A 54927-nucleotide genomic window follows, 5' to 3' on the forward strand; every position below is an offset into this window, starting at 1 on the left:
AGCTCCACGTCGGGGTGCGCCGCCTGGAAGCGCGGCAGCCGCGGGATCAGCCAGCGCGTGGCGAAGGTCGACAGGGTGCTGATGCGCAGCTCCAGCCGGCGGCGGGCGAAGGTGGCCAAGGCCTCCTCCACCGTGGCCATGGCCGGGCCGACCGCGGCCAGCAGGGCCCGCCCGTCCTCGCTGGGCGCCATGCCCCGCCCCGCCCGCTCGAACAGGGGAACGCCGAGCCGCGCCTCCAGCCCGCGCACGAGGTGGGACAGCGCCGAGGGCGTGACGCCCAGCGCCGTCGCCGCCTCGACCATCGAGCCGCAGCGCGCCACCGCGCAGAACGCCTGGACCGCCCGCAAGGACGCCGTCATCGGGCTCTCCCGTCGATGAGAAAACGTCAGCGGTCGATCGGCCATCACGTCCCTATGATCCCGGAAACATGCCAGAGAGGGAAGCGCCACCATGAGAAAACCTGTCGCCTTGGGGATCGCCGCCGCCCTGCTCGTCACGGGCGCCGCCGCCGCGCCGCCGGGCGCCCCCGGCGCCGGCGGCTTCGCCGTCACCGTCGCCGGGCTGGGGCCCGACGGTTCCCTGGCCGAGGCCCAGGTGCTGGACGGGTTCGGATGCGCCGGCGGCAACCGCTCCCCGGCCCTGTCCTGGACGGCGCCGCCGCCGGGCACCCGCAGCTTGGCGGTGACCCTGTACGACCCCGACGCCCCCACCGGCAGCGGCTGGTGGCATTGGACCCTGTTCAACCTGCCGGCGTCCCTGCGCGGCCTCCCGGCCGGGGCGAAGCCGTTGCCCGACGGGGCGGTGCAGGGACGCACCGATTTCGGCCGACCCGGGTACGGCGGCGCCTGTCCGCCCGCGGGCGACCCGGCGCACCGCTACGTCTTCACCGTCTGGGCGCTCGACGCGGCGGCCCTGCCGCTCGACGGCGACGCCCCGGGCGCCATGGTCGGCTTCCACCTGCACGCCCACGCCCTGGCCACCGCCACCGCGACCGCCCGCTACGGGCGCTGACCCGGTGCCGGCGGCGCCCGTGCCGGATGCCACGCCGCGGCTGTTGGGAGGGGACGGCCATTGCCCCTCGCGCAGCACGGAGCACCGCCATGGAAAGCCTGCCTGACACCTCCGCCTCCCAGTGGGTCGACCGCCTGTCGGCGCCGCGCTATCCCGCCCTCGGCGGCGACCGCACCGTCGACGTGGCGGTGGTCGGCGCCGGCATCGCCGGGTGGCGGTGCTGGAGATGGGAACGCATCCAGAAGGGCGAGATCGACCCCTCGGTCATCATCACCCACACCCTGCCGCTGGACGCCGCCCCCGAGGGCTACGAGATGGTCCTCAACAAGCGGGACGCGTGCATGAAGGTGGTGCTGCGGGCGTGACGGCGCCGGCCAGGGCGTAGCGGTCGCCCGGCTGGGCCAGCGCCACCCGGTCCAGCGCCGCGCAGGCGGCGGCCAGCGGGGCGCGCTGGTCGGCGCGGATGTGGGTGAGGCGCAGCGCGCCGATGCCCAGCCGCTCCGGCAGGGCGGCCAGCATCGCCAGGGCGGCGTGGAAGGCCTGGCCCGGCTCCGGCGCCACGGTGTAGCACTCGTGCACCAGCAGGTCGGCGCCGGCGAACAGGGCCAGGGATTCCTCGGTCGGCCGGCCGTCGCCGGAGCAGGCGAACACCGCGCCGCCGTGGGCGAAGCGCAGCGCCCGGTTGGGCACGGCGTGGCGGGTCGGCGCGCTGGCCAGGGCGAAGGGGCCGAGCTGCCGGGTCTCCAGCACGTCGTGCCAGCGCAGCGGGAAGGACAGGTCGCGCCCGGGGTCGACCCCGCCCGCCTCCAGGAGCCGGGCGAGCTGGCGCCGCCCCGGCCTGGTGGTCACCACGTCCAGGGGGACCGTGCGGCCCTGGTCGGTCCAGCGGATCAGCACGGGCACGACGCCGAAGCAGTGGTCCGGGTGGTGGTGGGTGAACACCACCGCGTCGATGGCGGCGGGATCGGGCCAGGCGCGCCACAGCGCCGGCGGGACCGAATGGCCGCAGTCGACCAGCGCCCGGAAGCCGTCGGCGGCCACCGTGAGGGCGGCGTTGCAGAGGGCGGGGTCGGCGGCCTCGCCGACCCCCAAGACGTCGATGTCCATGGTTTGGGGGGTCCGTTCAGTGGCCGACCTTGGCCAGCACGTCGGCCTTCAGGAAGCGCTCGATCACCAGCATGAAGCCGACCGAGGGCACCAGCAGGACCAGCGCCGTGATGGCGGCGACCTGGTAGTTGCCGCCCATGGCGGCGTTGAACATCAGGAGCGGCAGGGTGGTGACGTCGGGAACGCCGACGAAATAGGTGCCGGTGAACTCGTCCAGCGATTCCAGGAACACGAAGATCGAGCTCGCCATCACCCCCGGCGCCGCCAGCGGCAGGGTGACGTCCCGGAAGGTGCGCAACGGCCCGGCGCCGAGGTTGCGCGCCGCCTCCTCCAGGGAGCGGTCGACGGCGGCGAAGGCGGCCGTCGTGATCCACACCGAGAACACCAGCCCGTGCACCGCGTGCACCAGCACCACCCCCAAGACCGTGCCGTTGAGCCCGACCCAGTAGAAGACCCGCGCCACGTTGATGTAGACGGCCAGGCTGGGAAACGCCTGGGGCAGCAGGAAGGCCAGCAGGATCAGGCTGCGCAGCGGCAGGCGCAGGCGCGCCAGGGCGTAGCCCGCGGGCACCGACACGGCCAGGCACGCCGCCACCGTGAACAGCGCGATCATCACGCTGGTGGCCAGCGACTCCATGGCGCTGGAGCGGGGGTGGAACACCCGCTCCCAGAAGGCGAAGCCCCATTTCAGCGGCAGGGCGTGGGGGAAGTACCAGCTTTCCGCCACCGCCCACAGCAGCAGGTTGGCGATCGGCCCGAACACCGCGAAGGCCAGCAGCCCCAGCAGCAGGCCGCGCGGCAGCCAGCCGGCGCCGCGCAGGCCACGGACCAGGGCGCCGGTCACGGCCGGCCCCCTTGCGCCACGCCGTGGCGCAGGTAGATCCAGGCCACCAGCCCGGCCATGGCGTAGGAGAGGAAGCCCAGCGCGTTGGCCACCCCGTAGTCGCCGTGGGCGTTGATGCGGTAGGCCATGTCGACGGTGATCAGGGTCGGCGAATTGGGGTTGATCATCATCGGCACCGACAGCACCGACAGCATGGTGACGACGCTGAGGATCAGGCCGACCACCAGGGTCGGGCGGACCTGCGGCACGACGATGTCGACCAGGATGCGCAGGCGCCCGGCGCCCAGGTCGCGGGCCGCCTCGATCCCCGAGCGGTCGAGCGAGGCCATGGCGCCGGCCACCATCAGCGCCACGAAGGGCGTCTGCTTCCACACGAAGGTGATGACGATGCCGCGCCAGTCCAGCAGGCTCACCGCCTGCAGCGGCTCGATCACCCCGCTGCCCGTGAGCATGGCGTTCATCAGCCCGTTCTTGGCGAGGAAGGAGCGCATCATCTGGGCCGCGACGATGAAGGGGATGAACAGCGGCCAGCGGTAGAGCCAGCGCAGGGCGGCCACCGCGACCCGGTTGGTGCCGAGCGTGAGATAGCCGCCGATGGCCACCGCCAGCACCCCGATCACCCCCGCCGACAAGGCCACGATGACGGCGGTGAACACCACGTCGCGGCCGTAGAAGGCGAGCGCCTTGGCGAAGTGGTCCAGCGTCCAGCCGGCCTCGCCGCGGAACGCGCTGACCAGCGAGAAGCCCAGCGGGTAGAGGAAGAACAGGGCGACCATCGCCAGGGCGGGCAGGACCAGGATCACCCCCCAGGGCAGCCCTCTCCCCGGTGGGGAGAGGGCCGGCGCTGTGGCGGCGTCAGTTGGCAACGGTGCGCTCATAGGCTTCGAGGATGTCGGTGAAGTAGGGGGCCAGCGGGAACGGCTTGCCCTTGGCCGCCAGGTCCTGCGGCGTCACGTCGGTGAACAGCTTGTTCCAGGTGGCCTCGTCCAGCTTCGCCTGGACGTGCTCGGCGTCGATGCCGGGGTACCAGTTGAAGCGCTTGACGATGCCCTCGGCCTGGACCTCGGCGCCGGTCGCCAGCTCGATGAACGTGCGGGCCAGGTCGGGGTGGGCGGCCTTGGCCGGCACCACGTAGTACATGGGCTGGCCGGGCAGGCCCGGCTCGATCAGCGTCAGCTTCAGGCCGGGGTTGAGGCGGCCGTCGGCCTGCCAGGTGTAGAACATGTCGACCCACACCGGGCCCATGGCGATCTCGCCGCGGTTCAGCATGTCCAGCGTGCCGGCGTTGCCCGGGGTGAAGGAGACCGTTTCGTTGAAGGCTTTGAGGCCGGACAGCGCCGTCTCGATGGCCGGGATCATCGCCTTGTCGTAGGGCCCCTTCTCCAGCGTCCCGGGCTGGTCCATGTGGGCGGCGGCCCAGCCGGCGACGAAGCCGACGCCCGACATGCCGCCCTTGATGCCGTTGTAGCCGAAGGCCTTGGGGTGCTCCTTGGCCCACGCCGCCAGGGCCTCGTAGGACGCCGGCGGCGCCGTCACCAGGTCGGGGTTGTAGGCGATGGCGATCTGGCTGTGGAACATCGGGATGACGTAGCCGCCGACGTCGGTGCCCAGGGCGTTGCGGGCGCTGTCGCGGGTGGCCAGCGCGCCGGTGGCCACGTCGTCGACGTAGGAGGCCAGCAGGCTCTCGCGCACCATCTGGCCGGCCATCTTCTGGTGGACCACGGCGACGTCGATGTCCCAGGTCGCCGTCCCGGCCTTGGCCTGGGCGTCCAGCTTCTCGTAGATCTTCTGGGAGCCGGCGTCGCCCGGGCCGGTGCCGGCGGCGCGCACGGTGACGCCCGGGGCCAGCGTTTCGAAGCGCGGCGCCAGGAACTGATCGACGTAGTCGACCATGTTCTGGTCGCCGGCGGTCACCACGTTCAGCACGGTTTCGGCCCGGACGGGGACCGCCGCCAGGGCGGTGGCCAGGGCGAGGCCGGCGGCGCTCGCCGACAGGGTGCTCAGCTTCATCGGTCTTCCCTCTCTTCGCGGGGTGGGGGACGCCGGCGCCGGCCTCAGGCCGTGCCGGCGGCGGGGTAGCAATGCAGGGACTGGGGCGGCACGGCGATCGCCACGGCCTCGCCGGTGGCGCGGCGCTGCGGGTCGTCGACCAGGAAGCGGTGGGCGCCGACGGCGACGGCGTAGCGCCAGCCGCCGCCGGGATAGGCGGCCTGGACGATGCGGCCGCGCAGGCGCAGCGTGCCGTCCGGCGGGGCGGCGGGGTCGGCGAGGCGGGCCGCCTCGCTGCGGAAATGGGCGTGCAGCGCTCCGCCGGCGCCGCCTGGCAGATGGACGCCGGGCCGCCCGGCCGGGCCGCCCAGGGGCAGGCGCACGGCGTCGTGGTCGGGCCCGGCGGCCAGCGCCAGGGCGTCGCCCTCCACGGCGCCGTCCAGGGCGACCACGTTGTCGGCCCCCATGAAGCTGGCGACGAAGGGCGAGGCGGGGCGGTGGTAGACCGCCTCCGGCGTGCCGACCTGGGCGATGGTGCCGGCGTCCAGCACGACGATGCGGTCGGCCATCACCATGGCCTCCTCGCGGTCGTGGGTGACGTGGATCGCGGTGATGCCCAGGCGCTGCTGCAGGGCGCGGATCTCGTGGCGCAGCTCCAGCCGGATGCGGGCGTCCAGGTTGGACAGCGGCTCGTCCAGCAGCAGGATCTCCGGGTCGATGGCGAGCGCCCGGCCCAGCGCCACCCGCTGGCGCTGGCCGCCCGATAGCCGGGTGACCGGCCGCCCCTCCAGCCCGTCGAGCTTGAGCAGCCCCAGCATCTCCGCCACCCGCCCGGCGATGCGCCGGCGCGGCCAGCCGCGCAGCTTGAGGCCGTAGCCGATGTTCTGGGCCGTGGTCATGTGCGGCCACAGCGCGTAGGACTGGAACACCATGGCGGTGTTGCGCCGCTCCGGCGGCTCGGCGGTGACGTCGCGCCCGGCCATGGCGATACGCCCGGCCCGCACCGGCACGAAGCCGGACACGGCGCGCAGCAGGGTGGTCTTGCCACAGCCCGAGGAGCCCAGCAGCGCCACGAACTCCCCCTTGGCGACGTCCAGGGACACCGCGTCCAGCACCGGGGCGGCGCCGTAGGCGACGGTCAGGCGGTCGACGGTGAGGTAGGACATGGGAACGGCGGGCCTCCGGCTGGGACCGGCTTTGCATACGCATGCAAAACCGCTGCGCCCCGGTTTAGGCGCGCAGCGTGACGCGGCGATGTGGGATCGATGACGTTTGTGTGAAGCCGGGCGCCGGCGGCCCGGTCGTGGGTCCGACGACCGGATACGCCCGGTCCGGCGGCAGACCTATGGCGCGAACGGCACGGAAACGTCGGTCTAACGCCCCCGCGCCACCGCGCGCCCGGCGGTGAGACGCCGCCAGGGGCGGCCGTCGATGGCGGCGAGGCCGAGGGCGATCAGCGCCATGCCGGCGAGGTGGCGGGGCTCCAGCGCCTCGCCCAGCACGGCGACCCCCAGCAGGATGGCGGTCACCGGGATCAGCAGGGTGACCAGCATCAGGTTGGTGGCCCCGGCCGTGGCCAGCAGGCGGAAGAACAGGATGTAGGCCAGGGCCGTGGACACCGCCGCCAGCGCCAGCAGCGCCGCCACCGTGGCCGCCGACGGCGCTGGCAGGGTCCACGGCCGGTCGACCGCCAGCATCACCGGCAGCAGCATCAGCGTCGACAGGGTCACCTGCCCGGCCGCCGTCTCCAGCGCCGACACCCCCAGGGCGGCGAAGCGCCGGCCGAAGATGCCGGCGACGGCGTAGGAGAGGGCGGCCCCCAGCACGGCGAGCTGGGCGACGACGTCGCGCCCCAGGTCGTGCAGCGCCGCCCCGCCGACCATCGCCGCCACCCCGGCCAGGCCCAGCAGCACGCCGGCCAGCCGGCCGCCGGTCATCCGCTCATCGCGGGTCAGCCAATGGGCCACCACCACCCCGAACAGCGGCGTCGTGGCGTTGAGGATCGAGGCGAGGCCGCTGGCGATGTGGGTCTGGCCCCAGACGATCAGGGTGAAGGGGATCGCGTTGTTGAGCAGGCCCATGCCGGCGAAGGCGATCCACACCTCCCGCCGCGCCGTCAGGGTGCGCCCGGTGGCGCGCAGCACCAGGTGGAGGATCGCCGCCGCCAGCGCCACCCGGACCACCACGATGGTCAGCGGCGGCAGATCGCGCACCGCCACACCCACGAACAGGAACGAGCCGCCCCACAGCACCGACAGGGCGAGCAGCAGACCCCACTCGCGTGCGGTCATCGGGCGGTTGGCGGGGGCGGCGGTCATGATGGCGGGCTCCGGAGGGGGCGGGACGGCGAGCGATAAGCCGCGGGCGCGCGTGGCGCAGCCCGGTTCTTGCGCGGCACCGATCACCCCGGACGCAGGCCGAACAGGGTGGCGTACCCCGCGGCTCCCGCCGCGGTCACCGTGAGCGCCCGGCTGTCCGGGCGGCGCGCCACCCAGCCGGTGCCCAGCCCGTGGTCCAGCAGCGCCGCGCCGAGCCGGCCGGCGAGGTGGGGGCGCCGCTCGCTCCAGTCCAGGCAGGCCCGGCACACCGGCCGGCCCCCGCCCGCCGCCTCCAGGTCGATGGCCAGGGCAGCGTGCAGGAAGCGGTGCCCCGCGGGCGTCACCCGGGCCGCGCCGTCGGCCAGCTCGACGTGGCCGGCGGCGGCCAGGGCGGCGGCCAGCCCGGTGCCCAGGCGCCCGGCCACATGGTCGTAGCAGGTTCGGGCGGCGCGCAGCGCCTCGTCGCGCGGCCCCGCCGGGCGGTGGCGGCGCGGCCCCGCGGCGGCCAGCGCCATCAGCGATTCCAGGGCGTGCGCCACCTCCGGCCCGGCCAGCCGATGGTAGCGGTGGCGGCCCTGGCGCACCTGCGCCACCAGCCCGGCGTCGCGCAGCCGCGCCAGATGGCCGCTGGTGGTCTGCGGGCTGACGCCGGCGTGCCAGGCCAACTCGCCTGCGGTGAGGGCGCGGCCGTCCATCAGCGCGGCCAGCATGTTGGCCCGCGCCACGTCGCCGATCGCGGCGGCCACCGCCGCCAGGGTGTTGCCGGAGACCATGGTCATGGCGCCGAGCATACCCGCGCCGCCGCCCCGGCGCAGCCGCCAACCCTACGGCCGCGGCCGAAGCGTCCGGCGGTGACGCGCCGGGGCGGGCGTGCCACCGTCGCCGCGCCCCATCCCCCGTGCGGACAACGACCATGCCTCCTCCCGCCGCCGACCCGTCCCCGTCCACCGCCGGCCCCCAGGGCGGCCTGCTCCGGGAGCTGGCCCTGCTCGCCCTGCTCGCCACCCTGTGGGGGGCCTCCTACACCTTCATCAAGCTGGGGGTGGCGACCATCCCGCCGGTGACCCTGATCGCCGGGCGCACCCTGCTCGCCGGCCTGCTGCTGCTGGCCCTGCTGCGCCTGCGCGGCGTCGCCCTGCCGCGCGACGCCGCCACCTGGCGCGCCTTCGCGGTGCAGGCTCTGCTCAACAGCGCCCTGCCCTTCACCCTGATCGCCTGGGCCGAGCAGCGGGTCGACGCCGGGCTGGCCGCCATCCTGAACGCCACCACCCCGGTGTTCGCCACGCTGATCGCCGCCGCCCTGGCCGGCGCCGCCGTCAACCGTCGCACCGGGGCCGGCGTCGCCATCGGCCTGGCCGGCATCGTCCTGGTGGTGGGGGCGGAGGCGCTGGAGGGCCTGGGCGGCGACCTCCCGGCCCAGCTCGCCATCGTCGCCGCCACCGTCGCCTATGGCGGGGCTGCGGTCTACGGCGGCCGCTTCAAGGGGCTGGATTCGATGGTGCCCGCCGCCGGCTCGCTGCTGTGCGGCGCCGCCCTGCTGGTGCCGCTCAGCCTGGCCGTCGACCGGCCCTGGGCGCTGCAGCCCTCGGCGCCATCGCTGGGCGCCCTGGCGGCGCTGGCGGTGCTCTCCACCGCGCTGGCCTTCGTGATATACTTCCGCCTGTTCCGCACCCTGGGTCCGGTCGGGGCGACGGCGCAGGCCTACCTGCGGGTCCCCGTCGGCGTGGCGATCGCCGCCGCCGCGCTGGGCGAGGCGCCCGACGCCGCGGCGTGGCTCGGCCTGGTCCTGGTGGTCGGCGGGGTCGCCGCCATGACCCTGCCGGCGCCGCGCCCGCGCGGTGCCGCGCCCGCCCGACCCGTCCCCTCCGGAGCCGCGACATAGCGGGAGGCGATGGGCGGCTTCGTCTTGGTGGAGCGCGTCCAGAGCCTGACCGACCCCGGCAGGATGCTGTCCCTGTCGGTGAGCGTTCAGCCACCCAGCCGGGCGCTGCCGCGCACCACCAGCTCCGGGGCCGGGCGCTCCAGGACGGGCGGCGCGGCGGGGTCGGCCAGGCGCCGGGCCAGCATGGCCATCAGCGCGCGCACCGTGCGCTCCACCGGGTTGCGCACGGTGGTGAGGTCGTAGCCGGGCCAGGCCGCCATCGGCACGTCGTCGAAGCCGACGATGGCCACCTCGTCGGGCACCCGCAGCCCCAGCGCCAGGCGGGCCGCGTCCAGCGCGCCGAAGGCCATGGCGTCGTTGCCGCAGAACAGCGCGTCGGGGCGCGGGTCGGCGCGCAGCAGCTCCAGCGCCGCGCGGTGGCCGCTGGCGTAGCCGTAGTCGCCGCGCGCCTCGAGGGCCAGCGGGACGCCGGCCTCCGCCAGGGCGGCGCGGAAGGCGGCGCTGCGCTCCTGCTCGGCGAAGGCGGCGGCACGGCCGGCGATGTAGGCGATGCGGCGGTGGCCGGCGGCGACCAGCGCCTCGGCGACGCGCCGCGCGCCCAGCCGGTTGTCGCAGCACACCGCGTCCACCCCGTCCTCCGGCACGGCGCGGCCGTAGAGCAGCAGCGGCGTTCCCAGCCCCATCACCGCGCGCACGGTGCGCGCCGACACGCTGCCGGCGGTCACCAGCACGGCGTCCACCTGGTAGTCGAGCGCCGCCATGGCCGCCCCGCCCAGGCCGGCGGCGGGGTCGCCGCGGATCAGCAGGGACTGCTTGCCCAGGGTGGCCAGGCCGCGGGTGAGGTGTTCGAAGAGGTAGGGCTGGAACGGCCCGTCGAGGTCGCCCATGACCACCCCCACCAGGTCGGTGCGCGCCGTGGTCAGGCCGCGGGCCAGCGCGTTGGGGCGGTAGTTGAGGCGGTCGGCCACGGCCAGGACGCGGGCGCGCATCGCCGCGGAGACGCTGGCGCCGGGCGTGAAGCAGCGCGACACCGCCGACTGCGACACCCCGGCCAGACGCGCCACCTCGGCCGCCGTCGCCCGCTTCACCGGTAGTTTGGCCGGTCGATCCACCGCTCGGGTCCCGCTGCTGCGCTGTCCGGACGCCGCTAGCTAGACCGTTCCGCGGCGCGGTGCAACCGTTCCGGGGGCCCGGGGCGGAGCCGCGGGCACGGCCGCGGCTCCGCCGGGGTCTCACGCGGCCTTGGCGGCCTTCTTGTTGATGTCGCCGCAGGCGAGCTTGTTGAGCAGCTCGTCGGTCGCCTTCTCCTCCTTCAGGGTCTCCTCCAGGATCTTGGCGACGTCGGTCTCGCCCAGCGCCTGGGCGTAGGCCTGGAGTGTGCCGTAGCTGGCGATCTCGTAGTGCTCGACCTTCTGCGCCGCGGCGATCAGGGCGGCGTCGAGGACGGCGGGCTCCAGCCCCTCGTCCATGATGTCCTTGGCCTCCTCGACCAGGCCCTGCATGGCGTGGCAGAGCTTGCCGCGGGCCCGGGTGTCGAGGGCGTCGAACACCCTCTCCAGCCGCTCGATCTGCCCCTGGGTCTCCTCCAGGTGGGTCTGGAACGCCGTCTTCAGGGTCTCGGAGGTGGCGGCGCGGGCCATCTTGGGCAGCGCCTTGGTCAGCTGCTTCTCGGCGTTGTAGACGTCGCGCAGCTCTTCGATCAGCAGCTCGCGCATCGACTTCTTGGCGGCCATGGGTCGCTCCTTCGCTGTTGCATTGGCGTGCGCATCAACACGCGCCCCGCCGCTTCGTTGCGGCCCTCCCCGAAAGGATCAGGCGCGACATTCCCCGCGGTTGCGGTGTTGCACTGCCGTCGCGCGCCCCGCGCGTCCACCCCGGGCCCCGGGCCCACACGCCCGCACGCACTCAGGAAGGAGCTCTGCCATGGCTTCCGACACCGACCGCACCGGCCTCGGGCCGGACCTCCACCGCCGCGGCTTCCTCGGCGCCACCGCGTCGGGCGCGGCGCTGCCCCTGGTCGGCGCCGCCGCCGGCGCCGCGGCACCGGCCGCCGCCGCCGACCCGCGCGCGGCCCTGCCGGTCACCTTGCGGGTCAACGGCCAGGACCACCGGCTGACCCTCGACCCCCGCACCTCGCTGCTCGACGCGTTGCGCGACCACGCCGGCCTCACCGGCGCCAAGAAGGGGTGCGACCACGGCCAATGCGGTGCCTGCACCGTGCTGGTCGCCGGGCGCCGCGTGCTGTCCTGCCTGTCGCTGGCGGTGATGGCCGAAGGGCGGCCGATCACCACGGTCGAGGGGCTGGCCGGGGCCGACGGCACCCTGCACCCGATGCAGCAGGCCTTCATCGACCACGACGCCTTCCAGTGCGGCTACTGCACGCCGGGGCAGATCCTCTCGGCGGTCGGCTGCGTCACCGAGGGGCACGCCGGCAGCGACGCGGAGATCCGCGAGCACATGAGCGGCAACCTCTGCCGCTGCGCCGCCTACCCCAACATCGTCGCCGCCGTCCGCCAGGGCGGCCAGAAGATGCAGGAGGCGTGACATGCGGCCCTTCCTCTACGAGCCCGTCCACCGGCCGGACGCCGCCGTGCGCGCCGCCGCCAACGCCAACCGCGCCGCCGTGCCGCCGGTCCAGGCGCCGGCCCAGTTCATCGCCGGCGGCACCACCCTGACCGACCTGATGAAGCTGGACGTGATGCGCCCGGCCATGCTGGTCGACGTCAACGCCCTCGACCGCGGCGCCGCCGGCCGGATCGAGGCGGGCGCCGACGGCCTGCGCCTCGGTGCCCTGGTGCGCATGGCCGAGGCCGCCGCCCACCCCACGGTGCGCCGCGACTTCCCGGTCATCGCCGACACCCTCACCCTGGCGGCCAGCCAGCAGATCCGCAACATGGCGAGCCTGGCCGGCAACCTGTTGCAGCGCACGCGCTGCGCGTATTTCCGCGAGACGACCTGGCCCTGCAACAAGCGCGCTCCCGGCTCCGGCTGCGCCGCCCTGGACGGCGTCAACCGCCAGCACGCGGTGCTGGGGACCAGCGACGCCTGCATCGCCACCTACCCCGGCGACCTCGCCCAGGCGCTGGTGGCGCTGGGCGCCACGGTCGACGTGCTGGGTCCCGACGGCGCCCGCAGCCTGCCCCTCGACGCCCTGCACCGCCCGCCCGGCGGCACCCCGCACGTGGAGACGACGCTGCGCCCGGACGAGCTGATCATCGCCATCCATGTGCCGACCGGGCCATGGACCCGGCGCTCGCGCTACGTGAAGGTGCGCGACCGCGACTCCTACGCCTTCGCCCTGGCCTCCGCCGCGGTGGCGCTGGACCTCGACGGCGACACCGTGCGCACGGCGCGGATCGCGCTGGGCGGCGTCGCCACCGTGCCGTGGCGCGCCCGTGTCGCCGAGGACGCGCTGCGCGGCCGCCGCCTCGACGAGGCAAGCGCCGGCGCCGCCGCCGACGCCGCTCTGGCCGGCGCACGGCCGCGCGGCGGGAACGCCTTCAAGGTGGCGCTGGCCCGCCGGACTCTGGTCCGCGCGCTGATGGAAACCAAGGGGATGGAGATCTGAGATGGCCGAACAGACCGGAGCCGAACCGAACCCCGGCGACGCGATCGCCGCCGCCCCCGCCCCGGGACGCAACATGGGCCGGCCGGTGCCGCGCATCGACGCGCGGCTCAAGGTGACCGGCGCGGCCCGCTACCCCGCCGACCATGCGATCGCCAACCTCGCCCACGGCGTGCTGGTCACCAGCGCGATCGCCCGCGGCCGCATCCGCCGCATCGACGTGGCGGCGGCCAGCGCGGTGCCCGGCGTCATCGAGGTGCTGACCCACGAGAACGTCGACCGGCTGAACCCGCTGGCGTTCGGCACCGGCGCCGCCACCTCCATCACCCCGCTCAGCGAGCCGCGGATCTGGCACGACGGGCAGATCGTGGCGCTGGTCCTGGCCGAGACCTACGAGGCGGCGCGGGAGGCCGCCCACGCGGTGACCGCCGACTACGAGACGGAGCGGCCGAGCGCCACCTTCGAATCTCCCGGCACCCAGACGGTGGCGGCGGCCGAGGCCAAGCCCGGCCATGAGGATCCGGCGGTGGGCGACGCGGCGGCGGCGCTGGCGGCGGCGCCGGTGACCATCGACGTGGCCTATTCCACGCCGACCCAGCACCACAACCCGATCGAGCTGTTCTCGACCACCTGCGCATGGAACGGCGACGCCCTCACCGTCTACGAGCCGAGCCAGTTCGTCTACGGATTCCGCCACGCCGTGGCCCAGCAGCTCGGCATGGACGAGGACAAGGTGCGGGTGATCAGCCGCTTCGTCGGCGGCGGCTTCGGCTCGAAAGGCCCGATGACGCCGCGCACCGGGCTGGTGGCGCTGGCCGCCCGGCGCATCCGCCGTCCGGTGCGCTGCGTCGTCTCCCGCGGCCAGGGCTTCACCACCGCCACCTACCGCGCCGAGACGCGCCACCGCATCCGCATGGGGGCGACCCGCGACGGCCGCATCACCGCCTTCCACCACGAGGGGCAGGAGGTGACCTCGCGCCCCGATCCCTACATGGTGGCCGGGACCGACACCACGGCGCGCCTCTACGGCTACGGCGCGGTGTCGTCGCGGGTGGACATCGTCAAGGCCGACCGCAACACGCCGGGCTACATGCGCTCGCCGCCGGAGACGCCCTACGTCTACGCCCTGGAAAGCGCCATGAACGAGCTGGCCGACGCGCTCGCCATGGACCCGGTCGAGCTGCGCCGGGTCAACGACACCATGACCGACCCGGTCACCGGCCACCGCTACACCAGCCGCTCGTTGATGGAGTGCTACGACGCCGCCGCCGCCGCCTTCGGCTGGGCGGCGCGCACGCCGGGGGTCGGCACCATGCGCGACGGCGACTGGCTGGTCGGCATGGGCTGCGCCACCGCCTGCTACCCCACCCACACCGCCGCCGCCACCGCCCGGGTGCGCCTGTCGTCGGACGGCACGGCCCGCGTGCAGAGCGCCGCCCACGACATCGGCACCGGCGCCTACACGGTGATCGCCCAGATGGCGGCGGAGCGGCTGGGCCTGCCGGTGGAGGCGGTGGAGGTGGCGCTGGGCGACAGCGCCCTGCCGCCGGCGCCGGTGGCCGGCGGCTCCAACACCACGGCCAGCCTGTGCTCCACCGTCCTGGCGGCGTGCGACGCCATCCGGGCCAAGCTGTTCGCCGCTGCCACCACGCCCGGCGGCGGGCCGCTGGCGGGCCGCGCCGCCGACGCGCTCGACCTGCGCGACGGTGCGGTGGTCGCCGGCGACGGCGCGTCGATGGCGCTCACCGACGCGCTGGCCGCCCATGGCAGCGCCGCCATCGAGGAGTACGTGGAGTGGACGCCGCCCGGCGCCGGGGCCGACGCGGTGCGCAAGCTCTACCAGGGCACGCCGACCTTCCGCGGCGGTTCCATGGGGGACCGCATGATGTACGCCTTCGGTGCGGAGTTCGTGGAGGTGCGGGTCCATGCGCGCACGCGGGAGATCCGCGTGCCGCGCATCGTCGGCGCCTTCGCCGCGGGGCGCATCATGAACACGCGTACGGCGCGCAGCCAGCTGATGGGCGGGATGATCTGGGGCATCGGCTCGGCCCTGCACGAGAAGACCGAGATCGACCGCCGCGCCGCCCGCTACGTCAACCGCGACCTGGCCGAGTACCTGGTGCCGGTCAACGCCGACATCCAGCAGCTCGAGGTCATCCTGGTGCCGGAGGAGGACCGCGAGGTCAACCCCGCCGGCGTCAAGGGCCTGGGCGAGCTGGGCAACGTCGGCACCGCGGCGGCGATCGTGGCGGCCGTGCACCACGCCACCGGGGTGCGGGTGCGCGACCTGCCGATCCGCCTGGACGACCTGCTGGCGGTGTAGGCGCCCGCCCCGGCCGGGCGCCGGCGGCGGTCAGCCGTCGGCGTCCACCAGCGGCAGGATCAGGCGGACGGTGGTGCCGGCGCCGGGGGCGCTGTCGAGGGCGATGCGCCCGCCCCAGTCGCCCACCGTGCCGTGAACCATGGCGAGGCCGAGGCCGGTGCCCTCGCCCACCGCCTTGGTGGTGAAGAAGGGATCGAACACCCGCTCCAGCGTCTCCGGCGTCATGCCGCATCCGCTGTCGGCCACCGCCAGCACCGCGTGCTCGCCGGCGCCGAAGCGCCGCCCGTCCTGGAGCATGGCCGGGAACGCCGCGGTGTCGACCGACACCGAGACCGTTCCGCCCTCGGCCGGCAGGGCGTCGACGGCGTTGCGCACGAGGTTGATCAGCACCTGGACCAGCTGTGTCTCGTCGGCGCGAACGACCGCGCCCGCGGCGGCGATGCGCCAGGCGATGGTCACGCCGCGCGGCGCCAGCAGGTCGACGATGCCGCGCGCACCGGCCACCGCGGCGGCCAGCGCCAGGGGGCCGGTGGCGGTGCCGTCGGTGCGGCTGAACCGCAGCACCTGGGCGGTGATGCCGTGGGCGCGTTGCGCCGCCTCGACGACGCGGGCGAGGTTGCGGTGGGCCGGGCCGCCCTCCGGCACCTCGTCCATGGCCAGCTCGGTCAGGCCCAGGATCGGCTGCAGCATGTTGTTGATCTCGTGGGCCATGCCGCCGGCGACGCAGCTCAGCGCCTCGAGCTTCTGGGCGCGGCGGATGCGGGTCTCCAGCTCGGCGCGCATCTCCGCCGCCTGGCGGCGGTCCTCGGCCAGCCGCAGCTCGGCCTCGCGGTGCGACAACGCCCGGGTCGCCGCTTCGCGCTCCTGGCGCGCCAGGCGCACGGCGCCCAGCAGGTCGACCACCGCGCCGGCGAGGTCGCCCGGTTCGGCCGCCGTCCGCCCGGCGCTGGCGGTGATCTGCTCGACCCGTCCGACCAGGTGCCCCGCGGAATCGCCACGCGCCAGCAGCGACTGGATCATGCGCTGGCGCAGGCGGTTGAGCATCTTGAGGCGGTTCTCCCGCGCCCGGTCGAAATAGGTGCGGTAGCTGGCGTAGTGCACCGGAAAGCGCGCGGCGAAGCCGTCGGCACGGGCGCCCCCCCCGGCGCCTTCCGCGAAGAAGAAGATCGCCGACAGGGTCTGGTTGACGTTGATGCCCATGAGCTCGCCGAAGGTCGAGAACCCGGCGACCGGCAGCCCCTCGAACATGGTCATCGCGGCGAGGCGGGGGCCGTTGTTGAGGCGCCGCAGCGCGCAGTCGAAGAGGATGCCGGCGCTCGGCGGCGCCGCACCGCCGAGCGCCGCCGCGAGATCCGCCGCGGTCTGGGCGACGACGTCGGTGGCCTCCACCAGGAACAGCTCGTCCCCGGGATTGACGTCGCAGAAGAACGCCGCCGTCCCCGCGGCGGCGTCGATCCGCGCGACCGAGCGCACGAACAGCGCGCCGTCCAGCTCGATGGCGAAGGTGCGGTCGACCAGCAGGGCGTCCAGGGCACCGGCATCGCAGCCCAGCGCGCGTCCCAGGGCGTCGACGAAGCCCTGGACCTCCAGGGTGTCGGGGTCGATGACGCTGGTGACGGTGCGGCGGACCGGGTCGGCGTCGAGGATGGTGAAGGACACCCCGGTCTTGCGAAAGTTCTGCGACTTCAGGACGTCGTAGCGGACGCCGGGCGCCAGCTTCACCAGCACGACCACGGCGTGGTGGCGAAGCACCCGGTCGCCGACCGCGATCCAGGCGTCGGTGAAGTCGAGGGTGCCGCCCGCCGAGCCGCCGACGAACAGCACGGGAAACCGCCCGGTGGCGTAGACCGCCTCCATGAAGTGGTTCTCGCTGGCCGACAGGCCGTCGACCAGGGTGAGGGCCACGGTGTCGTGGCAATCCAGCGCGAAGGGCGGCTCGATCGCCGCCAGCTCGCCGGCGATGGCGGCGACCCGGCTGTCATGGTCGAGCCGGATGACGCCGGCACGGATGTCCTCGCAGTGGAGGGGGACGGCGTGGACGCTGACGTCCGCGAAGAGGTCGGGGCCGAAGGCCTGGAAGACGACGGTGTCCCATGCCCCCTCCGCCGGGTGGTAGACGCCGCCCGGGCCGGCGCACAGCGCACCGGCGGTGGAGGTCAGGACCAGCGCCGTTCCCGGCGCCAGGGCGGCCGAGACGGCCGCGGCGACCGCGGCGGCGTCGAGGTGCGGCGAGACGTAGCCCAGCACCAGGCGCGGCGCCGACGCCGCGCATCCCAGCGCCGCCAGGTGCCGCGCCAGGGATGGGGAGAACAGCGCCGCCGGGCGCAGGGTGAGCGTCCGCACAGGGGCCGCGGCGGGCTGGGCGGACTCGGGCATGGCCACACCTCCCGTGGGCGGCGTCAACGGTGCGCCGTCTCGCGCAGGAACAGGTCCTGCCAACCGAACCGCAGCATGTGCTGCGGGATCTCCTCGACCCGGCCGATGCGGTCGCCGGCGATCAAGGTGAAGCCGGCGCCGCGGGCGGCGAGCGCCAGGCTGGTCGAGGTGATGCCGATGACGCAGCTGCGCAGGTGGGCGCGCTCGGCCGCGGCGACGAAGGCGTCCAGGTCCTCCATGGTGCGCGCCTCGGCGGCGCGGTCGGTCGGCGCCATGGTGCTGACTCCGGTCAGCCCGGTGCCGACCAGACCGGAGAAGCTGGTCTGCCGCAGCTCGGCCCGCAGGAAGATCCACCGGCAGAACGGGCGCAGCTCGTTCACCAGCTCGGTCAGGCGGCCGTTCGGCACGCCGGCCGGGAAGCGCAGGAACTCGAAGGTGATGAAGGGCCGCAGGTGGTCGGGCACCGAGCGGCAGAGGTCGAGGTACTCCAGCCGGGTGCGCCGCACCGACAGGGTCTCGAAGCAGACGGGAACCGACGCCATCAGCCGGAACTTGTTGCGGAACAGCTCGTCCAGCGTCTCCGCCGTGTCGATCAGGGCGTCGCAGTTGATGCGGGCCAGACGCTCGGGGTCGTCGATCCCGGCCAGGGCGGCGATCCCCTCCACCGACGTGCCGTCGGGGAAATGCCGCACCGGCGTGGCCATGTAGGTCGTGATCACCTGGCGCTCGACGTCCCAGACCGGCCGGAACATGGTGTCGATCCGCACCTCCTGGCGCGCGGCGAGGCGCAGCCGCCGCGCCGCATCCCCGGCCTCACCGGCCTCGCCGTCGGCGCCGCCGGCCTCGCCGGCCTCGCCGGCATGGCCGTCGGCGCCGCCGCCCTCGACCTCACCGGTCCCGCCACCGTTCCCGCCCGGCGGACCCTCCGACTCCGCCCCGCCCCGTCCCGCCCGGGCCAGCAGCTCGGCCACCGAGGCGTGCTGGTAGAGCATGCCGCCGTCGACCATCGCCACCGCCGTGGCGACCCGCACCTCCCCCAGATCGGGGTCGCCCAGGAACAGGCGGTGCAACTCCTCCGCCATCTTGGCGCACACCAGCTGCGCGGCGTCCCGGTCGAGGGAGGCGAAGACCACGATGTACTCGCCGTCGCCGGCCCGGAACTGGACGTCCCGCGGGCCGAGGTGACGGTCGATGATGCGGTCCGCCGCCCGATGGACGCGGTCGCGCTGGGCCGGCCAGCCCGCGCCCAGGTGCTGGCGCACGCGGTCGAGGTTGATCATCTGGACGCGCCCGGTGGCCAGCAGCTGCGGCTGCGCCAGCAGGCCCATGAGGCGCTGGTGCAGGGTGCGGTGGCGCACCTCCTCGTCCGCCGCCGCCGCCGGGGGCGGCGCAGGGGACGCAGCAGCAGCGGGTGGTGCCGGGGGCGCCACCACACCGCCGCGCCCGCGCGGGGCCGCCCGCTCGCGCGGGGCCGCCGGAGCGGTGTCGTCGGCAAGCCAGTGCCGAATCCGGTCGGTGAAGGAGAGGGTGCTCATGATGCGGTGTTCCACGCCGGAGATCACGGTGGCCCGTCCGCCGCGGGGTGGCGGATCGCCCCTGCAGGCAGGCATTGCCCCACCACGTCGAGGATCTGGCGACGCGTGAACGGCTTGCCGACGACATGGTCGGCCCCCATCTGGCCGGCCACCTTCAACAGTTCGAGGGCATGGCTGCGGCCGCCGCCGGAGATCGCGATGATCTTGGTGTCGGGCGCCACCCGGCGCACCGCCATGATGGTGGCGATGCCGTCCACACGCGGCATGATCAGGTCGCAGATCACCAGGTCCACCGGGTTGGCCCGGAACAGGGCCAGTCCTTCTTCACCATCGGCCGCCTCGAGGACCTGCAATCCCTGCTGTTCGAGGAACTGGCGCAAGACCAGGCGAACCAATTCTTCGTCGTCGATGACGAGCACGAAGGCCATACCAACCCCTCTCGTCCGTGCCACGGTCGGCATGATCAAGTATTAATGGTAGTCTCGCGCCATTACCGAACCGTTAATACACAACGACAAGACGAAGTCGCGGCCAAAAAGCAACGATCCTGCGGGGGGATGCAAATATTATTGCGTAATCACGGAGCGATTACGGCCACACCGGGGCGCGCCGGCCGGTCAGCCGGGCAGCGCGGCATCGCCGATGCGGTCCATCAGCGACTCCCAGTCGCGCCGGATGCGCTCAGCGGTGAGGCGGGCCTGGGACCGGGCGCGCTGCGCCCCGTCGATGACCCGGCGGTGGTGGCGGTCGGCGTCCTGGAGGCGCAGGTGCAGCGCCTGGCTGCGCGCGAGGAGGTCGTCGGTGTCGGTCATGCCTGCTCCTCCGCTCCCGCGCCGGAACGCCGCGCGCTCCCCCCAAACCTGCGCCACCTGGTTTCGAGAAGCCACCAAATTCCGTAGCGACCCGCTACGAACCTCCCGATGGGGTGCGCGGTTGCAGTCGATGGCCGCGAAGGCCATGATTCCCCGTCATGGATGTGCACGGCATCGACCTCAACCGCCTCGTGGCGTTCGACGCGCCCGTCGCCTCCGGCGGGCACTGGTGCCGTGTCGGGCTGTCCAACGGGGCTGCATGGGAGGTCATGAAGGCGATCGGCATCGCACGCCACGCCGAACGCGAGATCGTCCCGCTCCGGGCGTCGGAACGGGTCGGTCTGATGGTCGGGAGCCCGCTCGCGGGCGGATAACCGACCGGCACGTGTGCCGGCGGCGGGCGGTCGGGCTGGATGCCCCGCCGCTCAACCGGCGCCGTCAGCCGGCTGCCGATCGCGGATCCGGGCTGGCCGCGGGCCGCATCCGGCCGCGACTCCCGGTCGGTGGCCCGCCCCTGCGGAACGCCATGCGCCGCAGGGGCGGGGCTGGCGCCCTCAGATGAAGCCGTGCAGGCGCGACTTCTCGTTCCAGGCGGTCATGAAGCTGCGGATCGCGTCGACGATCCGCGCCAAACCGTCGCCATGGCCGCGCTCGGCGGAACCGTGATGCGAAAAGGCTGCGTAGGTCATGGTCGTCTCCTTCGTTCGATGAAGAGAAGTATAAGCTGGTATACGGCATCCCATAAATGCCGATCCGGCAAGGCAACCCCGAGCACAGCGCATATCCATATCAGACAAACCAACAAACAGTTCGCGCAACGGATCAAGGCGGACGGCCGGATGGCGGCGGCCGCATCATGGACGAACCATCCGTTGACTTAGCAAACTCTGCGACCGGCGGCGCCGGGCCGGCCTCGGGAGTGGGCCAGCGGATTCGCCGGCCTTATCGCATCGTGGAAAACACTGGTATGGTAGTAATTTCTCCGTATAACGAATTTGGCATTTCACATACAGTTTGAAGCCCAAGCAATTGGTCGGTGCACCCCCGCGGGCGGGGTGGCGCCGGCCCGTTCCAAAAGGCGCGACGTTTACGCGCCCACCAGCGCCTCGGGGAGGTGACGAGATATGAGTGCAGAGACGAGCGGGGCCGCTGCGGTCGCCCTGGACGCGCCCGGCCAGCTGGGCGGGGCCGCTGCCGCCGGTCGGCCCGGACACGGCGAGGTTGTGCGACTGAAGGCGCCGGGGACCGGATTCACCGACACCTGGAAGGCCATGGGCCCCGGCATCGCCGCCGCCATGACCGGCATCGGGGCCAGCCACATCATGCACGCGCCGACGGCGGGCGCGACCTACGGCTACGATCTGCTGTGGGTGATCCTGGCCGCGTACATCATGAAGTACTGTGCCTTCGAATTCGCCCACCGCTACACGATGGTGAAGGGCGAGTCGATCATCGACGCCTACCAGCGCATCGGCAACTGGCCGCTGTGGTTCCTCAGCTTCCAGGTTCTCGCCAACACGGTGGGCATCGCCGGCCGTGCGCTGGGCTGCGCCGCTCTGATGTGGGCGGCCTTCCCGATCATGCCGATCGAGCTCTGGGCCACCGCCATCATGGCGGGCACCGTCGCCGTCCTGTGGTTGGGCAGCTACCAGGCGCTGGAGAGCATCTGCAAGGTGCTGATCCTGGTGTTCGCCCTGTCCTGCTTCATCGCCTTCGCCCTGCAGGCGCCGCCGCCGGCCGAGTACCTGTCGCGGCTGCTGCCGACGCTGCCGCCGATCGGGTCGATGATGCTGTTCGGCGCCATGTTCGGCTACTTCCCGACCACCCTCGAGGTCGCCCCCATGCAGTCCAACTGGGCGGTCGACAAGAAGGTCGGCATGGTCAAGGTCAACGAGATGCGCGCCCAGGGGTACAAGGTCGAGATGGACCCCGACTACATGAAGAACAGCCTGATCCTGTTCAAGCGCGACATGAACATCAGCTACATCGTGTCGATGATCACCGGCATGATCTTCCTGATCGTCGGTGCCGTGGTGCTGAACCCGATGGGCCTGGTGCCGAAGGGCACGGAGATGGGGGTGACCATCGCCCGCATCTACACCGACACGTTCGGCGCCTGGATCTTCCCGGTGATCATCTCCGGCGGTGTCGCCGCTCTGTTCTCCACCGTGTTCACCTACTTCGACGGCCAGGCCCGCATCTTCGAGGAGTGCGCCGTCCGCCTGAAGCGCGAGTGGAACACCCCGACCATGCGCAAGCTGCTGTACCGCGGCATGCAGCTGGTGTGGCTGGCCGCCGGCGTGGGCATCGTCTTCGGCCTGCCCAAGCCGATCTTCGTCACCCAGGTGGCGTCGGTGATGGCGCTGGTGTTCTCGCCGATCCTGTTCTGGCTGACCATCCGGGCGATCAAGGACAACTTCAACAGCGATTTCGAGAGGTCGCTGCTGCCCTCCAAGTTCCAGTTCGCCTGGGCCTGGGCCGGCACCGCGGGTCTGATCGCGGTGACCCTCTACATCCTGGTGTTCAAGTTCATCCTGTGACCCGTCGGCCGCCGCCGGTCCTCCGGCGGCGGCCCCCGGACCGGCGAAAGGGCGGCCCGCGCGCGGGCCGCCCTTTCGTCATCGGCACCCCGCGGCCTGATCACACGCGGCCTGATCACACGCCGCCTGATCACACGATCGTGTCGCAGGCGTGTTTCGCCTCCGGCGGCGGCACGGTCTATCTTCAGCGGCATGATCGTTGCCGTCTGGAGACCGCATCCATGCTGCTCAAGTTCCCCAAGGCCTCGGACTGCCGGGAGGGCGAGACCACCCCGCGCGCGCTGTGGCTGTCGCGCCGCGCCCTCCTGGCCGGCGGGGCCGCGCTGGCCGGCGGGGCGGCGGGGCTGACCCCGGCCGGTGCCGCGGCGGCGGCGCCGCTCACCGCGCCGACCACCATCCGCCCGGCCGACGCCGCGGCCGACCCGGCGACGCCGATAACCTCGGCGACCACCTACAACAACTTCTACGAGTTCGGCACCGGCAAGACCGACCCGTCGGAAAACGCCCACGCCCTGCGCCCCCGCCCCTGGGAGGTGGTGGTGGAGGGCGAGGTCGCCCGCCCCCGCACCTTCGGCATCGAGGAGATCCTGGCCTTCCCCCTGGAGGAGCGGATCTACCGCCTGCGCTGCGTCGAGGCCTGGTCGATGGTCATCCCCTGGGTCGGGCTGCCCCTGGCGGCGCTGTTGAAGCGGGTGGAGCCGACGGGGGCGGCGCGCTACGTGGCCTTCGAGACGCTCCACGACCCCGAGCGCATGCCGGGGCAGCGCCGCCCGGTGATCGACTGGCCCTATGTGGAGGGGCTGCGCCTGGACGAGGCGATGCATCCCCTGGCCCTGCTGGCGGTCGGCATGTACGGCGAGACCCTGCCCAACCAGAACGGCGCCCCGGTGCGCCTGGTCGTGCCCTGGAAGTACGGCTTCAAGTCGATCAAGTCGATCGTGCGCATCCGCCTCACCCGCGACGAGCCGCCCACCGCCTGGAACCGCCTGCAGCCCGGGGAGTACGGCTTCTACGCCAACGTCAACCCCGACGTCGACCATCCCCGGTGGAGCCAGGCGACGGAGCGGCGGGTCGGCGAGTTCTTCCGCCGCCCCACCCTGCCCTTCAACGGCTACGCCGACGAGGTGGCCGGGTTGTACGCGGGCATGGACCTGCGGACCCTCTATTGACATGGCGGGTGTGAACGACGCGGTGGCGGCGGCGCTCAACGCGCGCGCCGCCAAGCCGGTGCTGTTCGCCGCCGCCCTGCTGCCCCTGGGTTGGATGGTGTGGCTGGCGGCCAGCGGCGGGCTGGGGGCGGAGCCGGTGGCCGAGGGGGTGCGCCAGTCCGGGCTGTGGGCCCTGCGCGTCCTTCTGCTGGCGCTCGCGGTGACGCCGCTGCGCCGGCTGACGGGCTGGAGCGGGCTGGCGCGCGTGCGGCGGATGATGGGGCTGTTCGCCTTCTTCTACGCCTCCCTGCACGTGCTGGCCTATGTGGGCGCCGACCAGTTCTTCGACTGGCGCGCGGTGTGGCTCGACGTCCTCAAGCGTCCCTACATCAGCGTCGGCCTGCTGGCCTTCGCCACGCTGGCGGCGCTCGCCGCGACCTCGCCGCTGGCGGTGGTCCGCCGCCTCGGCCCGCGGCGCTGGCGCGCCCTGCACAAGGGGGTGTTCGTCGCCGGCGCCGCCGCCTGCCTGCACTACATCATGCTGGTCAAGGGGTGGCAGACGCCGCCCTTCGTCTACGCCGCCGTCCTGGCCGGGCTGGTGGCGGCGCGGTGGGCCCCGGCCGCGGCGCGGCATGCCACCGGGGGCGCCCGGTCGGCGGGACGCGGCGGCCCGCCCGGGCGATCGCCGCGGGTGTCCGCCTGACTCCGGCGCGCCCGGCTGGACCCGGGCCGACCCGGGCCCCGATCAGCGGCCGATCTCGGCGACGCACCAGATCATCGTCACCGTCTCGCCGTCGGGGGACAGCGGAAACAGCCCGTGGGCGAGACGCCGCACGTACGCGTCGTCGCCGATGTAGCGGACGTCGGCGCGCAGCGGTCGCTTGAGGCGCACCACGACGGCGTGGTCGTGCCAGATCTGGCCGCGGCCGATGCGCGGGATCTCGGTGAACCGGCGGCCCCGCAGGTTGCCGGCGACGATGCGGTCCAGTTCGGTGCCCAGCAGGCGGTAGCGGAAGTCCAGCGGCTCCGCCAACACCTCCACCAGGATGGTGTAGGGCAGCAGGCGTGGCACGTCGACGGGATCCAGATCGCTCCGCGACGGCATCGGCCGCCCCGCGGCCATCCGCTCCCAGTGGCTCCAGGCCATGTCGATCAGTCCGGTGGACCGCATGATGTCTCCAGAACGCTCCATCGAACACTGAACATCATAGACACAACGCCGCACCGCCGGCCACCGCGCAAATCCTGCGGGCCCGGAGACACAGCATAACCCGGCGATCGTTGCGGTTTGTTTTGGTGGTCGTGCCTGCGGTGCGGGAAACACCCGGCGACGGGGCGTCCGGACGGTGCATCGTCTTGGTCGCGGCCGGCAAGCGCGAGACACCCGCGGAACCCACGGCACGGTCGACGGTTGAAAGGGCCAAGCACACAGGCCTTCCCCACCGGACAAGGAGACAGCCATGCGCACCCATCTGTTGGCCGCCGCCGCCGTCGTCGCCCTGGGACTTCCCGCCGCGGCCTCCGCGCAGAGCATCGACCCCGGCGCCGCCGGCGGCGCGACCGTGCAGGCGCCGGTCGTGCAGCTGCCGGAATGGCGCTACGACGCGCTCTATGACAATGGCTGGAGCGCCGACGAGTTCATCGACGACGTCGAGGTCTACGGCGCCAACGGCGAGGAGATCGGCGACATCGAGAACATCGTCGTGGGCCCGGACGGCAACATCCAGTCGATCATCGCCGAGGTCGGCGGGTTCTGGGACATCGGCGACACCCACGTCAACATTCCCTGGGACCAGGTCCAATGGGATCAGGCGGGCGAACGCGTCACCGTGCCGGTCACCGAGGACTCGGTGGACGACTACGCCGTCGCCATCACGGACGACGGCTGGCTGCCGGCCGACGAGGCGGGGTCGAGCATCCAGGCCGTGGATGACGACGTCGAGGTCGGTCCGCGCGCCTGGCTGGTGTCCGAGCTGATCGGCGACTACGCCCGCCTGCGCGAGAACGTGACCTACGGCTACGTGGACGACGTCATCTTCACCCGCGAGGGCGCCGTCGAGGCGGTGGTGGTGCGTCCCGACGCAGGGTACGGCACCGCCGGCTACTACGCCTATCCCTATTACGGCACCGGCTTCAACCCGCGGGCCGAGTATTACGACATGCCCTACGGCGAAGGCGACGTGGCCGGGCTGGAGCCCTTCGACTACGACCGCTTCGACTGAGAGGCGCCGGTGGCGCGCTGACGGTCAGCGCGCCACCTTCAGCCAGCCCTTCCTCTGGCCCAGGAACCAGCCGTAGAACGGCCATTCCGTCTGGGCGTGGTCGGGGCCGAGGCGGCGGAACCGGTCGAGGGTCTCCGGGCCCGGCGGACCGCTGGTTTCGAACTCGTCGAGCAGGGCGGTGCGCTCGGCCTCGGCCAGGGTGGCGAAGCGCGCGCGCAGGGCGGCGACGGCCATGCGGTGGTCGGTGTCGCCCTCGCCCGTCCCGCCCGGCCCGGCGCTCCCGTCGGCGGAGGCGCCCGGCGCGGCGACCGGCTCGCTGTCGGCGGCGTAATCGTCGCGCAGGGCCGCCTTGAGATAGCCCTTGCCGAGCTTCCGGGTGCCGCGGTCACGCTGGGCGCGCACATACTCGATGTTCGTGCCGAGGCGGCGGGCGTCGTGCTCGGCCACCGCCTTGGCGGCCTCCGCCTCGGTGAACCCGAACTCCTCGCGCAGGCAGGTGAACCAGGGGCGCATCGCGTCGTCCACATCGGTCCCGATGGCGGCGGCGCGGGCGGCGAACTCGCCGGGCGTGCTGGTGCCCTTCAGGCAGCTGCGCACGTAGGCGTTCTTGTTCTGCGGCTTGTAGCCGGCCTTGAAGTCCGCCTCGCACAGGCGGATCACCTCCTCGACCCGGGCCAGCCCGATCTTCTCGATGTATTCGACCGCCGCCGCCTTGTTGATGTTGTAGCTCGACATGCGGCGCACGATGTGGCCGCGCTCGGCGTCGTTGCGCTTTTCCAGCATGGCCTGGCGGAACAGCTCCGGCAGGGTGTGCGCGTCGAGTGCCAGGGAGAATTGGAACTCCCGCTTGCGGGTCACCGTGAACTCGATGCCGTACGCGGCGCGGTTCTGGCGCAGGGTCTTGATCGTGACCTGGATGTCCGAGGCCTGGGAGATCTCGTCGACCGCCGGCTTGAGGACGTAGCGGTTGAGGTCGGCGAACACGGGGTAGCGGTCGGGGCCCACCCCCAGCAGGATGCGCAGGTCGACGACGCGGACGATCTCGGTGGGCGCCGGCTTGTCGGGATTGCGCTGCAAGGTGCGCTGCAGCACCTCGTAGAGCTTCTGGCTGTACTGGAAGGTGAACGCCCGCTGGGTCACCAGGTTGATGTTGGTGACCAGGCGCTTTTCCCGCATGATCTGGTGGATGCGCGGGTTCAGGCGGTACTTGATGAAGCCGCGCTCTGGCACCATCCCGTCCTTGGACCGCACGCGGTAGGCGTACTCGCTGAGGAAGGTGGTGGCGCTGACCGTCATTTCGCCGTCGGGGTCGACGTCCGCCTCGGCGTCGCCCTCGCCGTCCTGCTCCGGGTCGCGCTCGCCCGGCCACACCAGCTTGCCCCAGGTGATCTTGGTCAGCAGCAGCTCGTCCAGGACTCGCTCGAGGAACTGGGTGTTGTGGGAGTTCTCCGCACCCAGCAGCAGGCGCACGTCGCGCACCGGGATGCGGCGCACGGTGTTCTCCTCGCTGGGGTTCAACTGCTCGTTCAACAGGATGGCGTTGACCAGATAGGCCGCGGCCATGGACACGTAGTTCGGGCTGTTGATCAGGTCGTCGGGCTTTCCCAGCTCGATCCGGCTGATCTCCGTCTTCATAATCGCCACTGCCTCCGATGCCGCACCCGGGGGGGGGTCGCCCCCGGACCATTGTCGGGGGGCGGACGCCCCTGTCAAGGTCTAACCATGGAACCACGATTCCACCTTTCGAATCGCGACTCCCGGCGGCGGGGCGCACGCCCCGGTGGCCGAACGATGGAAGCCGGTGGGAAACGGGGGGCCGCCACGGCGGCGCGAACGGTGGAAAGCGGTGGGAATGCGACTCCGAGTCCCCGGCCCCGGCCGGAGTCCGGACGGCGGCCGAGTCTCGCCATGGAATCAAGAATTTGCAGGCGTTTCACAGGGTTTCACACGGTGCCGGGCCGGCGTGCGCCGGCGCGGCCGCGGGGCCGCCCCGTCCCACCGGTTTCCATGTTTCGACCCCTCTCCCACCGCTTTCCACAGTTGCTCCGCCGGGGCCGTGCCGGCCGTCCCACCGGCTTCCACAATTGGCGGGGCGGCGCATCGGCCGGCCGCTGCACCGGCAATCCCCGGCGGGCGTCGGCGTCGCCGCGACCCTCGCGGTGACCGCCGGCGTTCCCACCGGCTTCCACACTTGGGCGGGGCGGAGCCAGGGACTCGCCGCCGCCACGGCCTCGCTCCGAGTCTCCCACGGGGTTCCACAGTTCCGTCCCACCGGCTTCCATGTTTCGCAGCGCGTCCCACGGGCTTCCAGATTTCGTTCCCATGGGCTTCCACCGTGCCGCGCGACGCTTTCCCAACCGCTTCCAGAACTGACCGCTCCCGCGTCCCATGGGGCTCCACATTTACCGGTCCGCGTCCCACAGGCTTCCACCTCTGGCCAGCCATTTTCCGGCGATTCCAATGGCTTGGCAGTACGCTCCCGGCGCCTGTGAGAGAATATGGTCAGATTGAATCCAGACTCATATATCTCTCGCCAGGGCGCCGCGGCGGCGCTAGAAGGGACGAGTTCGCTCACCGGACCGGGCCCATCACCGCATCGGGAAGCGCGGTCGCCAGCTCCGGCACCAGGCACAGCAGGACGATGGCGACGATCATGCAGCCGACATAGGGCACGGCGCCACGCATCACCGTCGCCAGCGGGACGTCGCGGGCGATGCCGTTGATGACGTAGAGGTTGAGGCCGACCGGGGGGGTGATCAGGCCGATCTCCATGTTGATGGTCAGCACCACGCCGAACCACACCGGGTCGAAGCCGGCGGCGGTGACGATGGGCAGCAGGATCGGCGCGGTCATCAGGATGATCGCCGCCGGCGGCAGGAAGCAGCCGGCCACCAGCAGGAACACGTTGATGAACGCCATCAGCGCCCAGCGGTTGACGTCCAGGGCGACGATCCATTCCGCCAGCGACTGGGTCAGGTACAGCGAGGTCAGCATGTAGCCGAACAGGATCGAGGTGCCGATGATCATCAAGATCATCACCGATTCCCGCGTCGCGTCGCGGAAGATGGCGGCCAGCTCGGCCGGGCGCCACATCCGGTAGATGACCACCGCCAGCACGACGCAGAACAGCGCGCCGACCCCCGCCGCTTCCGACGGCGTCGCCACCCCGCCGTAGAGCGCCCACATCACCGCCGCGACGATGGCCAGGAAGGGCAGCACCTTGGGCAGGGTGACCAGGCGGTCGCGCCAAGTGTAGCGGAAATCCGGGGCGTAGGGCCGGAAGCCCGAGCGGTGGACCGCGAACCAGGTCCAGGCCATGAACAGCAGGGTCAGCAGCACCCCGGGCACGGCGCCGGCCAGGAACAGGCGGCCGATCGAGGTCTCCGTGGCGATGCCGTAGAGGATGAAGGTCAGGCTGGGTGGAATCAGGATGCCCAGCGTGCCGCCCGCGGCGATCGACCCGGTGGCGATGGCGTCGGGGTAGCCGCGCTTGCGCATCTCCGGGATCCCCATCTTGCCGATCGCCGCGCAGGTCGCCGGCGAGGAGCCGGTGAGTGCTGCGAACAGCGAGCAGGCGCCGAGGTTGGAGATCACCAGCCCGCCCGGCACCCGGTAGAGCCAGCGGTCCAGCGCCTCGTACAGGTCCTTGCCGGCGCGCGACGAGGCGACCGCCGCCCCCATCAGCACGAACATCGGGATCGACACCAGGGTGAAGTCGTCGAGCCCGCCGAAGAAGCTTTCGGCCAGCAGGTCGATGCTGTCGATCCCCTCGAAGGCGACCAGGGCGCCGACCGAGACGACGCCCAGGGCGAAGGCGACGGGCATCCCCGTCATCAGCACGGCGAGGGTCGCGGCCAGCACGGCCAGCCCCATGGCCAGCGGGCCCATCAGCGGCCCTCCCCGGCGGCCGTGCCGGCCGGTCCCGCTCCGGGATGGGGGCCGGGATGGGGGCCGGGCGGCAGGCCGAAGGGCGGGGCGCGCCCGCTCACCAGCCCGGCGAGGTCGGCGACGTACTGGAGCGACAGCACGCCCATGCCCAGCGGCAGCGCGGCGTAGGGGATCCACAGGGGCACCCGCCACACCGTCTCGGAATGCCAGTTGCGGTCCCACGCCTCGTGCCACAGCCCCGCCCCCTGGACCGCCAGCAGCAGGCAGAAGGCCAGCGCCCCGGCGCCGGCCACCAGGGCCAGCCAGAAGCGGGTGCGCGGCCCGGCGTGCTGGGCCACGATGTCCATGTTCACGTGGCCGCGGTGCAGGGCCACGTAGGGGCTGCCGAGCAGCGTCGCGGCGACCAGGGCGAAGGTGACGAACTCGGTCTGCCAGATCGTCGGCATGCCGAAGACGTAGCGCACCGTGACCATGTGGCAGACCACCAGCACGGAGACGGCGATGAGCAGGGCCGCGGCGACGCCGCACAGGCGCGACAGCATCGCCACGGCCCCGATGAAGAGAGTCATGTCAGGTGTCCCCAAGTCGTCGGGATCGGGCGCCGGGCCGGCGGTGTCGCGGCGGGCGTGCGGGTCGAAACGCCGGAGGAGGACGGGAGGCGAGGCCCCCCGTCGTTCCGTCGTCGCGTTGGCGCCCCGCACATGGTCCGCCGGCGGGACGGCCCGCGGCGCCGGGTCAGCGTTCCAACGGCGTCACTTCACCGCCAGCGCCTTGTCCAGCAGCGCCTGGCCCCCCTTCACCTCCTCGGCGAAGGCCTTGTAGGAGGTCTCGGCGGCCAGGGTGCGCCAGGCGTCGGCCTGGGCCTCGGTCATGTAGACGATCTTCACCCCGGCCTTGGTGAAGCGGTCGACCATGTCCTGGTCGGACGCCGCCGCCTTGGCGTAGCCGAAATCCTCGGCCTTCTTGGCCGCCGCCATCACCGCCTCGCGCTGGGCCGCGGTGAGGCCGTCGAAGGTCTTCTTCGACATCAGGACCGGCTCGTACATGAACCACAGGGCGTGCTCGCCGGGCGGGGTCATGCAGGTCACCTGCTCGTAGAGGCGGTAGGAGGTGAAGCTCTCCGACGAGGTGTTGGCGCCGTCCAGAACGCCGGTCTGCATGGCCGTGTAGATCTCCGACGACGGCATCGAGGCCAGCGACGCCCCGGCCCCGGCCAGCATCCGCTCGAACATCGGGCCGGCGGCGCGCATCACCTGCCCCTGGGCGTCGGCCGGATCGAGGATGCAGGCCTTCTTCGACGCGAAGCCGCCGGCCATCCAGCCGTCGGCGATGACGACGATGCCGGCGTCCTCGATGATCGCCTTGACGTCGGCCATGAACGGCGAGCCGGACAGGCGGCGGGCGTGCTCGTGGTTCTTGACCAGGCCGGGCATCAGGGTGGCGCTGAACTCCGGGTTCTTGCCCGACGCGTAGTCCAGCGGGAACAGGGCGATGTCGATCTGCCCCTTGGCCAGCGCGTTCCACTGGTCGCGCGGCTTCACCAGCGAGGCGCCGGGGAAGACCTTGACGTCGAGGTCGACGCCGGCCGCGGTGACGTCGCGGGCGATCATCTGGATCATCTCGTCGCGGAAGTCGCCGGTGCCGCTCGGCCACTGGTGGGACGCCTTCAAGGTGGCGGCCGCGGCCGGGGCGGCCAGCGCGCCGCCCAGCAGGGCGGCGGCCAGCGCGGCGGCGGCGAGGGCGGGTGTGGTGCGCTTGGTCATCTCTGGTGTCCTCCCCATGGAAGCGTTCGTTGACGCGGGTCTGCGGAGCGTCCGTCGACGCGGGTCCTCACCCGTAGACCAGCCGTGGCAGCCACAGCACGATCTCGGGGAACAGGATGCAGGTCGCCAGCCCGGTCGCCTGGATCGCCAGGAAGGGCAGCGACGAGCGGAAGATGGTGGCGGTGGAGATCGATGGCGGGGCCACCCCGCGCATGTAGAACAGCGCGTAGCCGAAGGGCGGGCTGAGAAACGCCATCTGCATGTTGACGAGGTAGAGCACGCCGAACCACAGCGGCACGTCCGCCTGCTCCACGCCGGGCAGGCCGAGGACGCCGGGGAAGGTGAACTGGGCGATGATGGGGATGAAGATGGGCACCGCCAGCAGCAGGATGCCGACCCAGTCCAGGAACATGCCGAGGAAGAACAGGATCAGCATCATCAGCCCGAGCACCCCGTAGGCGCCCAGCCCGGTGCCCAGGATCAGCTCCGACACGAACTCCTGGCCGCCGCGCAGGATGTAGAAGCCGACGAAGACGGTGGCGCCGAAGATGATCCACAGCACCATGGCCGAGGCCTTGGCGGTGCCGATGCACGCCTCCTTGACCGAGCGCAGGGACAGCCGGCCGTGCATCGCCGCCACCACCATGGCGCCGAAGCTGCCGATGGCCGCGGCCTCGACCGGCGTCGCCGCGCCGCTGAAGATCACCCCCAGCACCAGCACGATCAGCACCACCGGCGCCGCCATCTGGCGCAGCAGCAGCAGCTTGTCGGCCATGCCGACCCGCTCGGCCAGGGGAAGGGCCGGGCCGACCCGCGGGTTCACCCAGGCGCGCACCCCCACGTACAGCACGTACAGGCCGGACAGCATCAGGCCCGGCAGGATCGATCCGATGTAGAGCTCGCCCACCGACTGCTGGGCCACCACCGCGTAGATGATGGCCAGGATCGACGGCGGGATGAGGATGCCCAGCGTGCCGCCGGCCATGATGGCGCCCAGCGCCACCTCCGGGTCGTAGGCCCGCTTGAGCATCGCCGGCAGGGCGATGATGCCCATGGTCACCACCGCGGCGCCGATCACGCCGACCATGGCGGCGAGGATGGTCGAGGCGATGACCGTGGCGATGGCCAGCCCGCCGCGCACCCCGCCCATCCACTTGTAGAGGACGTCGAACATCTCGTCGATCAGCCCGGCGCGTTCCAGCATGCTGGCCATGAAGATGAACAGCGGGATGGCCGAGAGCTGGTAATCGGTCATCAGCGGGAAGATGCGCGTCGGGATGATGTTCAGCATGAACTGGTCGCCGACGAGGTAGATGAAGATGACGCCGAGCGATCCGGTGACGAAGACCAGCGGCATGCCGGCGAACAGCAGCGCCAGCAGCGAACCGAACATCAGCACCGAGAGCCAGGCGATCGAGATGTCGGCCAGGGTGCCCTGGAGGGTGAAGAGGAAGGGGGGCTCGGAATAGGGGTCGACGAAGGCGATGTTCAGCGCCTCCACCAGGATGAGGGCGGCGAGCGCGGCGCTGACCAGCAGCACCGCCCAGCCGCGCCCGCTGCGCGGCAGCAGGCCGGCGCCGCGCCGCTCGCCGCGGGCGTTGACGACGCTAGCCATTGGCCCGGCCCTCCCCGTCCATGGTGAACACGTGGATGTCCTTGACCAGCCGCCCGGCGCCCTGGAGCAGCAGCAGGATGCCGCCCAGCACCAGGGTGAACTTGACCGGCCAGTAGGCGACCGCCCACTCGGTGAAGGAGACCTCGTCGGAGTAGCCGGCGGCCCAGGGCCAGCGGGTCTGGTCCATCGAGCTGCTGAAGAAGGTCCAGCCCGTCCAGATGAACGCCAGCGCGAAGATCAGGAAGAAGAAATGGGTGACGATGTCGATCGCCGCCTGGCCGCGCGGGCTCGCCTTGGCGTAGAACAGGTCGACGCGGACATGGGCGTCGTGCAGGTAGGCGTAGGCGCCGGCCAGCACGTACTGCATGCCGAACATCAGGAACATGGATTCGTGCGCCCAGTTGGTGGGCATGCGCAGGAAATAGCGCGACACCACCTCGAAGAAGTAGACCAGGACGGCGATCACCGTCCAATAGGCGACGAAGACGCCGGTGAACTGGGACAGCGCGTCGACGGCGCGGGTGAAGCGGTTGCCGGGAATGGCGGCGAGGATGCGGCTCTTGGCGCCGGCCTGGTCGTCGAGGTCGGCGGCGGTGACGCCCTCGTCGGGGCTGTGGCGGCGCTCGCGCCAGCCGGCCAGCGCCATGTAGACCAGGGGAAACAGGAGAAGCGCGCCCCAGTAGAGCCAATGGGGCAGCACGAAGCTGTGGGTGACGGTCATCGGCAGGGTCCGTGGTCGTGAGGCGGTCGGGCGCACGGCAACGGGGTGCGGGCGCCGCGCGGCCCCCGCACCCCTTGGCTCCGCTCGGGCGGACCTCAGAGCTTCAGCTCATAGCCCTTGGTGTCTTCCGGCGTGATGTAGGCGACCTCCGGGTCCTGCATGACGTCGAGGTGCAGCTTGAACAGGCGCGCCGCGTCCTTGTCCTTGTTGGCCCATTCGAACCACTTGCCGATCGCCACCTTGCGGAAGCGGGCGGCGTCCTCCTCCGACAGACGGGTGACGGTGGTGCCGGCGCTGGCGAACTTGCCCCAGGCGTCCTTGTTGGCGGCCTGGATCGCCCCGTAATGGGTGGCGGAGTAGGCGGCCACCAGATGCGGCAGCAGCTCCTTCATGCGCGGCGACAGGCTGTTCCACACCCGCATGGACAGCGAGAAGTCCATGAGGTCGACCGGCTGGTGCAGGCACGGCGTGGAGGCCGGGCCCATGACGATGTACTGGGTGACCTGCTGGAAGCCGAGGTCGTAGTTGACCGCCGGGCCGGTGTAGTCGGCCGCCTCGATGGTGCCGCGTTCCAGCGCCGGGTAGACCTCCGAGCCGGGCAGCAGGGTGGTCCGCGCGCCGATGGCGGCGAAGCAGTCGGCGACGATGCCGCCGGGCACCCGCAGCAGCAGCCCGTTGAAGTCGTCGAGCGAGCGGATCGGCTTCTTCGAGTGGATCAGGTTCATGTCGTGGTGGACGTGGCCCACGAAGTACATGCCCTGCTTCTGGTACAGCTCGCGGGCCAGCTCGTTGCCGCCGTAGCTGTTGAACATCATGTCCCACTGGTGCGGGTGGTTGAGGCCCATGGGGTAGGACGACAGGAAGACGCCGGCGGGCATGCGGCCGGCCCAGTAGACGGTGAACAGGTTCATGCCGTCGAGCACGCCGTTGCGCACCGCGTCCATGAGCTGGAAGTCGCCGGAGACCGCCCCCGCCGGGAAGGTCTTCACCGACAGCTCGCCGCCGGTCAGCTCGGGCACCTTCGTGGCCCAGGTCTCGAAGATCTTGTAGCCGCCGGTGCCGGGCGGCCAGGACGACTGGATGCGCAGGGTCTTGCCCTGGGCCTGGGCGTTGGCGACGTGCGGCGCCGCCACCGTGCCGGCGGCGGCCACCGCCCCCAGCGCGCCCACGGTGGCGGCGGAGCCGGCCAGCCCCTTCAGGAACCCGCGGCGCGCCTCGACCACCTCGTCGACGCCCGCCCGTGCGGTCCTGGTCTCGGTGACGGTCCCCTTCGTCTCTTCGGTCAATGGATCCTCCCTCGGTTCGACAGAGGCCCCGGTCGTTGTTGCCACGGGCGGTCCGCGCCGCCCTTTTCACCGGAGGCCGCAGGCATCGTGTCGTGCCGGAAGAAAGACTACCACCGGATTGTTTGGGTGACCACCTGTTTGGTCCTACCACTTCGAGTGTGCGTGACGCTGCCGCGCCGTCGCCGACGACGAGTGCGCAGGCTCGTGCCCACCCCGCCGCTCTACCGCACCTGGTCCAGGGCGAAGCGGATCAGGCTTTCGATGTGGGCGGCGACGGTCTTGCGGGTGGCCTTGGCGTCGTTGGCCTCCAGCGCCCGGATGATGGCGAGGTGTTCGGTGGAATCGGGGACCAGCCGGTCCTTCAGGCGGTCGATCTCGAACAGGCGGGTGGTCGCCCGCATGGAGCGCAGCACGCCCGCCATCACCTCGTTGGCGCAGTGGTCGATGAACAGGTTGTGCAGGTTGTCGTCGGAGCGCCAGTGGGCGTCGGTGTGGTGGGCGGTGGCGCTCAGCAGCTCCTCGATCTCGCGGCGCACGTCGACGAACTTGCGCCCGGGGATGCGGCCGATGGCCAGCACCGCCGCCTCGGGCTCCAGGATCTCGCGGACCTTCAGGCTCTGCAGGTACTCGCCCAGGTCGACCCGGCGCACCACGTAGGAGCGGCCGCTGCCCTTGACCACCAGCCCCTCGCCCTCGAGGCGCTGCAGGGCCTGGCGCAGCGGCGTGCGCGAGACGCCCAGCGCGTCGGCCAGGCGCATCTCCACGATCACCTCGCCGCCGCGCAGGCGGCGGTGGCGGATCATGTCGGAGACCGCGTTGTAGGCCTGGTTGGCCAGGTTCAACGCCGGCTCCGGCAGGGCCTCCGGCTCGCGAATCCCAGTGTCCTTCCCGTCGGGCATGTCCGCACGTCCGCTCGAAGCCTCGGTTCGACCGCTGCCACCGGCCGGCGCCGGTGAACGGCTGGTATGCCGGCGGTGGACAACGGTCGCGCCCCCTTGAATACTCCACGCGCGCGCCCCGCGCCACCCCGCTCCCGCACCGCAAAAGGGACGACCCACCCGCCATGGACGACCGGCCCTCGACGGAACCCAAGCTCGCCGAAAGCGCCTACCGGGCGGTCCTCACCGACATCATCCGCTGCGCCCTGCCCGGCGGCACCGTGATCCAGGAGCGCAAGCTGGCGGCCGCCCTGGGGGTGTCGCGCAGCCCCATGCGCGACGCGCTGAACCGGCTGGAGGGGGAGGGGCTGCTGGTGCGCCTCACCGACCGCCTGCTGGCGGTGCGGGTGATCACCCTGGAGGACTACCTGCACAGCCTTGACGTGCGCGCCCTGATCGAGCCGCAGGCCGCCGCGCTGGCGACGCCGCGCCTTGCCGAGACCGAGCTGGACCGCCTGGACGCCCTGCTCGCCGCCATCGAGACGGCGCGCGAGCCGACGCCCGAACAGCACTGGCACTTCGACGACCGCCTGCACGGCGCGCTGGCCGACGCCAGCGGCAACCCGTTCCTGGCCATGACCATCCGCGAGATGCGCCGCTACACCGAGATCTTCGAGCGCCAGACCGTGCCGGCCGCGGTCGCGCCGGGCACCGGCGACCACCGTGTCCTGCTGGACGCCCTGCGGGCGCGCCGGCCCGATGCGGTCCGGAAGGCCATGGCCCAGCACATCCGCAACGTCCGCAAGCGCACGCTGGCCGGCTTCTGAGCCCAGGCGTCCGGCGCCCTCACGCCCCGGACGCCGGCGCCGCCCCCGCCAGCCAGGCCAGCGCCCCGGCCACGGCGTCGGCGGCCGCATCGGCGGCTGGGTGCCACGGCGCGGCGGCGGGGCCGACGACCTGCCAGCCGACGGTGGCGGACCTGGCGTCCTCGACCACGATCAGGCGGTCGGTGGCGGCGAGGCGGCCCGAGGCGCGCGCCTCGTCGGCGCGGACGACCAGCTCCTCGACCCCGACCAGGGCGGTGTTGAGGCGCAGCCGCTCCAACTCGCCGGGCGTGTAGGGGTTGCCGAACGGATGGCGCAGGTAGACGCAGACCGGACCGTCGGCCAGGCTGTAGTGGACGAACCACGACGCCACCCCGTGGCCGCCGCCACCGAACGCCACGTGGGGCGGCAGGGCACTGGTCCGCGCGGCCTCCAGCCAGGGCGCCACGGCGTCCAGGTCGACCCCGGTCGTCGTGGCGTAGCGGTCGGCGCCGAGGCGGCGCAGCGCCCCCACCATGCCGTGGGGCACCGGCGGCAGGCGCAACCCGGCCTCCCGGAAGGCGAGGAACGCGTGCTCCAGCGGCGTGTGGTGGGGTTCCGGGCCGTCGGCGGGGGGGCCGGCGGGGGGGCCGGCGGGCCGCGGCGATGCAGACGTCATGGCGTCGTCCCCTTCAGGTGGTGTGCGTCAGATGGCCGGCGAGGTCGCGGGCGAAGAGATTGCTGGCGCGCGGCTGGGCCTGGAGGAACGCGCCCACGCTCTGGCCGTCGGGCGACCGCCAGGTCTGCCAGTCGTCGACCACGTGGCTTCCGGGCAGGGACAGGGCGTGCTCCCTGGCCTCCTGGAAGCGCAGCCGGGTGGACGCCACCTCCTCGGTGGTCAGCAGGCCCTGGAGCCGGGGTGCCACGTCGCGGTCGAAGTCCGTCCGCTCCAGGCGCTCCCGCATCGCCCGGTCGATCAACGGCGGCAGGCCCATGGCGAAGAAGTTCATGCGGTTGTCCTGCCAGCGCGGGACGTGGTCCTGGCCCGGCGCGAACGCCACGTCGTTGTCGATGCCCGTCACCGTCACCGTCTGCCCCCGGGGGTCGACGGCGATCATGTAGTTCTGGGGGTGGCGGTCGAGCTGCCCGGTGATTGCGTCGTTCCATTGCAGCCCCAGGAGCTGTTCGTGCAGGCTGCCCTCCATCGGGGCGGGCAGCCCGTCGGGAAGCTCGCCGAACGGATTGTTGTCGACGATCCGGAACCGCGACCAGATCTCCTGGCCCGTCTCGTCGACCTCCAGAGCCAGCGAGAAGGCGCTCAGCTCACGGGCCCAGGTGGTGTTCCAGGGGTTGCGCGGGTCGTAGTCGGGCGGCTGCCGAAGCGAGTCGATCTCGTCTTGCAGCGGTTGCGGCAGGTCGGCGACGCGCACCGGACCGAGGTCCTCCCGTCCCTTGGGGGACATGCCGTCGGCCTTCTCCATCAGAAGCCCGAGCTGGCCGCCGTGGAAGACGAACCGCGAGGTGGGGATCAGGCTGGTGCCGAGCGCCTTGTCGATCTCGCGCGTGGCGATGTTGCGGTTGCCGGCGCGCGGCGTGTCCTTGTCGATGCCGGCGAAGGTGGCGACCGTCGACTCGACGCCGACCTGCTCGGGTTTGAAGATCCGCGCCGGGCCGTCGCCGTAGGCGAGCTTCGCCACGGTGTTGTTGACGCCGAACCCGAACCGCCGCTCGGAGCGCGCCGGGTCGATGCGGTCGTCGGTGAAGGTGTCGAAGTCGCAATCCTCCAGATTGATCCCGCAGCGGCGGATCTGCAGCGCCTGCCCGAAGGTCATGCGGTCGGTCAGCCGGGCGAACTCGGGGTCGGCCTCCACCTCGTCGAGCAGCCGGCGCTCGGCCCCGACCTGGTCGAGCAGGGCGCGCATCGCGCCGCACTGCGCCGCCCGATCCGGCGCACCCTCGTGCTTGCGGAGATAGCCGCGCGCCCCCTCCTCGGCCTTGTCCAGTTCGCTCCGGGCGGCGTGGAGCAGGCGGCCGCTGTCGTTGACCTCGCCCAGCGTCACGTCGTTCAGGATGAAGTGGTACAGCTCCAGCGCGCTCTCGACCTCCTTGAAGGCGACGCTGTTGCGGTGAAGGACGAACGGGCCGAGGGCGACGTCCTTGGTGGGCCGGTGGCCGCCCATGCGGTCGACCAACTGCTCGAAGGTCATCAGGCGCGTGTTGACCTGCTCCTGCAGGGCCGGGCTGTGCCGCGAGGGCGGGGGCGGGGGGGCGCGGTCGGGCGGGGGCCGCGCGATCTCCCGGCCGATGCGAAGCCCGCCGGGCGGGTCCCCCTGGGTGACCCCCGGCATCCACCGCGACAGCCGGGCCTGGCTCTCGTCGCGGATGCGCTGGCCGCCCGAATGGTCGGTGGACGGGGCGAGCCCGACGCTGCGCCCCTCGTAGACACCCTGGCTGCCGGTGCCATCGACGTCGCCGCTGCGGCCGCCGCCGCCCTGCGGGCCGCCCACCGTCTGGTCAAGTCGCAGGACGGCGTCGCGCCCGACGATGTTGATCGACATCTGTCCCTCCCCTTATCCCCGGTCACCGCCGGACCGCGTTCCCTCACACCCGCATCAGCCTCGGATCCATTGGTGCCGCCGGTGCCGCCGGCGTGTCGCCCGGGGTGTTGGTGAGGCCGACGGCGAAAAGGTTCCGCCATCGCGCGGCAGTGTCGGCGAACGCCAGGCAGAGCCGGGCCGCGCGCTCGCCATCGAGCGCCTCCAGAGGCCGGGCGAGGGCGAGCACCGCCTCCCCGGTCGCGGAGTTGACGCCGATCGTCGCGCCGCCCGTGCCGGACCACAGCAGGTTGCCCTCGAGCACCGCCCGGAGGATCTCGTCACGGCCGTGATCCGGCACCGTGCCCAGTTCGGCGCGCAACAGCAAGCCGTCGCCCAGGCCGTCGCGTTCGGCCTCCAGCACGACGGTGATGCCGTCGACGGACAGGTCCCAGGCGCCGTGGTCCTGCGCGCCGCCGGTGCCGCCCGGTTCCGGCACGCCGAGGTGCCGGGCCATCGCCGCGACGATGCCATGGAAGGTCTGGGTCATGTCTCGATCCCCCGCCGGTGGACCCCTGGGCCAGGACGCGAACGCGGCAACCCACACCGTGCGTGGCCGTGCGCGCGTGGGTGACCATATTCATCGCACTCCGGAAATGTCGAGACGAACCGGCCGCGGGGGTGGTGGTGGTGCCCGACACGGCGCGCGACACCCTTGCACCTCGGTGCCCATTGTGTATTAAATTGGTATACCACTCGCATGCCGCGGCGCCGCCGACCCGCCCCGCCGGCCCCACCCATTGGAGAGGACCACCATGCCCGCGAACCGGACTTCCCGCCTTGCCCTGGCCGCCGCCCTGGTGCTGGTCCCCACCGCCATGGCGGCGGCGGCGGACTGCACGCCGTCCGTGCCCGAGTCCGCGCTGATCAAGCCCGGCACCCTGGTGATGTCGACCAACCCGACCCTGCCGCCCTTGCAGTTCGTCGACCAGTCCGGTGAGCTGAAGGGCATGCGGGTCGAGCTGGGCCGGGAGATCGCCAAGCGCCTGTGCCTGACGCCCGAGTACATCCGCATCGAGTTCTCGGCGATGATCCCCGGCCTCCAGGGCGGCCGCTGGGACATGATCAACACCGGCATCTTCTTCACCGCCGAGCGGGCCAAGCTGATGCAGATGATCCCCTACGAGAAGCAGGCCATCAGCGTCTCCGTGCCGTCGGGCAAGGGCGCCAGCCTGGCCAAGGTCGAGGATCTCGCCGGCAAGACCGTCGGGGTCGAGATCGGCGGCTTCGAGGAGAACAAGACCAAGGCGCTGAACGAGGAGCTGAAGGCCAAGGGGCTGGAGGGCATGACCATCCGCACCTTCGACAACTTCGCCCTGGCCTACCAGGCGCTGCGCGCCGGCCAGGTCGACGCGGTGGTGTCGATCGACGGCGTCGCCAAGGAGTACGCCGACCGCGGCCAGTTCGAGCGCGCCCTGCACGGCCTGTTCGCCACCCCGGTGGCGCTGGCCTTCAAGAGCAAGCCGCTGGCCGACGCGGTGCTGGGCGTGCTCGAGCAGATGAAGGCCGACGGCTCGTACCAGGCGCTTTTCGACAGCTACGGCGTCGTGCCGACCGACGGCGCCCTCGCCGTCTCCGGTCCGGCGTCCTGATCCGGTTGGGCGGGCCCGGGAGGCGATGATGGCGGTGTGGAGCTGGTCAGGGTTCTTCGACTATCTGGTCAACCCCTACATATTCGCGGGGGCGGTCACCACCCTCTGGCTCACGGCCGTCGCCATCACCGGCGGGCTCGTCCTCGGCTTCGGCCTGGCGCTGATGCGGCTGTCGCCGCGGCGCGCCGTCTCGGTGCCGGCCGGCGCCTACATCTGGCTGTTCCGCGGCACGCCGCTGCTGGTGCAGCTGATCGTCATCTACACCGGGCTGCCCCAGCTGGGCATCCGCCTGAACGTCGTGGAATCGGCGCTGATCGGCCTCACCCTGAACGAGGCCGCCTACCTCGCGGAGATCGTGCGCTCCGGCATCCTCGCGGTGCCCCAGGGCCAGGTGCGGGCGGCCCGCGCGCTGGGCATGCGCGAGCCGCAGATCATGCGCTACATCATCATGCCCCAGGCCCTGCGCATCATCGTGCCGCCGCTCGGCAACTCGGTGAACGGGCTGCTCAAGACCACCTCGGTCACCTCGGTGATCTCCATGGAGGAGCTGCTGCGCCGCACCCAGGTGCTGATCCAGGAGCGCTTCATGGTGCTGGAGCTGTTCGCCGTGGCCGCCCTCTACTACCTCGTCATCACCACCCTCTGGGACATCGTGCAGCGCCGCATCGAGCGCCGCTTCGGCCGGGCCTACCAGCAGGTCGGCGCGGCCGGCGAGCAGCGGTGACCCCCCCATCCCCTTCCCTTCCCCCTGCCGACTGCGAGGCGCGGCCGCCGGCCGCGGATCCCTTCCCATGACCAAAGCATTCCGCGGCACCTTCACCGTGATGATCACGCCCTACGACGCCGAGGGGCGGGTCGACCGGGAGGCGCTGGCCGCCTTCACCGACTGGCAGATCCGCAGCGGCATCCACGGCCTGATCCCGCTGGGCTCCACCGGCGAGTTCCTGTCCTTGAGCGAGGAGGAGCGCGACGCCGTCGCCTCCACCGTCATCGCCACCGCGGCCGGCCGCGTGCCCGTGCTGATCGGCACCGGGGCCGAGGACACCCGCGAGGCGCTGCGCCTCAGCCGCCGCGCCGAGGCGCTGGGCGCCGACGGGGTGATGATCATCCCGCCCTTCTACTCCACCCCCACCGACGACGAGCTGGTGCACCACTACGCCACCATCGCCGCCGGGATCGGCATCCCGATCATGGTCTACAACAACCCGGCCACCGCCAACGTCGACCTGAAGCCGGCGCTGGTGGCGCGGCTGGCCGCCATCGACGGCTGCGACTACATCAAGGAGTCGACGCTGGAGGTGACCCGGGTGCGCGACATCATCCGCCTGTGCGGCGACCGCATGACCGTGTTCGGCGGCATCCTCGGCTTCGAATCCTTCGTCGAGGGCGCCCAGGGCTGGGTGGCGGTGGCGTCCAACGTCGCCCCCGGGCCGCTGGCCCGCCTGTTCACCCTGGTGGCCGACGAGACCCGCATCCCCGAGGCGCGCGCCCTCTATCTGGAGTGGCTGCCGGTGATCGAGGCGGTCGGCGGCCAGCGCTACGTCGCCGGCACCAAGTCGCTGCTGACCCACATGGGCTTTGGCGCCGGGGCGCCGCGGCCGCCGCGCCTGCCGCTGCCGGCCGACGCCGACGCCGAGATGCGCCGGCTGGTCGAGGCCTTCGGCCTGCGCTTCCAGGCCTGACCGGGGTGGGGGGCCACGCATCATGCGGCTGAGCACCGCCGGCGACGCCACGGCGGGCGTCACCATCCGGTTCGACGGCCGGCCCCTGACGGCCCGCGCCGGCGAGACCGTCGCCGCGGCGCTGCTGGCCCACGGCATCGCCGCCCAGGGGCGGGGCGGGGCGGGCGAGCTGCGCGGGGTCTATTGCGGCATGGGGGTGTGCCACGACTGCGCGGTCGTCGTCGACGGGCGGGCCGGCGTGCGCGCCTGTATGACCAAGGTGGCCGAGGGCATGGTGGTGGCCTCCCAGCCGGCTCGGCCGGTGGCCGCCGGGTCCGGTGCCGATGTGGCGTCGCTGCCCGACGGCCCGCTGCCGGAGGAGGCGGTGGAGGTGCTGGTGGTGGGCGCCGGACCCGCCGGCCTGGCCGCCGCGCTGGCCGCGGCCGAGGCCGGCGCCGGCGTGCTGGTGATCGACGAGCGGCCGGCCCCCGGCGGCCAGTTCTTCAAGCAGCCGGCAAGCCCGGCGGCGGCGCCCCCCGGCGGCCCGGACGCCCAGGCCCGCCGCGGCGCCCGGCTGATCGACGCGGTGCGCGCGCGGGGCGTGGCGCTGCGCGACGGCACCCTGGTGTGGGGCGCCTTCCGCGAGGAGGACGGGCTGGTGCTGGGTGTGGTGCGGGGCGGGCGCGCCGGCTACCTGCGCCCGCGCGCGCTGATCGTCGCCACCGGCGCCTTCGAGCAGCCCGGCGTCTTTCCCGGCTGGACCCTGCCCGGGGTGATGACCACCGGGGCGGGGCAGACCCTGGCGCGCAGCTATGGCGTGGCGCCGGGCCGGCGCATCCTGGTGGCCGGCAACGGGCCGCTCAACCTGCAGGTGGCGCTGGAGCTGGCGCGCGGCGGCGCCACCGTGGTGGCGGTGGCCGAGGCCGCCCCCGCACCCTGGACCCGCCCCGCCGCCGGCCTCGCCATGGCCGCCGCCGACCCGGCGCTGGCCGTGGCCGGCATGCGCCAGCTGGCGGCGCTCGCCCGCCACGGCGTGGCGGTGCGCTGGGGCCACCGGCTGCTGCGCGTGTCCGGCGCCGGCCGGGTGGAGGAGGCGGTGCTGGCCGGCCCGGACGGCCACGAACTCCGATTGGCCGTCGACGCGGTGTGCGTCGGCGAGGGCTTCGCCCCGGCCAACGACCTCGCCCGCCTGCTGGGCTGCGACCACCGGGTGCGCCGCGACGGCGCCGCCCGGCTGGAGGTGGTGCGCGACGACGCCGGGGCCACCTCGCAGGGCGACGTCTTCGTGGTCGGCGAGGCCGGCGGCTTCGGCGGCGCCCTCATCGCGCTCGACCAGGGCCGCCTCGCCGGGGCCGAGGCCGCCCGCCGCCTCGGCCACGCCGGTGTTGCGGATGCCGGCGCGCCGCGCCGCCTGGCCCGCCACCGCCGCTTCCAGGCGGCGCTGTGGCGCCTGTTCGCGGCCACCCCCGCCGGGCTGTCGCGCGCCGACGACGCCACGCCCGTGTGCCGCTGCGAGGGGGTGGCCCTGGGCACCCTGCGCCGCGCCATCGCCGAGGGCCGGGTCACCGACATCGCCGCCCTGAAGCGCCTGACCCGGGCCGGCATGGGGCGCTGCCAGGGCCGCTACTGCGCGCCGCGCCTGGCCGAGCTGCTGGGTCCGCCGGCCGACGAGGAGGGGTTTCCCGCCCCGCAGATGCCGCTGCGCCCGGTGCCCGCCGCGGCGCTGGCCGTGGAGAAGCCGGAATGGGGCGGCCACAAGCGCGCCCTGCTGCCGCCCTTCCCGCCGCTGCCCGACACCGCCCCGCTCGACGTGGCGGAGGCGTCGGTGGTGGTCGTCGGGGCCGGCATCGTCGGCGTGTCGACGGCCCTGTTCCTGGCCCGCGCCGGGGTGGACGTGGTGGTGCTGGACCGCGGCCAGCCCAACGCCCGGGCGTCCGGCGGCAACGCCGGCAGCCTGCACGCCCAGCTGCTGTCCTTCGACCACGGCGCCAAGGCCGAGGGCGGCGGCGGGGCGGCGGCCCGCACCCTGCCGCTGCAGCGCGAGTCCATCGCCCTGTGGCAGACCCTGGAGCGCGAGACCGGCCGCGACCTGGAGCTGAAGATCACCGGCGGCCTGATGGTGGCCGAGGACCAGCGGGCGCTGGCCTGGCTGGGCGAGAAGACTCGCGTCGAGCGCGCCCAGGGCGTGAGCTGCGAGGTGATCGACGCCGCCGCCCTGCGGGCGCTGGAGCCGGCCCTGGACGAGCGCTTCGTGGGCGCGGCCTGGTGCCCGGAGGAGGGCAAGATCAACCCGCTGCTGGCCACCCAGGCGGTGCTCGACGCGGCACGGGCGGCCGGCGCGCGGGTGTTCGCGCGCACCGACGTGCTGGCGATCGAGCGCCGGGACGGTGGCTTCCTGGTGCACACCCAGCGCGGCGTGCTGCGGGCGGGGCGGGTGGTCAACGCCGCCGGCGCCTTCGCCGCCCGGGTCGGGCGCATGCTGGGGGTGGAGGTGCCGGTGTTCGGGGCGCCGCTGCAGATGATCGTGACCGAGCCGGCGGCCCCCCTGGTCTCCGCCCTGGTCGCCCACGCCGACCGCCACCTCACCCTGAAGCAGGCGGCCAACGGCAACCTGCTGATCGGCGGGGCGTGGACCGCCGGCCTGGATCCGGTGCACCACCACCCGCGGCCGCTGCGCGCCAGCCTGGAGGGCAACCTGTGGGTCGCCCAGCACGTCCTGCCGGGGCTGCGCCGTCTCAACGTCCTGCGCACCTGGGCGGCCATGAACATCAACATCGACGGCGCGCCCATCCTGGGCGAGCACCCGGCGGTGCCCGGCCTCTTCACCGCGGTGACGTCCAACGGCTACACCCTGGGGCCGATCGCCGGGCGGATCACCGCCGACCTGATCACCCGCGGCGACGCCGGCCGCGACCTCTCCGCCTTTTCCATCACCCGCTTCTCTCCCGGTCCGGAGGCCGTGCGCGCATGATCGCCATCGACAACCTCAGCAAATGGTACGGGTCCTTCCAGGTCCTGCGGAACTGCACCACCCGCGTCGCCAAGGGCGAGGTGGTGGTGATCTGCGGCCCCTCGGGCTCGGGCAAGTCGACGCTGATCAAGTGCGTGAACGCGCTGGAGGACTTCCAGGAGGGCAGCATCGTGGTCGACGGCACCTCGGTCGGCGCCCCCGGCACCGACCTGCCGGAGCTGCGGGCGCGGGTCGGCATGGTGTTCCAGAACTTCGAGCTGTTCCCCCACCTGACGATCCTGGAGAACCTGACCATCGCCCAGGAAAAGGTGCTGGTGCGCCCCCACGACGCCGCGGTGAAGAAGGCCCGCGCGCTGCTCGACCGGGTCGGGCTGGCCGACCACGCGGCCAAGTACCCGCTCCAACTCTCCGGCGGCCAGCAGCAGCGGGTGGCGATCGCCCGGGCGCTGGCCATGGACCCGGTGGCCATGCTGTTCGACGAGCCGACCTCGGCCCTCGACCCGGAGATGGTGTCGGAGGTGCTGGACGTGATGACCGCCCTGGCGCGGGACGGCATGACCATGATGTGCGTGACCCACGAGATGGGCTTCGCCCGCCGCGTCGCCAGCCGCGTCATCTTCATCGACCAGGGGGAGATCGTCGACGACCGCCCCACCGCCGAGTTCTTCGGCAACGAACGCAGCCCGCGCGCTGAGCAGTTCCTCGGCAAGATCCTGCAGCACTGAGCGGGCGGAGGAACCGGCATGGACGACGCGATCGCCCGCCTGGGCGCGGCGCTGGAGCGTGACGGCGGGCGTGCGTTGGCGGGGCTGCGCGCCCTGATCCAGGCCGGGCGCGGCGGCGAGGCGGCGGTGCAGGACCGGGTGGCGGCGGCGCTGCGCGCCGAGGGCTGCACGGTGGAGACCGTGCGCTACCGCCCCGCCGAGGTGCCGATGGTGGCGGAATTCGCCGCGGCCGGCGCCATGGACGCCGACGAGCGGGCCTGCGTCGTCGGCCGGCTCCCTGGGCCCACCATGGCCGGGCGCAACGGCGGTCGCAGCCTGGTGCTGTTCGCCCACCCCGACGGCGAGCCCGTGGCCGGCACCGGCCGCTGGCGCCACGACCCCTTCGCCGGGGTGGAGGCGGACGGCCGGCTGTACGGCTGGGGCGTGGCCGACGACCTTGCCGGCGTCGCCACCATGGTGGAGGCGGTGCGGCTGCTGCGGGCCGCCGGGCTGGAGCCCCGCGGCGACGTGATCCTGGCCAGCACGCCCAGCAAGCGCCACGCCCGCGGCGTCTCGGCCCTGCTGCACCGCGGCCTGACCGCCGACGCCGCGGTCTACCTGCACCCCGCGGAATCCGGTTCCGGTCTTGGCGAGGTCAAGGCCTTCGCCGCCGGCCAGCTTGACTTCCGGGTGGTCGTCGACGGCTGCCCGCCGCCCACCACCGAGCCGCACCAGACCGGCTTCGCCCACCAGGGCGTCAACCCGCTGGACACGGCGCTGCTGGTCCACCGGGCGCTGTGCGACCTCGACGCGCGCCGCGCCGCCACGGTGCGCCACCCGCGCCTCGAGGCCGCGGTGGGGCGCTCCACCAACCTGATGCTGTCCCACATCGCCTGCGGCGAGCCCGACCGGCTGTCGCGGATGGCCGAGCGCTGCACCCTGGGCGGCGCCCTCTCGTTTCCGCCGCCCGAAACCCTGGCCGCCGTGCAGGAGCAGGTCGCCGCGGCGGTGGCCGGGGCGGCGGCCGGCGATGCCTGGCTGGCCGTCCACCCGCCGCGGGTGCTGTGGGACGCCGGGGTGACCGGGGCGGAGGTGCCGGAGCACCACCCGCTGTGGGGTGCGGTGTCGGCCGCCATCGTGGCGGCGACCGGCGCGCCGCCGCGGGTCAACCCCATGCACACCTCCAGCGACATCCGCAACCCGATGGTCCAGAAGGGCATCCCCACCGTGGGCTTCGGCCCCCTGTGCGGCGACCTCACCCAGACCGGCGGCCACGACGAGTGGGTGGACGTCGCCGACTACCGCCGCGGCGTCCTCGCCTGCGCCGCCCTGATCGCCGCGTGGTGCGGCGTGCGCGGGCCGGTCACCTGACGGGGTGCCGGCAATGTGATGCGCGTCAGGCCGCTCTATCGATGTTCGGCAGGGGTTGGATGGCGTCCAGGGCCTGCCCCAGCTCGGCGCGGGCCTTCTTCGTCTCGAAGAGACTCTGCAGGTTGGTCCAGTACCCGGGGTCCGTCCCGAAGGCCTTGCCGAAGCGGAGCGCCATGGGGGCGGTGATCCGTCGCTTGCCATTCAGGATCTCGGTCACCGCGTTCGGTGGAACGCCGATGTGATCCGCGAAACGCCGGGCGCTCATGTCCAGCGCCTCCAGTTCGTCGCGCAGGATCTCGCCCGGGTGGATCGGCGGCAGGGTGTCGACAGCCGGGTAGGTCATGACGGCCCTCAATGGCAGTCGGTGATTTCGACGTCGTAGGCTTCGCCCGGAAGAACCAACACGTCAGCGCCGGCGGGCACATCCCCGATGACCGCCCAGCGGAAGCACACCCGCCACTGGGCAACCGAATGGCCCTGTTTTCGCGTCCTGCTACAGCGCGATCCGCGCGTTCAGCGCGTCGGCCTCCACGCGCAATCCGTCCTCGTCGCGGTCGATCAGTCCGGCGTCCTCCAGCGCGCTCACGTCCGCATGGACGTTCTTGTAGTCCCTGCCCAGTTGGCGCGCGAGGGCATGGACCGATGCCGCGGGCTGGCGGTGCAGCGCGCGCAGCAACTCCATCCGCTTCGGCGTCATGGTCCGGACCAGGTCTTCCCAGGTGGGGAAGTTGATCTCCTTCACCGGGTCGACGTGCTCGCCGGCAGCGGCCCGTTCCATGCGATCGGCGATGCGTGCCGCCGTCTCCCGCAGATCGGCGCCCACGGTGATCTTCACTTCGCTCATCGCCTCATTCCCTTGACCATCTCGACATCATCCAGGAAATCCTGCAAAAGCCTTTCCGGGTTGACGAACGTGTACGGCAACTCCTGACCAAGAACGTGCTTGTGGTCGCCCTTGCCCTGCTCATTGTCATAACCGACCAACCGTTCCCCCGGATAGCCGTAGAACAAAGAATATTTGTATGGATGGGTGCATGGTTCAACGGGCGTGGGAACCAGCCACACCACGATCTTGATTCGACTTCCATCGGCGGGATTGATGTCCCGAAAATCATGCAGGGGAATGGCTTTCCGCCTCATGGACGAACTGTAACCGAATTAATGGTGGTGTACACCACCATAATGGCTGGCGCCCAAGCCACGCCCCCGGCACCCGCCCTCCGCCCGGGTGGGGGCGGCGGACAGGCGCCGGGGGTGCCGCGGTTCAGGCGCCGTATTCGGTGGGGCGGACGCCGCGCGGGGCGGCGCAGGGGGACAGGCCGCGCTTCTGGAAGCGGCCATGGCCGGGGGTGCCGACCACCGTGCCCTTGTCGACCACCACCGTGCCGCGCACCATCACCGTCTCCGGCCAGCCGGTCACCTCGAAGCCCTCGTAGGGGGTGTAGTCGGCGCCGTGGTGCATGATGTCCTGGGTGATGGTGACCCGGCGCTCCGGGTCCCAGATGGCGATGTCGGCGTCGGCGCCGACGCAGATGCTGCCCTTCTGCGGGGCCAGGCCGTACATGCGGGCGTGGTTGGTGGCGGTCAGCGCCACGAACTCCTGCAGCGTGATCCGGCCCTTGCCGACCCCTTCGGAGAACAGGATGGGCAGGCGGACCTCGACGCCGGGGATGCCGTTGGGCACCCACTTGAAGGCGGTGCGGTCGCCGTGACGCTTCTTGCCCTGGGGGGTGTCGTAGCGGAACGGGCAGTGGTCGGACGAGAACACCGAGAACACCCCGGTCTGCAGGCCCAGCCAGCAGGCGTCCTGGCTCGCCTTGTCGCGGGGCGGCGGGCTGCACACGTACTTGGCGCCCTCCATGTTGAGGCCCTTGAGGTCGTCGGCGGTCAGGGTCAGGTACTGGGTGCAGGTCTCGCCGTAGACCTTGAGGCCGCGGCTCTGGGCCCAGCGGATCTGCTCGATGGCGTCGGCGGAGGAGACGTGGACGATCATGATCGGCACGTCGACGATCTCGGCGAAGCTGATCGCGCGGTGGGTCGCCTCGCGCTCCACCGGGATCGGCCGGGATTCCGCGTGATAATAGGGGTCGGTGCGGCCGGCCCGCTCCAGCCGCTCGGTCAGGAACTTGATGGCGTCGTAGCCTTCGGCGTGGACCATCACCAGCGCACCCTCGCGCCGCGCCACGTCGAAGGTCTCCAGCAGCTCGCGGTCGTTCAGCTTCAGGTCGTCATAGGTCATGAACACCTTGAACGACGTGTAGCCGTCCTGGACCAGCGCCGGCAGCTCCTGCCCCAGCACGGATTCCGTGGGATCCGCGATGATCAGGTGGAAGCCGTAGTCGATCAGGCACTTGCCGTCGGCCTTGGTGTGGTAGTCCTGGACCGCGGCGCGCAGCGACCCGCCCTTGGCCTGGAGCGCGAAGGGGATCACGGTGGTGTTGCCGCCGCACGCCGCCGAGGTGGTGCCGCTGACGAAGTCGTCGGCCATGAACGTCTCATCGCCGCTGTACTGGTCGATGTGGACGTGGCTGTCGATGCCGCCCGGCAGCACCAGCCGGCCCGACGCGTCGATCGCCGGCGCGTCGGCGGCGATGCGCTCGGCCAGCGCGACGATCCGCCCGTCCTTGATGCCCACGTCGCATCGGCTCGTTTCCGCGGCGGTGACCACCGTGCCGTTGCGGATCACCAGATCGAAGTCGGCCATGTCGTGCTCCTTGGTCGTTGCGGCGCCGGCCGGGCCATGGCCGGGGCCTGCCTAGAAAAGAGGATCCGGGCGCCGCTGGCCAGCGCCGGGCGCGCCCGCTCAGCGCCGGTCTGGCATCCGCCCGCTCAGCACCGCCAGCGCCTCCTCCTGCAGGTTGCGCAGGTGCGCCAGCAACGCGCGCTTGGCGTCGCGGCCGTTGCCGGCGGCGAAGGCGTCGAGGATGGCCAGGTGCTCCGCCCCGTCCGCGGCGACCCGGCCGAACGGGCTGGAGATCTCGAACAGCCGGGTGCTGATGCGCACCTGGCGGATCAGCCGGGCCAGCACGGCGTTGCCGCTGTGCTCGGCGAACAGCAGGTGCAGCCGGTCGTCGAGCGCCCAGTGGCGGCTCTCCTGCTCGCGCGCCACCATCATGGCCTCGATGTCGGCGCGCAGGGCGGCGATCACCGCCGGCGGCACCCGGCCCAGCGCCAGCCCGATCGCCTCGCCCTCCAGCAGCTCGCGCGCCTTCATGCTCTGGAAGAACTCCGGCGCGTCGACCCGGCGCACCGCGTAGGAGCGGCTGCCGTTGCGTTGCAGAAGCCCCTCCCCGGCGAGGCGGCCCAGCGCCTCGCGCATCGGCGTGCGCGAGATCTGCAGCTCCTCGGCCAGCCGCCCCTCGACCACCACCGCTCCGCCGGGCAGCCGGCGCTGCAGGATCAGCGCCGACAGGGTGTCGTAGGCCAGCGCCGCGCGGTTGCCGTCGCGGCCCGGGTCGTCCGTCACAGCAGCCCGCCCGCCACCAGGGCACCGCGCAGCATCGCCATCTCGTCCTCCGGCAGGGGGCCGATCGGGGGGCGCACGGTGGCGTGGGGGATGCGCCCCAGCAGGGCCAGGCAGGCCTTGAGCCGGGCGGTGGCGTGGCCGCCGGGCGGGGTGCCGTAGATGGCCTTGGCCAGGGGGTAGATCACCTCGTGGTGGCGGCGCGCCGCGGCCAGGTCGCCGCGGCGCACCGCGGCGTCCAGGCCGACGATGGCGTCGGGCACCAGCACGGCCAGGCTGACCAGGCTGCCCTCGCTGCCCAGCACGAAGCAGGTCAGCAGGTGCTCGTCCCCCGACGCCATCACCGAGACGTGGGGGGCGGCCGCCTTGACGGTGCGCCGCGTCGCCTCGTAGGCGGCGGTCTCCCAGCTCCCCTCCTTGACGGCGACGACGCCGGGCAGGCGGGCCAGGCGCTCCAGAACGTCGGGGGCGTAGGCCAGGGTGCCGGCGCGCACCCCCGCCTGGTACAGCATCAGCGGCAGCCCGGCCGCCTCGCCGATCATGCGGTGGTGGGTCACCGCCATGTCGGCGTCCTGGGACAGCGCCCAGGAGAAGGGCGGGAACACCATCAGCGCGTCGGCGCCGGCGTCGCGGGCGTCGGCGCCGTGCCGCTGCGCCTCCCGGCTGTCCTCGGCGTTGATGCCGCACACCACCACGGCGCGGTCGCCGACGGTGTGGGCGGCGATCTCAACGACCCGGCGCTTCTCGGCCCGGCTCAACGCGAAGTTCTCGCCGGCGTGGCCGTTGATCAGCACGCCAGCGACGCCCGGCGTGGCCATGGCGTCGGTGAGGTGGGCGGCCAGGGCCGCCTCGTCGATGGCATGGTCGGGACCCATCGGGCAGACCGTGGCGACGTAGACGCCGTCGAAGGGCGCGGGGCGGTCGGGGATCATGGGTGGTCTCCCAAAGGCGGTCCCGGGGGGACTTGGGGCGCGGCCGGCAGCAGCCGGGCCGGGTCGAACAGCGGCCGCTCGGGCTCGCGCCCGAGGATCAGGTCGGCCAGCAGATGGCCCATGTAGGGTCCGCTGGTGTAGCCGGAATGGACGCTGCCGATGACGAAGGCGTCGGCCACGCCCGGCACCGCGCCGATGACCGGCAGGGCGTCGGCGGTTTCCGCCTCCAGCCCCAGCCAGATGCGGGCGACCCGTGTCTCGGCCAGCGCCGGGATCACCCAGCGGGCCAGCCGTGCGTTGCCGATGAGGTTGTCGGGGATGGTCTGCACGCCGCCCCGCACCGGGTCGCCGATGCCCTGCCAGCCGCCGCCGATCAGCACCGTGCCGTTGGCGAACTGCTTCAGCGACAACAGGCCGTTGGCGACGCTCAGCACGGTGCGCATCACCGGGCGCAGGCGCTCCGTCACGATCAACTGGTTGATCAGGCACTTGATGGGGATGGCGAGGCCCAGCCAGCCCAGCATCTCCTCCAGCCACACCCCGCCGGCCAGCACCAGCCGGCGCGCCCGCACCACCGCGCCGCCCGCCGTGCGCAGGGTGAAGCCGCCATCGCCGGCGTCGACCCCGGTGACCGGGGTGTTCTCGAGCACCGCGGCCCCCGCCTCGACCAGGGCGGCGCGGAAGGCGCGGCCGGTGAGGTAGGAGCTGGCGAAGCCGTCGATCGGGCAGTACGCCGCCAGCCGCACCCGGTCGCTCAGCCCCGGCTCCACCGCGCGCGCCCGCTCCGGCGGCACGATCTCGATGGGCGCGCCCTGCTCGCGGCGCACCGCGGCGCGGGCGCGCAGCAGCTCCTCCTCGTCCGGGGTGAAGGCCAGGGACAGGCCCTCGGTGTGGGTCGCCAGGACGCCATGGCCCAGCCAGCGCTCGGCGTTCAGCCACAGCTCGTGGCCACGGATCGCGTAGGGGATCAGCGCCGCCCGGGTCATGTGCAGGGTCAGCGTGCCGGCGTTGACGCCCGACGCCTCCCGGCACAGCGGCCCGCGGTCGACCAGCACCGTGCTCATGCCGCCGCGCGCCAGCATGAGCGCGGTGGTCGCCCCCATCACCCCGCCGCCGACCACGGCGACGTCGACCATCGGCGCGCTCATAGGGGGGCCGCCTTCGGAATGGGAATGTCGGCGTAGTCGTAGTCGCCGGTCAGCAGGTCCATGGGGATGGGGCGCAGCGGCGCCCGGCCGGTCCAGAACCCCGCCCGCTCGCGCCCGCCGACCGGATCGGCGTCGAGGGCACCGGCGACGATGGTCGCGGCGGTGTCGCCGCACATGCGGCCCTGGCAGGGCCCCATGCCGCAGCGGGTCCAGGCCTTGACCTGGTTCATGTCGGTGGCGCCCGCGGCGACCGCCGCGTCGATCTCCGCGCGGGTCACGTCCTCGCACCGGCACACCACGGTGTCGGCGGACACCCCGTCGGTCTGGCCCGGGCGCAGCGCCATCAGCCCGCCCATGGCACGGCCCAGGCGTGCCGCCCGGCGCAGGCGGCGGCGCAGCGGCTCCGTCGCCCGGCGGTGGGCCTCGGCGTCGATGCGGCCGAGGTCGCGGGCGGCGGCGTGGCCCGCCAGCTGGCCCTGGAGATGGGCGGCCTCGGCGCCGGAGATCCCGGCCCCGTCGCCGGCCACGTAGAGGCCGGGCAGCGAGCTGCGGAAATCGTCGTCGGTCTCGGCGATCCAGCCGCCCAGCGCGGCGTCGAAGCGGTGGCGGGCGCGCAGCAGCCGGGTCACCTCGGTGGCCGGCACCAGCCCGTGGCCGACGACGACGCTGTCGACGGTGACCGTGCGCTCCGGGGCGCCGTCGATCGGGCGGCGCGCGGCGTCCACCGCGCCCAGGGTGGCGACCAGGAGGTCGCCCTCGGCGCGCACCGCGCGGATCCCGGTGCGGAGATGGACGGGCGTTCGCGCGCCGTGGATGCGCGCCGTCCAGCCCAGGCCGCGCAGCGCCAGGCGCGGCCGCCCGGCCAGCGCCGGGGCGGTGGCCAGCCAGTCGCCGGGGCCGGACAGGTCGGCCACCGCGGCCACCGTGCCGCCCCCTTTCAGGATGCCGGCCGCCACCGCCGTCAGCAGCGGGCCGCAGCCGGCCACCAGGGTGCGCCGGCCGGGCAGCATGCGCTGCGCCTTCAGCAGGACGGTCGCCGCCGCCAGGCCGATGACGCCGGGCAGGGTCCAGCCGGGGAACGGCACCACCCGTTCGGTGGTGCCGGTGGCCACCACCAGGGCCGGGGCGGTCCAGTGCACCGGCCCGCCGTCCGCCACCGCGTCGACGCGGAAGCCGGGGCTGACCTGCCAGACCCGATGGGAGAACCGGGTGGTGATGCCGCCGGCCGCGAGTCGGCGCCGCAGCGCCGCGCCGGCCGCCGCGTCGGGCGAGGCCGCCGGGTCGTCGCCGCCGGCGAAGGCGGCGGGCGGGGCGCGGTAGACCTGGCCGCCGGCCGCCTCGTTCTCGTCGGCGACGATCACCGACAGGCCGTGAGAGGCCGCGGCCAGCGCCGCCCCGGCGCCGGCCGGGCCGGCGCCCAGCACGATCAGGTCGACCGCCGCGCTCATGGCGTGCCTCCGGCCCCGGTGGTGACCGACAGCCCGTCGCGCACCGCCGTCTGGCAGGCCGGGACGCGCCGTCCGTCGACCACCACCACACATTCCTGGCACGCCCCCATCAGGCAGAACATGCCCCGTGGCGTGCCGGCCCGCGGGCTGTGCCGCAGGCGCCGCGTGCCTGCCGCATGGAGCGCCGCGGCCACGCTTTCCCCGGCGAAGGCGCTGAGCCGCTCCCCGTCCACCGTGATGGTGACGGGGGCGCCGCGCGCCCCGTCCGGACCCGTGCGAACACCCATGATGCCTCGCGTCTGCATTCATCGCATTGACAAGCTAGCAAACCGGTGTTCCCATGTGTACAAGAATCGTATACGCATTGTATACGATACGGGTCCCGAGGGTCCGCCCCCTGCGGGAACCATCCCAACA

The 54927-nt window shown here is 72.8% G+C and carries 54 protein-coding genes (1 of these 54 running past the window's edge); 18 read left to right on the forward strand and 36 right to left on the reverse strand.

Features of this window, described 5'->3' with window-relative positions; all coding sequences use genetic code 11:
* On the reverse strand, positions 1-359 hold the start of the coding sequence (locus AC6H2I_RS13360; RefSeq protein WP_497501139.1) for a LysR substrate-binding domain-containing protein. The gene continues 550 nt to the left of window position 1, outside the view; 359 of the gene's 909 nt are visible here — the first part of the coding sequence; its start codon is at positions 357-359; its stop codon lies off the left edge, out of view.
* A gap of 91 nt (positions 360-450) precedes the next feature.
* On the opposite strand from AC6H2I_RS13360, the gene AC6H2I_RS13365 reads away from it, so the two are divergent.
* On the forward strand, positions 451-1011 hold the full coding sequence (locus tag AC6H2I_RS13365; protein WP_497501140.1) for a YbhB/YbcL family Raf kinase inhibitor-like protein: 561 nt from the start codon (positions 451-453) through the stop codon (positions 1009-1011).
* Between the two features lie 89 nt (positions 1012-1100).
* Positions 1101-1376: a hypothetical protein gene (locus tag AC6H2I_RS13370; protein WP_497501141.1), complete on the forward strand. Its 276-nt coding sequence runs from the start codon at positions 1101-1103 to the stop codon at positions 1374-1376.
* On the opposite strand, the gene AC6H2I_RS13375 is transcribed toward AC6H2I_RS13370, so the two are convergent.
* The 7 genes from AC6H2I_RS13375 to AC6H2I_RS13405 all read right to left on the reverse strand — a co-directional run bounded on the left by AC6H2I_RS13375 (position 1333) and on the right by AC6H2I_RS13405 (position 8048).
* Positions 1333-2118, reverse strand: a complete 786-nt coding sequence (locus AC6H2I_RS13375) for an MBL fold metallo-hydrolase (RefSeq protein WP_497501142.1) — start codon at positions 2116-2118, stop codon at positions 1333-1335. The two genes, AC6H2I_RS13370 and AC6H2I_RS13375, sit on opposite strands and share 44 nt — an antisense overlap.
* 16 nt (positions 2119-2134) lie before the next feature.
* The gene (locus tag AC6H2I_RS13380; protein WP_497501143.1) at positions 2135-2962 is read right to left on the reverse strand and encodes an ABC transporter permease; all 828 of its coding nucleotides are present in this window, start codon (positions 2960-2962) and stop codon (positions 2135-2137) included.
* On the reverse strand, positions 2959-3765 hold the full coding sequence (locus AC6H2I_RS13385) for an ABC transporter permease (protein WP_497501144.1): 807 nt from the start codon (positions 3763-3765) through the stop codon (positions 2959-2961). Before AC6H2I_RS13385 ends, AC6H2I_RS13380 begins: the two co-directional genes overlap by 4 nt.
* A gap of 52 nt (positions 3766-3817) precedes the next feature.
* Positions 3818-4972 carry an extracellular solute-binding protein gene (locus AC6H2I_RS13390; RefSeq protein ID WP_497501146.1) on the reverse strand — a complete coding sequence of 385 codons (1155 nt, stop codon included), beginning with the start codon at positions 4970-4972 and terminating at the stop codon, positions 3818-3820.
* A 44-nt stretch (positions 4973-5016) separates the two neighbouring features.
* Positions 5017-6117: an ABC transporter ATP-binding protein gene (locus AC6H2I_RS13395; protein WP_497501147.1), complete on the reverse strand. Its 1101-nt coding sequence runs from the start codon at positions 6115-6117 to the stop codon at positions 5017-5019.
* 207 nt (positions 6118-6324) lie between these two features.
* On the reverse strand, positions 6325-7269 hold the full coding sequence (locus AC6H2I_RS13400) for a DMT family transporter (protein WP_497501148.1): 945 nt from the start codon (positions 7267-7269) through the stop codon (positions 6325-6327).
* Positions 7270-7352: 83 nt separating this feature from the next.
* Positions 7353-8048, reverse strand: coding sequence for an ArsR/SmtB family transcription factor (locus AC6H2I_RS13405; protein WP_497501149.1), 696 nt, complete (start codon positions 8046-8048; stop codon positions 7353-7355).
* A 134-nt stretch (positions 8049-8182) separates the two neighbouring features.
* Between AC6H2I_RS13405 and AC6H2I_RS13410 the strand changes: the two genes are divergently transcribed.
* Positions 8183-9151 carry a DMT family transporter gene (locus tag AC6H2I_RS13410; RefSeq protein WP_497501150.1) on the forward strand — a complete coding sequence of 323 codons (969 nt, stop codon included), beginning with the start codon at positions 8183-8185 and terminating at the stop codon, positions 9149-9151.
* 86 nt (positions 9152-9237) lie between these two features.
* Here the strand turns inward: AC6H2I_RS13410 and AC6H2I_RS13415 are convergent, their stop codons facing one another.
* Positions 9238-10263, reverse strand: a complete 1026-nt coding sequence (locus AC6H2I_RS13415) for a LacI family DNA-binding transcriptional regulator (protein ID WP_497501151.1) — start codon at positions 10261-10263, stop codon at positions 9238-9240.
* 120 nt (positions 10264-10383) lie between these two features.
* Positions 10384-10884: a YciE/YciF ferroxidase family protein gene (locus tag AC6H2I_RS13420; protein ID WP_497501152.1), complete on the reverse strand. Its 501-nt coding sequence runs from the start codon at positions 10882-10884 to the stop codon at positions 10384-10386.
* Positions 10885-11074: 190 nt separating this feature from the next.
* Between AC6H2I_RS13420 and AC6H2I_RS13425 the strand changes: the two genes are divergently transcribed.
* Genes AC6H2I_RS13425 through AC6H2I_RS13435 form a run of 3 tightly spaced genes read left to right on the forward strand, consistent with a single transcriptional unit; the run spans position 11075 to position 15039 of the window.
* Entirely contained in the window at positions 11075-11695 is a 621-nt protein-coding gene (locus tag AC6H2I_RS13425; RefSeq protein ID WP_497501153.1) for a (2Fe-2S)-binding protein, read from the forward strand.
* Between the two features lies 1 nt (position 11696).
* Positions 11697-12719, forward strand: coding sequence for an FAD binding domain-containing protein (locus AC6H2I_RS13430; protein WP_497501154.1), 1023 nt, complete (start codon positions 11697-11699; stop codon positions 12717-12719).
* Between the two features lies 1 nt (position 12720).
* Positions 12721-15039 carry a xanthine dehydrogenase family protein molybdopterin-binding subunit gene (locus AC6H2I_RS13435; protein ID WP_497501155.1) on the forward strand — a complete coding sequence of 773 codons (2319 nt, stop codon included), beginning with the start codon at positions 12721-12723 and terminating at the stop codon, positions 15037-15039.
* Positions 15040-15069: 30 nt separating this feature from the next.
* Here AC6H2I_RS13435 and AC6H2I_RS13440 read toward each other — a convergent pair whose 3' ends face one another.
* The 4 genes from AC6H2I_RS13440 to AC6H2I_RS13455 form a co-directional block, all read right to left on the reverse strand.
* Entirely contained in the window at positions 15070-17415 is a 2346-nt protein-coding gene (locus AC6H2I_RS13440; RefSeq protein ID WP_497501156.1) for an ATP-binding protein, read from the reverse strand.
* Between the two features lie 23 nt (positions 17416-17438).
* Positions 17439-18950: a hypothetical protein gene (locus tag AC6H2I_RS13445; RefSeq protein WP_497501157.1), complete on the reverse strand. Its 1512-nt coding sequence runs from the start codon at positions 18948-18950 to the stop codon at positions 17439-17441.
* A 23-nt stretch (positions 18951-18973) separates the two neighbouring features.
* Entirely contained in the window at positions 18974-19378 is a 405-nt protein-coding gene (locus AC6H2I_RS13450) for a response regulator (RefSeq protein WP_497501158.1), read from the reverse strand.
* Between the two features lie 189 nt (positions 19379-19567).
* Positions 19568-19762, reverse strand: a complete 195-nt coding sequence (locus tag AC6H2I_RS13455) for a hypothetical protein (RefSeq protein ID WP_497501159.1) — start codon at positions 19760-19762, stop codon at positions 19568-19570.
* 158 nt (positions 19763-19920) lie between these two features.
* Here AC6H2I_RS13455 and AC6H2I_RS13460 point away from each other — a divergent pair, with 158 nt between their 5' ends.
* Positions 19921-20136: a hypothetical protein gene (locus AC6H2I_RS13460; RefSeq protein WP_497501160.1), complete on the forward strand. Its 216-nt coding sequence runs from the start codon at positions 19921-19923 to the stop codon at positions 20134-20136.
* Positions 20137-20316: 180 nt separating this feature from the next.
* Here AC6H2I_RS13460 and AC6H2I_RS13465 read toward each other — a convergent pair whose 3' ends face one another.
* Complete coding sequence (locus AC6H2I_RS13465; RefSeq protein WP_497501161.1) at positions 20317-20451, reverse strand: hypothetical protein; 135 nt, start codon at positions 20449-20451, stop codon at positions 20317-20319.
* A 435-nt stretch (positions 20452-20886) separates the two neighbouring features.
* Between AC6H2I_RS13465 and AC6H2I_RS13470 the strand changes: the two genes are divergently transcribed.
* From AC6H2I_RS13470 to msrQ, 3 genes are all read left to right on the forward strand, one after another.
* Positions 20887-22302, forward strand: a complete 1416-nt coding sequence (locus AC6H2I_RS13470) for an Nramp family divalent metal transporter (protein ID WP_497501162.1) — start codon at positions 20887-20889, stop codon at positions 22300-22302.
* A 221-nt stretch (positions 22303-22523) separates the two neighbouring features.
* Positions 22524-23471, forward strand: a complete 948-nt coding sequence (msrP, locus tag AC6H2I_RS13475; protein WP_497501163.1) for a protein-methionine-sulfoxide reductase catalytic subunit MsrP — start codon at positions 22524-22526, stop codon at positions 23469-23471.
* A gap of 1 nt (position 23472) precedes the next feature.
* Positions 23473-24153, forward strand: a complete 681-nt coding sequence (msrQ, locus tag AC6H2I_RS13480) for a protein-methionine-sulfoxide reductase heme-binding subunit MsrQ (protein WP_497501164.1) — start codon at positions 23473-23475, stop codon at positions 24151-24153.
* 42 nt (positions 24154-24195) lie between these two features.
* Here msrQ and AC6H2I_RS13485 read toward each other — a convergent pair whose 3' ends face one another.
* On the reverse strand, positions 24196-24621 hold the full coding sequence (locus AC6H2I_RS13485) for a PAS domain-containing protein (RefSeq protein ID WP_497501165.1): 426 nt from the start codon (positions 24619-24621) through the stop codon (positions 24196-24198).
* 289 nt (positions 24622-24910) lie between these two features.
* Between AC6H2I_RS13485 and AC6H2I_RS13490 the strand changes: the two genes are divergently transcribed.
* Positions 24911-25672 (forward strand): PRC-barrel domain-containing protein, encoded by a 762-nt coding sequence (locus tag AC6H2I_RS13490; RefSeq protein WP_497501166.1) that lies wholly within the window; start codon positions 24911-24913, stop codon positions 25670-25672.
* Between the two features lie 24 nt (positions 25673-25696).
* Here AC6H2I_RS13490 and AC6H2I_RS13495 read toward each other — a convergent pair whose 3' ends face one another.
* The 8 genes from AC6H2I_RS13495 to AC6H2I_RS13530 form a co-directional block, all read right to left on the reverse strand.
* A complete protein-coding gene (locus AC6H2I_RS13495; RefSeq protein WP_497501167.1) occupies positions 25697-27307 on the reverse strand; it encodes a replication initiation protein in 1611 nt (536 codons plus the stop codon).
* Between the two features lie 936 nt (positions 27308-28243).
* Complete coding sequence (locus AC6H2I_RS13500) at positions 28244-29560, reverse strand: TRAP transporter large permease (protein ID WP_497501168.1); 1317 nt, start codon at positions 29558-29560, stop codon at positions 28244-28246.
* Complete coding sequence (locus tag AC6H2I_RS13505; RefSeq protein ID WP_497501169.1) at positions 29560-30129, reverse strand: TRAP transporter small permease subunit; 570 nt, start codon at positions 30127-30129, stop codon at positions 29560-29562. The genes AC6H2I_RS13500 and AC6H2I_RS13505 overlap by 1 nt, the downstream gene beginning before the upstream one ends.
* Positions 30130-30312: 183 nt before the next feature.
* The gene (gene dctP / locus AC6H2I_RS13510) at positions 30313-31323 is read right to left on the reverse strand and encodes a TRAP transporter substrate-binding protein DctP (protein WP_497501170.1); all 1011 of its coding nucleotides are present in this window, start codon (positions 31321-31323) and stop codon (positions 30313-30315) included.
* 67 nt (positions 31324-31390) lie between these two features.
* A complete protein-coding gene (locus AC6H2I_RS13515; RefSeq protein ID WP_497501171.1) occupies positions 31391-32938 on the reverse strand; it encodes a TRAP transporter large permease in 1548 nt (515 codons plus the stop codon).
* Positions 32931-33659: a TRAP transporter small permease subunit gene (locus tag AC6H2I_RS13520; protein ID WP_497501172.1), complete on the reverse strand. Its 729-nt coding sequence runs from the start codon at positions 33657-33659 to the stop codon at positions 32931-32933. The genes AC6H2I_RS13515 and AC6H2I_RS13520 overlap by 8 nt, the downstream gene beginning before the upstream one ends.
* Positions 33660-33754: 95 nt before the next feature.
* Positions 33755-34945: a TRAP transporter substrate-binding protein DctP gene (gene dctP, locus AC6H2I_RS13525; protein WP_497501173.1), complete on the reverse strand. Its 1191-nt coding sequence runs from the start codon at positions 34943-34945 to the stop codon at positions 33755-33757.
* A 221-nt stretch (positions 34946-35166) separates the two neighbouring features.
* The gene (locus tag AC6H2I_RS13530; protein ID WP_497501174.1) at positions 35167-35844 is read right to left on the reverse strand and encodes a GntR family transcriptional regulator; all 678 of its coding nucleotides are present in this window, start codon (positions 35842-35844) and stop codon (positions 35167-35169) included.
* 164 nt (positions 35845-36008) lie between these two features.
* Between AC6H2I_RS13530 and AC6H2I_RS13535 the strand changes: the two genes are divergently transcribed.
* On the forward strand, positions 36009-36650 hold the full coding sequence (locus AC6H2I_RS13535; protein WP_497501175.1) for a GntR family transcriptional regulator: 642 nt from the start codon (positions 36009-36011) through the stop codon (positions 36648-36650).
* A 19-nt stretch (positions 36651-36669) separates the two neighbouring features.
* Here the strand turns inward: AC6H2I_RS13535 and AC6H2I_RS13540 are convergent, their stop codons facing one another.
* The 3 genes from AC6H2I_RS13540 to AC6H2I_RS13550 are packed head-to-tail and all read right to left on the reverse strand — an operon-like array spanning position 36670 to position 39710.
* A complete protein-coding gene (locus tag AC6H2I_RS13540) occupies positions 36670-37305 on the reverse strand; it encodes a hypothetical protein (RefSeq protein WP_497501176.1) in 636 nt (211 codons plus the stop codon).
* 13 nt (positions 37306-37318) lie between these two features.
* Positions 37319-39184 carry a hypothetical protein gene (locus AC6H2I_RS13545; RefSeq protein ID WP_497501177.1) on the reverse strand — a complete coding sequence of 622 codons (1866 nt, stop codon included), beginning with the start codon at positions 39182-39184 and terminating at the stop codon, positions 37319-37321.
* Positions 39185-39227: 43 nt separating this feature from the next.
* A complete protein-coding gene (locus AC6H2I_RS13550) occupies positions 39228-39710 on the reverse strand; it encodes a type III secretion system chaperone (RefSeq protein WP_497501178.1) in 483 nt (160 codons plus the stop codon).
* A 265-nt stretch (positions 39711-39975) separates the two neighbouring features.
* On the opposite strand from AC6H2I_RS13550, the gene AC6H2I_RS13555 reads away from it, so the two are divergent.
* The 6 genes from AC6H2I_RS13555 to AC6H2I_RS13580 all read left to right on the forward strand — a co-directional run bounded on the left by AC6H2I_RS13555 (position 39976) and on the right by AC6H2I_RS13580 (position 47519).
* Complete coding sequence (locus AC6H2I_RS13555) at positions 39976-40812, forward strand: ABC transporter substrate-binding protein (protein WP_497501179.1); 837 nt, start codon at positions 39976-39978, stop codon at positions 40810-40812.
* A 28-nt stretch (positions 40813-40840) separates the two neighbouring features.
* Complete coding sequence (locus AC6H2I_RS13560) at positions 40841-41536, forward strand: amino acid ABC transporter permease (RefSeq protein ID WP_497501180.1); 696 nt, start codon at positions 40841-40843, stop codon at positions 41534-41536.
* A 67-nt stretch (positions 41537-41603) separates the two neighbouring features.
* Complete coding sequence (locus AC6H2I_RS13565; protein WP_497501181.1) at positions 41604-42494, forward strand: dihydrodipicolinate synthase family protein; 891 nt, start codon at positions 41604-41606, stop codon at positions 42492-42494.
* A gap of 22 nt (positions 42495-42516) precedes the next feature.
* Entirely contained in the window at positions 42517-45444 is a 2928-nt protein-coding gene (locus AC6H2I_RS13570; RefSeq protein WP_497501182.1) for an FAD-dependent oxidoreductase, read from the forward strand.
* The gene (locus tag AC6H2I_RS13575) at positions 45441-46169 is read left to right on the forward strand and encodes an amino acid ABC transporter ATP-binding protein (protein ID WP_497501183.1); all 729 of its coding nucleotides are present in this window, start codon (positions 45441-45443) and stop codon (positions 46167-46169) included. The genes AC6H2I_RS13570 and AC6H2I_RS13575 overlap by 4 nt, the downstream gene beginning before the upstream one ends.
* Before the next feature lie 18 nt (positions 46170-46187).
* The gene (locus tag AC6H2I_RS13580) at positions 46188-47519 is read left to right on the forward strand and encodes a M20 family metallopeptidase (protein WP_497501184.1); all 1332 of its coding nucleotides are present in this window, start codon (positions 46188-46190) and stop codon (positions 47517-47519) included.
* A 25-nt stretch (positions 47520-47544) separates the two neighbouring features.
* Here AC6H2I_RS13580 and AC6H2I_RS13585 read toward each other — a convergent pair whose 3' ends face one another.
* The 9 genes from AC6H2I_RS13585 to AC6H2I_RS13625 form a co-directional block, all read right to left on the reverse strand.
* Positions 47545-47862, reverse strand: a complete 318-nt coding sequence (locus AC6H2I_RS13585; RefSeq protein WP_497501185.1) for a HigA family addiction module antitoxin — start codon at positions 47860-47862, stop codon at positions 47545-47547.
* 150 nt (positions 47863-48012) lie between these two features.
* Entirely contained in the window at positions 48013-48363 is a 351-nt protein-coding gene (locus AC6H2I_RS13590) for an HVO_A0114 family putative DNA-binding protein (RefSeq protein WP_497501186.1), read from the reverse strand.
* Positions 48360-48659, reverse strand: coding sequence for a toxin-antitoxin system TumE family protein (locus AC6H2I_RS13595; protein WP_497501187.1), 300 nt, complete (start codon positions 48657-48659; stop codon positions 48360-48362). Before AC6H2I_RS13595 ends, AC6H2I_RS13590 begins: the two co-directional genes overlap by 4 nt.
* A 124-nt stretch (positions 48660-48783) precedes the next feature.
* Positions 48784-50223, reverse strand: coding sequence for a dihydropyrimidinase (gene hydA, locus AC6H2I_RS13600; protein WP_497501188.1), 1440 nt, complete (start codon positions 50221-50223; stop codon positions 48784-48786).
* 99 nt (positions 50224-50322) lie between these two features.
* Positions 50323-50985, reverse strand: a complete 663-nt coding sequence (locus AC6H2I_RS13605) for a GntR family transcriptional regulator (protein ID WP_497501189.1) — start codon at positions 50983-50985, stop codon at positions 50323-50325.
* Positions 50982-51914: a dihydrodipicolinate synthase family protein gene (locus AC6H2I_RS13610; RefSeq protein WP_497501190.1), complete on the reverse strand. Its 933-nt coding sequence runs from the start codon at positions 51912-51914 to the stop codon at positions 50982-50984. The genes AC6H2I_RS13605 and AC6H2I_RS13610 overlap by 4 nt, the downstream gene beginning before the upstream one ends.
* Positions 51911-53062, reverse strand: a complete 1152-nt coding sequence (locus AC6H2I_RS13615) for an NAD(P)/FAD-dependent oxidoreductase (protein ID WP_497501191.1) — start codon at positions 53060-53062, stop codon at positions 51911-51913. The genes AC6H2I_RS13610 and AC6H2I_RS13615 overlap by 4 nt, the downstream gene beginning before the upstream one ends.
* On the reverse strand, positions 53059-54510 hold the full coding sequence (locus AC6H2I_RS13620) for an FAD/NAD(P)-dependent oxidoreductase (protein WP_497501192.1): 1452 nt from the start codon (positions 54508-54510) through the stop codon (positions 53059-53061). The genes AC6H2I_RS13615 and AC6H2I_RS13620 overlap by 4 nt, the downstream gene beginning before the upstream one ends.
* Positions 54507-54797, reverse strand: coding sequence for a (2Fe-2S)-binding protein (locus tag AC6H2I_RS13625; protein WP_497501193.1), 291 nt, complete (start codon positions 54795-54797; stop codon positions 54507-54509). The genes AC6H2I_RS13620 and AC6H2I_RS13625 overlap by 4 nt, the downstream gene beginning before the upstream one ends.
* Positions 54798-54927: the final 130 nt, after the last annotated feature.

The organism is Azospirillum sp. NS33 (genome assembly GCF_059703765.1).

Bases quoted from the DNA above. Each gene is read 5' to 3' on its own strand.
- AC6H2I_RS13365 (WP_497501140.1), top strand. From the start codon at position 451: ATGAGAAAACCTGTCGCCTTGGGGATCGCCGCCGCCCTGCTCGTCACG.
- AC6H2I_RS13370 (WP_497501141.1), top strand. From the start codon at position 1,101: ATGGAAAGCCTGCCTGACACCTCCGCCTCCCAGTGGGTCGACCGCCTG.
- AC6H2I_RS13375 (WP_497501142.1), bottom strand. From the start codon at position 2,118: ATGGACATCGACGTCTTGGGGGTCGGCGAGGCCGCCGACCCCGCCCTC.
- AC6H2I_RS13390 (WP_497501146.1), bottom strand. From the start codon at position 4,972: ATGAAGCTGAGCACCCTGTCGGCGAGCGCCGCCGGCCTCGCCCTGGCC.
- AC6H2I_RS13395 (WP_497501147.1), bottom strand. From the start codon at position 6,117: ATGTCCTACCTCACCGTCGACCGCCTGACCGTCGCCTACGGCGCCGCC.
- AC6H2I_RS13400 (WP_497501148.1), bottom strand. From the start codon at position 7,269: ATGACCGCCGCCCCCGCCAACCGCCCGATGACCGCACGCGAGTGGGGT.
- AC6H2I_RS13405 (WP_497501149.1), bottom strand. From the start codon at position 8,048: ATGACCATGGTCTCCGGCAACACCCTGGCGGCGGTGGCCGCCGCGATC.
- AC6H2I_RS13410 (WP_497501150.1), top strand. From the start codon at position 8,183: ATGCCTCCTCCCGCCGCCGACCCGTCCCCGTCCACCGCCGGCCCCCAG.
- AC6H2I_RS13420 (WP_497501152.1), bottom strand. From the start codon at position 10,884: ATGGCCGCCAAGAAGTCGATGCGCGAGCTGCTGATCGAAGAGCTGCGC.
- AC6H2I_RS13425 (WP_497501153.1), top strand. From the start codon at position 11,075: ATGGCTTCCGACACCGACCGCACCGGCCTCGGGCCGGACCTCCACCGC.
- AC6H2I_RS13430 (WP_497501154.1), top strand. From the start codon at position 11,697: ATGCGGCCCTTCCTCTACGAGCCCGTCCACCGGCCGGACGCCGCCGTG.
- AC6H2I_RS13435 (WP_497501155.1), top strand. From the start codon at position 12,721: ATGGCCGAACAGACCGGAGCCGAACCGAACCCCGGCGACGCGATCGCC.
- AC6H2I_RS13440 (WP_497501156.1), bottom strand. From the start codon at position 17,415: ATGCCCGAGTCCGCCCAGCCCGCCGCGGCCCCTGTGCGGACGCTCACC.
- AC6H2I_RS13445 (WP_497501157.1), bottom strand. From the start codon at position 18,950: ATGAGCACCCTCTCCTTCACCGACCGGATTCGGCACTGGCTTGCCGAC.
- AC6H2I_RS13450 (WP_497501158.1), bottom strand. From the start codon at position 19,378: ATGGCCTTCGTGCTCGTCATCGACGACGAAGAATTGGTTCGCCTGGTC.
- AC6H2I_RS13455 (WP_497501159.1), bottom strand. From the start codon at position 19,762: ATGACCGACACCGACGACCTCCTCGCGCGCAGCCAGGCGCTGCACCTG.
- AC6H2I_RS13460 (WP_497501160.1), top strand. From the start codon at position 19,921: ATGGATGTGCACGGCATCGACCTCAACCGCCTCGTGGCGTTCGACGCG.
- AC6H2I_RS13465 (WP_497501161.1), bottom strand. From the start codon at position 20,451: ATGACCTACGCAGCCTTTTCGCATCACGGTTCCGCCGAGCGCGGCCAT.
- AC6H2I_RS13470 (WP_497501162.1), top strand. From the start codon at position 20,887: ATGAGTGCAGAGACGAGCGGGGCCGCTGCGGTCGCCCTGGACGCGCCC.
- msrP (WP_497501163.1), top strand. From the start codon at position 22,524: ATGCTGCTCAAGTTCCCCAAGGCCTCGGACTGCCGGGAGGGCGAGACC.
- msrQ (WP_497501164.1), top strand. From the start codon at position 23,473: ATGGCGGGTGTGAACGACGCGGTGGCGGCGGCGCTCAACGCGCGCGCC.
- AC6H2I_RS13485 (WP_497501165.1), bottom strand. From the start codon at position 24,621: ATGCGGTCCACCGGACTGATCGACATGGCCTGGAGCCACTGGGAGCGG.
- AC6H2I_RS13490 (WP_497501166.1), top strand. From the start codon at position 24,911: ATGCGCACCCATCTGTTGGCCGCCGCCGCCGTCGTCGCCCTGGGACTT.
- AC6H2I_RS13495 (WP_497501167.1), bottom strand. From the start codon at position 27,307: ATGAAGACGGAGATCAGCCGGATCGAGCTGGGAAAGCCCGACGACCTG.
- AC6H2I_RS13500 (WP_497501168.1), bottom strand. From the start codon at position 29,560: ATGGGCCCGCTGGCCATGGGGCTGGCCGTGCTGGCCGCGACCCTCGCC.
- AC6H2I_RS13505 (WP_497501169.1), bottom strand. From the start codon at position 30,129: ATGACTCTCTTCATCGGGGCCGTGGCGATGCTGTCGCGCCTGTGCGGC.
- dctP (WP_497501170.1), bottom strand. From the start codon at position 31,323: ATGACCAAGCGCACCACACCCGCCCTCGCCGCCGCCGCGCTGGCCGCC.
- AC6H2I_RS13515 (WP_497501171.1), bottom strand. From the start codon at position 32,938: ATGGCTAGCGTCGTCAACGCCCGCGGCGAGCGGCGCGGCGCCGGCCTG.
- AC6H2I_RS13520 (WP_497501172.1), bottom strand. From the start codon at position 33,659: ATGACCGTCACCCACAGCTTCGTGCTGCCCCATTGGCTCTACTGGGGC.
- AC6H2I_RS13530 (WP_497501174.1), bottom strand. From the start codon at position 35,844: ATGCCCGACGGGAAGGACACTGGGATTCGCGAGCCGGAGGCCCTGCCG.
- AC6H2I_RS13535 (WP_497501175.1), top strand. From the start codon at position 36,009: ATGGACGACCGGCCCTCGACGGAACCCAAGCTCGCCGAAAGCGCCTAC.
- AC6H2I_RS13540 (WP_497501176.1), bottom strand. From the start codon at position 37,305: ATGACGTCTGCATCGCCGCGGCCCGCCGGCCCCCCCGCCGGCCCCCCC.
- AC6H2I_RS13545 (WP_497501177.1), bottom strand. From the start codon at position 39,184: ATGTCGATCAACATCGTCGGGCGCGACGCCGTCCTGCGACTTGACCAG.
- AC6H2I_RS13550 (WP_497501178.1), bottom strand. From the start codon at position 39,710: ATGACCCAGACCTTCCATGGCATCGTCGCGGCGATGGCCCGGCACCTC.
- AC6H2I_RS13555 (WP_497501179.1), top strand. From the start codon at position 39,976: ATGCCCGCGAACCGGACTTCCCGCCTTGCCCTGGCCGCCGCCCTGGTG.
- AC6H2I_RS13560 (WP_497501180.1), top strand. From the start codon at position 40,841: ATGGCGGTGTGGAGCTGGTCAGGGTTCTTCGACTATCTGGTCAACCCC.
- AC6H2I_RS13565 (WP_497501181.1), top strand. From the start codon at position 41,604: ATGACCAAAGCATTCCGCGGCACCTTCACCGTGATGATCACGCCCTAC.
- AC6H2I_RS13570 (WP_497501182.1), top strand. From the start codon at position 42,517: ATGCGGCTGAGCACCGCCGGCGACGCCACGGCGGGCGTCACCATCCGG.
- AC6H2I_RS13575 (WP_497501183.1), top strand. From the start codon at position 45,441: ATGATCGCCATCGACAACCTCAGCAAATGGTACGGGTCCTTCCAGGTC.
- AC6H2I_RS13580 (WP_497501184.1), top strand. From the start codon at position 46,188: ATGGACGACGCGATCGCCCGCCTGGGCGCGGCGCTGGAGCGTGACGGC.
- AC6H2I_RS13585 (WP_497501185.1), bottom strand. From the start codon at position 47,862: ATGACCTACCCGGCTGTCGACACCCTGCCGCCGATCCACCCGGGCGAG.
- AC6H2I_RS13590 (WP_497501186.1), bottom strand. From the start codon at position 48,363: ATGAGCGAAGTGAAGATCACCGTGGGCGCCGATCTGCGGGAGACGGCG.
- AC6H2I_RS13595 (WP_497501187.1), bottom strand. From the start codon at position 48,659: ATGAGGCGGAAAGCCATTCCCCTGCATGATTTTCGGGACATCAATCCC.
- hydA (WP_497501188.1), bottom strand. From the start codon at position 50,223: ATGGCCGACTTCGATCTGGTGATCCGCAACGGCACGGTGGTCACCGCC.
- AC6H2I_RS13610 (WP_497501190.1), bottom strand. From the start codon at position 51,914: ATGATCCCCGACCGCCCCGCGCCCTTCGACGGCGTCTACGTCGCCACG.
- AC6H2I_RS13615 (WP_497501191.1), bottom strand. From the start codon at position 53,062: ATGAGCGCGCCGATGGTCGACGTCGCCGTGGTCGGCGGCGGGGTGATG.
- AC6H2I_RS13620 (WP_497501192.1), bottom strand. From the start codon at position 54,510: ATGAGCGCGGCGGTCGACCTGATCGTGCTGGGCGCCGGCCCGGCCGGC.
- AC6H2I_RS13625 (WP_497501193.1), bottom strand. From the start codon at position 54,797: ATGGGTGTTCGCACGGGTCCGGACGGGGCGCGCGGCGCCCCCGTCACC.